Here is a 43,533-nt window from a genome sequence, read left to right on the forward strand (position 1 = left end):
AGGTCTCAATCCCCACAATTATCTCGCCGACGTCATCGCCAGAATCAACGACCACAAGGTCAATCGTCTGCACGAACTGTTGCCGTGGAATTGGCGGCCTGTGGTAACACCTCACAAACAGGCAGCTTGATCAAGGGCGGTCTCAAGCGGCCGGTTACGCCTAAAGCATCCGGTTCAGCCAGCACAGAATGGGCTTGCATGAACAGTTCTGTGGTTCTGGCATGAAGCAGAGAAGCGCGTTTGCGGGCTTCGTTCTGATAGCCGGTTTTTAGAGAAACCCAGATTTCCCGCCGGTTTAAGGCTGCTCGCAGGGCAGGGGGAACGATACGGCGGAAGTGGTAAGTGGTGCCTCGGACACGGAGCATAGAATCTTCCCTCAGTGGGGAAGGACGATGGAGCAAAGACAGCCTTTGCCCCTCATTCAGCCGAAAAATCGTGCTATTTCAGGTGTCTGTGGTGCGAACTGCGGGACTCGAACCCGCACGCCCTTGCGGACTCAAGATTTTAAGTCTCGTGCGTCTACCATTCCGCCAAGTTCGCGATGCCTGAGCATAGAGGGCCGAGCAGGCCGTCGGGCTCATCTATCACGTCGGGGGAGGGGCGCAAGTCCCTGTTCGGTCAGCCGATGGCGAGCAGGGCGCGGCCATGCGTGCGGAGCCATGCCTCCGATCGGGCGCGGACCGGGCAGAAGCGCTCCACATGAGCCCAGAAGGCGGGGCTATGGTCGAAATGGGTCAGATGGGCGAGTTCATGGACGATGACGTAATCCCGCACGGGCGGGGGCGCCATGACGAGACGCCAGCTCAGCATGATGCGGCCCTCATGTGAGCAGCTTCCCCAGCGCGAGCGCACGTCGCGCAGTGTGAGGCTGGCGGGATGGGCGTTCATCTCCTGCGACCATCGCCCGAGGGAAGCGGGCAGGATGAGCGTGGCCTGGCCTTTCAGCCAGGTCAGAAGGCGCGACGGGATCGTCGCCGGATCACCGCCGAGCGTGAGGGTCGTTTCGTCCTGATGGATGCCGCGGGAGGCGTCGGGCCGATGGACGATGGTCAGGAGCGCACCCTGAAACGGGATCGTTCCGCCATGCGCGAGGGCGGAAGGGCGCGGAAGGGCGGCGCGCTGGCGGGCGATCCACGTGGTGTTGGCGCGCATCCAGTCGAGCGCCTTGGCTTCGGACGCATCGGGCGGCAGGGTGATGATGACGCTGCCATCGGCGGGGTCGAGCCGGAGGGACACCCGGCGCGCGCGGGACGAGCGGCGGAAGCGGACGAGCGGGTCAGACCGGGTCATGCGTGCGGTCGGCTGCCCCCTTCCGATGCTTGCGTCCCTTCCGGGGCGGGGCCGCCCATTCCCCCGGCCAGGCGACGATATGGTCTTCCAGATCGCCCGCGTGACGCTCGCTGATGATGCGCCCGCCCGCCGACGCCCCGGAGGTGCGCACGCTCTCCGCCGAGCCGGAGACGAGCGGGTGCCAGTCCGGTAGATCCTTGCCGTCGCGCAGCAGCACATAGGCGCAGCTCGGGGGGAGCCAATCGATCTCGTTCAGCAGATCGGGCGTCAGGGAGACGCAATCGGGCACCTTGCGAAAGCGGTGGAGATAATCGGTGCAGCGGCAGCTTTCCGTATCGAGCAGGCGGCAGGCGACATTCGTATAATGGAGGGCGTTCGTTTCCTCGTCGCGCAGCTTGTGCAGGCAACACCGCCCGCAGCCGTCGCAAAGCGATTCCCACTCGGCGCGGCTCATCGCGTCGAGCGACTTGGTTTTCCAGAAGGGGGCGGTGTCGCTCATCTGTCCTGAATGAGCAGCGCGCGCGGCGCATGCAAGAGGGACGGGTCGAACGGGGACGGAAGGAAGCAGGCGGCGATGAGGCTCGACGCCAGTGTCGCGGTCAGGGCGGGGCCGAGCAGCGGCGTCCAGACGAGGCGCAGGCGGGTGAGGCGGTCCGCGCCGAGTCCGGCCGTGATGCGGGCGAGGCCGTCTTGCAGCGTCGCCAGACGCATCAGCACGGGAAAGAGGCACAGGGGCGCGATGCAGACGCCCTGTCCGATGGCCACCGCAATCGGCGGGCGGGAAAAGGCGAGGCCGGGCAGCATGACGGCGAGCAGGAGCCCGGGCAGCAGCGTCAGCAGGGCGAGATCGAGCGCGCGGCGTGGCGCGTGGCGCAGGATCGGCAGAAAGACGGCGGCGGCCAGAACGAGTCCGGCGAGGCGGAGCAGGGGCGGGATCATCGGTTCATGGCGATTGCTTCAGCCAGTTCTCCATTCGCTGCTGCAATTCCTCCCAGTGATCCGCCCAGAACTTGTCATCGATCGTCAGACTCTGCGTCTTGCCGGCTGCCTTGTCCGGGGGATCGTTGTGGTGGCGGGGCTGATCGCGCAGCATGGCGACGATGTGGGCGACGTCTGCGTCCGGCAGATTGCGGGGAACGGCCCAGGAAAGGTTTTGCAGCAGGCTCTGGGTCCAGAGCGCGACGAAGCCGGATTTGGAGCCGATGGCGGTGAGTTCGTCGGCCGGGGTGCTGGTCATCAGCGCGCTGCCGCTCGACATGATGCGCGCCGCGTCCTCCGGCGTGCGCCACCAGACGATATAGGGGCGCAACTGGTCGAGCTTGCGGAAGGCGCGATCCACCCCCGAAGTCGTGGCGAGCGTGGTGTAGATGTCGTTCGGCGCGACGCCGTCGGCGAGCAGGGCGATTTCCAGCGTGGAGCGCGGGTCGAGACGCAGGCCGCGCTTGCCGGGATGCTGGGCGACGTCCCAGAGCGCGCTCCAGTCGGTCGCGCCGTTGCCGATGCGGCTCTGATCCCAGGCGAGGACGATGCGCGACGTGCCCGCCGGAATGCCGCAGGGAGACTCGCCCGCCTGTGCGCCGGAAGCGGGCGCGGCGGGCGCCAGATGCTGCACCAGCCCGTCGCGACAGGCGAGGGCGAGCAGCATGTCGTCGAGCATCACTGCGCTCCACGTCATTGTCGGGGCGGTGGCGTGCTGGCGGAGCGTCTCCGGCAGACCGTCCCAGCTTTGCAGGGCGAAAGGCTGATCCGGCATGACGAGGGTATCGGACGCGGAGATGCCGGAGGGCAAGGCAAAGACTGGCTGGGACGAGCGTGCAGGCCGACTGGCATGATGCGACTGGCGGGGGCGAGCCTGTGCGTGGTCCGGCGGAAGTGTCAGGCCGGTGGCCAGCGCCGCCAGGACAAGCCCGCCTTGACGGACGCGGCGCAGGACGCGGCGCGAGAGGGCGAGGCGGACAGGCAGGGCGCAAGGCGGGTGCAGGGGTGTTCCAGTTCTGCTGGCCGATCGCGCCGGGCGGAGCAGTGCGACCCTAAAGGAAAAGTGGCTCACATTTAATCCAGCCCAATTTTAATACAACTCCCCCTGCCGCTTCCTTTTATAACTCCCGGGGCATCGGGAAGGCTACAGCCTGAGCGGCCGGCCACGCAAGCTGCGCGCGCGCGCCGGGGCGCGGTGGCCGTTGCGACTGGAGCGGCGGCCGGGACACGACGAGATCGGACCCGTCCGCAAGGCGGAAGCGCAGCCGGATATGATCGCCCATGTGGAGCGTCTCCTGAAGCGTCGCGGCAAGGAGGTGCTCCCCGTCTTCCGTGAAGAGTGCGGGGCCGAAATGCGGGGCGATGCGATCGGGGCGGACGCAGAGCAGGCAGGGCGCGTCCGGCATCAGCCCGGGGGATGCGATACCTTCGGCCTCCGCGCCGTCGCGCAGGCGCACGCGCGCGATGTCGTCGACGATGTCCTGCACCTGGCCGGGCAGGGCGTTCGCCCCGCCGAATCCGACGGCCACCCGTGGATGGGCGGGCCGGTCGAACAAAGTGGCGGGATCGGCGATCTGGACCACGCGCCCGTCGGCCAGGATCGCGATGCGGCCGCCGAAACGCAGCGCGTCCTCGCGCTCCGTCGTCAGCAGCAGGGTGGTGATGTTCAGCGCGGGCAGGAGCGTGCCGAGCAGGGAATCGGCCCGGCGTCGCGCGGCGGGCTCCAGCCCGTCGAATGGCGTTTCGAGGAGGAGGAGGGAGGGTTCGGGGGCGAGGGCGCGGGCAAGCAAAGCGCGGAAGGTTTCCTCGGCGGAGAGGGCGCGGGGCTGGCGGCGGGCGGCGGAGTCGAGCCGGGTCAGCGCGAGGAGATGGTTCACGCGCGCCGCGCAGGTGGCGCGGTCGAGGGAGCGCGCGCGCAGGGGGAGGGCGAGATTGGCGGCGAGGTCGAGACGATGAAGCAGGGGGAAGCGGGGGCTGACGAGGCCGATGGCGCGCCGCCACGGCGGGAGGGCGCCGATCTCCGTCCCGGCCAGGCGCTGCGCGCCCGGGGACGGGACGAGCTGGCCTGTGATCAGGTCGGAGAGGCGGGCAAGCTCCGCTGCGCTTTCGGCGAGCAAGGCGACGCGTTCGCCCCGGGACATCTCGAGCGCGAGGGAATCGAAGGCGAGGAAGGGAAAAGTCATGGCGTCCCGGGAATGAAACCGCTCCGGCGAGCGAGGCGTTATCCGGAGCGCGAGCGAGAGTGGCGCATTCACGCAATCAGGAGAACGAAAAAAATGGGCAAGGACATCAAGACCGCGGTCGAAAGCGCGACGAAGACGACTCAGGAACAGATCGATTCATTGAAGGAGCAACTCGAAGCCCTTCTGAGCCAGCGCATCAACCCCGCTCTTCTGGAGGCGGCGGACAAGGCCGATCACGCCGTCGCCCATGCGCGCGAATTGCGGGACCAGCACGTGAAGAGCGTGACGACCAAGGTTCGCGCCCAGCCCATCGCGGCGGTTCTGATCTCCAGCCTCGTCGGTTTCGTTGCCGGACGGCTGTCAAAGTAACCCGTTTCAGGTATAGGCTGCGGCCCGGAACTGATTTTGGAGCCGCAGCCCCGCGCGCCGGACGAGTCCGGCGATGACGGTGGTGTGTGAGCCCGCTTGGGAGAGGCTGGTATCGCTCATGAAGGTCATCGAACTCGGTCAGGAGGCGCTCGAGGCACAGGGTCTGGTCCTGCAACGTCTCGCGTTGAGGATCGGCCGGCGCGTCGCCTATTTCGTCATCGCCGCGGTGTTCGGCCTTTTCGCCGCCGTCTCCCTCCATGGGCTGCTCTGGGCCTTCGCGCTGGATGTGCTGCATTTCTCGGCGCTGGAATCCGCCGCGAGCGTTCTCGGGTTCGATCTGCTGATCGTGGTGATCTTCGGACTGCTGGGCATGCGCCGCGTGGCCGATCCGGTCGAGTTCGAAGCCAAGGTGCGGCGTGACCGGAAATTCCTCGAATTCAAGCAGGCATTCGCCCTCTCGACGTTGACCGGACTGCTGTTCGGCCCGCTCGGACGTTTCGCCGGGCGCAAGGCCGCGGGCGGGGTTCGCAATATTTTCACGCGCCGGTAAGGTAATTTTAAAAAATCTTTCAATTTTCCGGGGTTGCGCGTCTGGTCACGTAAACTTGCGCGTTCTATGAAGAGCCTCGGCGTCCGATTTTTGCACCGGACGTGCGGAGATGGAAAAAGGTTGTTGCGCGGCTTCGGGACACAATCCGGTCTTTCTGGGGTAAGGAATACGCCGGTCCGGAAGATGCAGGGCCGGGGCGGTCGGGCGGAGTGTCGCCCGTGTTGAGCGAGTTCAACCTCTTCGGCGTGTTCATCGCCCCCATCGCCGTCTATGCCATCGTGGCCATTCCCGTAACGTTGCTGGTTCGATTTCTGCTCTGGCGCACCGGCGCGCTGGAGTGGTTCTGGCATGTCGCGCTCTTCGAGGTCGCGCTGTATGTCAGCGTCGTCTGCCTTCTCGTGCTCTATGTCTGATCTGTCCCTTCTTGAACGCCGTCCGGACGGGAGGTTGTCTCTGTGCTGGTGATACGTACGCTGCTGCGGGTGGCTCTGGCATTGACGGTCCTCGGCGTCGCGGTGCTGCTGGGTTATACGCTGTGGGAAACCTACATGATCGCGCCATGGACGCGCGATGGCCGCGTGCGTGTCTATGTCGTCGATGCGGCGCCGGAAGTATCCGGCACGATCGTCGCCGTCCCGGTGCATGACAACGACTACGTGCATCGCGGCGATCCGCTGTTCGTCATCGATCCTCTGCGTTTCAGGCTGGCGATCCGCGAGGCCGAGGCGCGGCTGGCGAGTGCCGAGGAAGACCTGAAACTCCGCCAGAACGATGCGAAGCGCCGCATGGGGCTGAGCGGCATCGTCTCGGCCGAGGAGCAGGAGATCTACAACTCGAATGTCGCGACCCAGCAGGACGCGGTGGATGCGGCGCGGGCGGCGCTGGATACGGCCCGCCTCAATCTTCAGCGTTCCGTCGTCTATTCGCCGGTCGACGGGTATGTGACGAACCTGCTGCTGCGTGTGGGCGATTACGCTCACGCGGGCGAGGCGCGGGTGGCGGTCATCGACGCCAACAGCTTCTGGGTCTACGGGTATTTCGAGGAAACCAAGCTCTGGGGCATTCACGTCGGCGATCCGGCGCGGATCAAGCTGATGGGCTATCGGGAGATCCTGCCCGCCCATGTCGTCTCCATCGCGCGCGGTATCAACGACCAGAACGGTATTTCCGATCGTTTGGGCTTGCAGGACGTCAGCCCTATCTTCACCTGGGTCCGGCTGGCGCAGCGTATTCCGGTCCGCCTGCATATCGACCGTGTGCCGCCGGACGTGGTGCTGGCTGCGGGCATGACCTGCACGGTCACCATCGGCAATCCGACCGCCAGCCAGCGCGGCCGGTTGACCAACTGGCTCCAGACGCATCTGTGATGGCGTGCCGTAAGGTTCTGCGCCGGGCGTTGCTGCTGGCGGCCGTCGCGTCCCAGCTCGCGGGCTGCACGGTGGGCCCGAATTACAAGCCCGATCACATGAGCGTGCCCGACGCCTTTACGGAGGCGCCCCACCCGGCGACGCCCGAGGAGATCGCACGGACCGAGGCGGAGATGCGGGAGTGGTGGGCGCAGTTCCACGATCCGCTGTTGAATCGTCTGGTGGATCAGGCGCTCAAGGGGAATTACGACCTTCTGATCGCGGATCAGCGCATCATCGCGGAACGCGCGGTGCGCGAGCAGGCGGCCTCGGCCTGGTATCCGCAGCTCGATGTGGATGTCGGCGGCGGGGACAACCGCTATTCGACGATCGTCGGCAACTGGCCGCTGCGTCCGAACACTCCGATCAACCGGCCGCAGACCGGGCTGATGACGTACGGCGCGTCGGCCAGTTGGGAGATCGACGCGTTCGGCCGGATCAGGCGTGAGGTCGAGGCGTCGGAGCGCGGCATCGACGCCAGCATCGAGGCGCGGCGCACCGTGCTGATGACGATGCTCTCTGAACTGGCGATCGACTACATGGCCCTGCGCGGCGTGCAGTTGCGCCTGCAGATCGCGGGAGCGAACGTGCGGAACGCGCAGTCCGAGGTGGATCTGACGCAGAGATTGTATCTGCAAGGTGTCGGAACGACACTTCAGACCGCACAGGCGCTCAGCGAACGCGACAGCGAGAAGGCGACGCTGGAGCCGCTCAAGACGCAGGCGAGCAAGATCGCACATGCGATCGCGGTGCTGCTGGGCGATATGCCGGGCGACCTCAAGCAGACGCTCGAAACGGTGCCGACGGACGGCAAGGGCTCCGTGCGGCTGCCTGATTTGCCGCGTTTTCCGTCGACCCTGCCGTCCCTAGTGCTGGCCAACCGTCCGGATATTCGGGAGGCCGAGCGCGATTATGCGGCGGCGACGGCGCGGATCGGCGTTGCGGTCGCGCAGCTCTACCCGCATTTTGCCATTCCGCTGAATTTCAACCCGAATGCGTCCGCCCTGCATCAGCTTTTCGAGATGAATGCGATGAGCTGGAGCCTCATGATGCTCGCCAGCCTCCCGGTGATGCATGGCGGCCGCTACACGTCGCAGGTCGTGCAGGCGCGCGCACGGGCGGAAGCCAGCCGCCTCGCCTATCGCAAGACGGTGCTCAACGCCTTCCGGGAAGTCGAGGATGCCATGACCTCATGGCAGGACGACGACCGTTACGTGGCGACTCTGGGCACGGCGCGGACCGAGGCGGAACAGGCGGCCGACCGCGCGCGGCGGCTCTACAAGGCCGGGCTGTCCGATTACCTCAACGTGCTGACGACCCAACGCGCGGCGCTGGCGACGGAAGATCGCGAGGCGATGGCGCGCACGGAGCGTCTGCGCGACGCCGTCAATCTCTACATTGCCATGGGTGCCGGATGGCAGGGCGTGGCGCTGCGGGACACCAGCCTGCCGATCGACGAGGCGAAGCAGAGCATTCTGGCCAAGACCTTCATGCGGTAGAGGCACTTCCGTATCCGCAGGTCCACGAATATGCTCGGGGCGAGGACATTCTTCCTTCGCGCCGCTTGATTCGCCCTGTTACGTTTCCGACATTGCGTGCCATGATATTTGTTCGTGATTTTCGAAAGGAGAGAAGGGCGTGAGCGATCCTTATGCGGCGCTCGGCCTGGCGAAGGGCGCAAGCGAGAAGGATATTCGCGGCGCCTATCGCAAGCTGGCCAAGAAATACCACCCGGATCACAATCCGGGCGACAAGACGGCGGAGGAAAATTTCAAGGCGGTGAACGCCGCTTACAGCATTCTCGGCGACAAGGAGAAGCGCGAGCGGTTCGATCGTGGCGAGATCGACGCCGAGGGGAATGAGCGCGCGCCGTTCGGCGCAGGCGGTTTTCATCCGGGTGCGGGCGGATTTTCGGGCGGATTCGGCGGCCAGCAGTTCTCGCAGGAGGATCTGGGCGCGTTCTTCTCCGATATGTTTGCCGGTGGCGGTGGCGGCGGGTTCAACGGCGGCCGGCGACGGCCGACGCGGGGGGCCGATCGGTCCTACACGCTTGACATCTCCTTCGAGGACTCCGTGCTGGGCGCCGTTTCGCGCGTGACCTTGCCGGAGGCCGGCGCGGTCGAGGTGCGCATTCCCCCTGGGATCGAGGACGGGCAGACGCTCCGTCTCGCCGGAAAGGGCGGCCCGGGTCGGGCGGCGGCGAATGGAGGCGAAGCGGGGCAGAACGGCGACGCGCTGATCACCATCCATGTCGCGCCGAGCCCGGTCTATACGCGGGAGGGGCGCGATCTGCGGGCCGAACTGGGCGTGAATTTCCGCACCGCGATCCTCGGCGGCAAGGTGGTCGTGCCGACGCCCAAGGGGCCGGTGACGATGAAGGTGCCCGCTCATTCCGACGCGGGCACGACGCTGCGTCTCGCCGGGCGCGGCGTCGCCGAGCATGGAGGGCACAAGGCAGGTAACCTCTACGTGAAGCTGCGGATCGAGATCGGCAAGGTCGATCCCGCGCTGGAGGCTTTCCTCGCCCGGGAAGAAGTGACGAGCGCGGACGTCTGACATGGCCGGGAAAGATGGAAACGGGCTGCGGCTCCGCTATTTCTTTTCGCGCGAGGTGCTGGGCGTGGTGACGGCCTTCGCCGCCGTCACCGCTCTGGTTGCGCTGTGTGTCGGGGCGATGCGGAATTCCGGAATCTGGGCATTGCCTTAGAAGGTGGTATGACGCTGGCTCAAACAATGACCTGGCGGCGATCCGCGGCCTTGCGAGGAAATCAACCTTCTGATGTCGTCCCCCCAGACCGTGCCTGCCGCGCCCAGCCGGCGTCAGTCCTTCACCGTCGTCCTTGCCATTGAGCTGTGGGAACGTTTCGGCTTCTACGGGATGCAGGCCGTCCTGCTGCTCTATCTGGTGCAGCATCTTGGCATGGCGGATCGGGGAGCGACGCTGCTCGTCGGGGCGTTCTCGGCCCTGACCTATATTTTCCCCGTGCTGGGCGGTCTGGCCGGGGATCGCCTGCTGGGCGCGCGGCGCTGCATGGTGATCGGCGCGGTGATGCTGGCGGCGGGGTACGGCGTGCTGGGGCTGTCGGATGGTCATCGGAACCTCCTGATTTTCGCCATGGCGCTGATTTCGACGGGAAACGGGCTGTTCAAGCCGAATGCCGGCAACATGGTGCGGCGCATCTATGAAGGCGACGATGCCGAACTCGATGGCGCCTTCACCATTTATTATATGGCGGTCAATGTCGGTTCGACCGTCTCGATGCTTCTGACGCCGTGGCTGCAGGACCGTTTCAGTCCGTCCGTCGCATTTCTGACCTGCGCGGGCGGGCTGTCTCTGGGGCTTTGTTTCTATGTGGCCCGCCGGAGCTGGCTGCGCGGCGTGGGCGGGATGCTCGACCGGACGGCCGCGCGGCCGCAGGCAAGTCTCATCGTGGCGATCGGGGCGGCCGGCTGTTTGATGGCGGGATTCGTCGTACTCGGCAGCGCGACGATCGCGCGCGCGTGCATCTGGATCGCCGCGATGGTGATCGTGCTGTCCTGGGCGTGGCTCTATCGCAAGGTTGGCCCGGCGGAGCGGATCGGGCTGCGCATCGCCTATGTGCTATGTGCGGAGACGATGATTTTCGCGTTGTTCTACCAGCAGCAGCAGACATCATTGACCCTTTTCGCCTTGCGGGCGGTGGATGGAACGTTCCGGCTCGGCGGGGTGACGCTCTTTCATATGAGCGCCGGGCAGTTTCAGGCGCTGAATCCGTTCTGGATCATGGTGGCGAGCCCGGTGCTGGCGAAGCTGTATGATGCTCTCGGCCGCAGGGGAACGGATCTGTCCATTTCCCGGAAGATCGCTGTCGGGTTCGGCTTCGGGGCGATCGGCTTTCTGATCTGGTGGCTGTGCGCGGCGGGAGCGCGCGGGCTGGTCTCAGGCTGGGTGATGGTGATTGGCTACGGCTTCACCTCGATCGCCGAGCTGTTGACCATGGCGCTGGGTCTGGCTGTCATCGCGCGCTATGTGCCTGCCCGGCTGTCGGGGTTCATGATGGGTTCGCTCTATCTGCTCTGGGCCTTGTCCTTCTATCTGGGCAGCGTGGTGGCGAACATGGTCGAGGTCGGGCCGGGGACAGCGTCCGGAGCCGGCCCTTATGTGCCGCTGTTGAGGGGGCTGTTCTGGTCCTTGCTCGGGGCGTGTTTCATCATCGTGGCGCTCCTGCCGTTGTTGGACCGATGGGAACGCCGGCACGCGGCGGCGGTGAATCTCACGCGAACGAATTGAAATTTCCGCCGAAACAGTGCGGAATGGTGAGGTTGTGATGAATCGATCCGATGGAGACCGGCTGCCGATGTCTGCTTTCATGTCTTTTCGCCGCGCCCTGCGCGCTTCGCCCGCACTTGTCCTTGCACTTGGCGTGCTCGGTGGAACCGCCGCCGGGTTCGCCGTCCTGCCGGAGGCCCATGCGGCCAGCGCACCCGGCCCGGATGCGCCGCTGACGCTGAAAGTCCTCAAGGTCGAAGGGAACAAGCAGATTCCCACAGCGGATATTCTTGCCGCCTTCCCGTATCATGTCGGCGACACCGTGACGCGCAACAAGCTGGACGAAGGGCTCCAGCAGGTCATGGCGCTGTACAAGCAAAAGAATGTCGGCGCGAAATTCGGCGAGAAAGAGCGTTTCGTCGGCAAGACGATCCAGTTCTATCTCACCATCGAGGAGATGGCGCCGTCCGCCGCGGCCGCTCCCGCGCCTTTCGTGCTCGATCAGGTGAATTTCGTCGGCAACAAGAAGGTGCCGACGGCGGAGCTGGAAGCGGCGACGAAGCTGAGGCCCGGCGCGCAGGTCACGACCGAGGCCGTGGTCGCCGATACGCAGGCGATTCAGTCCGTTTACAAGAAGCACAATATCGGCGTGCAGATTCAGCCGAACGCGACCCAGCCGCATCAGGACAATCACGTCGTGCTGACCTATACGATGACGGAGAAGACGGGCGACAACTGATCGCGTGTTTCAGCCGGGCGTCAGCGTCAATGAGGCGAAGGCGTCCGGACGATCCGGATGACGCTGGAGCGGGCCGCGCTCGTGAAAGAAGCCGGGCAGCGCGCGGATAAGATGGGTGCTCTGCTCCAGAATCCCGATGGCGCGGCGCGTCTCGGGATGGGCGGCGTCCGCCTCGGGGAGCGCTTCCAGCGCCAGCGCGCAGTCCTCCAGCCGCCGGGCCGTTGTGACGGGGTCGCGGCGAAGGAAACGGAAGGCGTCGAGAGCGTTCGTCAGCACCGTCGATGAGGACGCGGGAAGCCGGTGATCGACCGCGAGGCGGTGGAGCCGGTAGATCTGGCGGCCGAGAGAGACGCTGGCGAGCCCGGCGTCGCTGTATTCGCGCCGGTCGATGGGGCCGGTGGCGAAGGACAGGCGCATCAGCATCCGCTGTACCTTCTGGATCTGCAAGCCCTCCCAGGCGGCCCAGGCCGTGCGGTCGAGACGGCGCGTGCGGGCGAGCGTGCGTATCCCGTCGCCCAGAGCCACGACGATGCGCGCGGCGTCGAGACGGTCGTCCGGCGGCAGAACGATGCGGAACACGATCGCAAGCAGCGCGCAGCCGAGGGCGAAGCCGAGCCAGGTGTTAAGCAGCGTGATGTCGTTGTAGCGGATGGGATTGGCCACATCGAGCATCACGCAGAAGAACACGATATAGCCGAAGGCGTAGAACCCGTAGCGCGGGCTGAACTGCACCCAGATTCCCGGCAGCAGGAACAGGCACAGCGTCAGCCACAGCAGGGGATAGCCGTCGATCTGCGGCAGGAAATACATATGGCAGAGGCAGCCGGCGGGGATGGCGAGCAGCGTGCCGTAGGCCATGGGCCGGGCCGAACGCGACGCTGAAGGCGTGGTCGAGATGAGGCTTGACGCGGAGATGACATAGATCAGGAAGAGCGGTCCGCTCGTCCATGCGGTGACATACCAGATCAGCCCCGCCAGCCAGGTGATGACGCAACCGCGCGCGCCGTTGCGCAGGGCGGGCGCCCATTCGTGATACGCGGGCATCCGGACGGGCGGTATCCATGCCGGGTCTTTCTCGGTCACATCGGGAGCGAGCTGGGCGATGGCCGCCGTGATCTGATGCACCGCGTCGCGCGTGTCCTCGATGGCGGCGCGGATCACGGGATGTTCGTATGCGCGTTCCATCGCGTCGAGCGCGGTCAGCGCCGCGTAGAGGCGTTCGCGCACCGGCTTGCTGTCCCGCATCCAGTCCGGATGGGCCGTGAGCGCCTCCAGCTCCGCCATGAGAGTCGCCGCGAATTCGTGAACCGGCGCGGCGGGAAGGCCGGGGGTCGTCAGGCTGCACCAGTAGGGGTGAAGGGCGGTCACGAAGCCGCCCAGCGCGGCAAGCCCCATATGGAGACGGCGGCGGTCATGGCGCAGATCGGCATTTTCCACCGCCGCGTATTCGACGGCCGCGGAGAGGGCGCCAAGCTGGGCGAGCAATTTGTCCCTGCCGGAATAGATCGGCTGGGAGAGCGTGCGGAATCCCGTGGCGCCTGTCGCCGTCGTTTTCGGGAGATCGTTCAGCGCCTCCGCGCCATGGGCGCGATGGAAAAGCAGGGCCTGTGTGATGGCGGCGCGGACGGCCTGGCCGATCTGCTGGAGGACGGTTGCCGGACGGCGTTGCGACGTCATCATGAACACCGTCGCCGTCACGACGATTCCGATGGTCAATGACGACAGGCGGGACAGGGCGCTGATGAAGATCGTGTCCGGGTCCGCGAAGGAGGGGGTCGAGATCAGGATGATCGTATAGCCGGTCAGAACGGCGGCATAGGCGCGGAACAGCCGCAGGAAGGTCGCGACCATGCAGGCGAGCCCGACGACGAGGCCGAGCGCAAGGAAATAGAGCGGCGGGGACTGGGCGAACAGCGCCATGATCGCCACGCCGATGACGCCGCCGATGATCGTGCCGAAGACGCGCCAGATGCTCTTGGACACCAGCGCGCCGACCGTCGGGTTGGCGACGATCATTACCGTCGTCACCGAACTCATGGGAGAGCTGAGTTGCAGCGCGAAGGAGGCGGCGAGGGCGAGACCGATAGACGCCAGGGAGCGGGCGGAAAATCCGGCGCGCGTGAGAAGGTCGCGCCAGCGCGCGTCGTCGGAGAACGGGGCGAGAAGGCGTTGCATGTCAGGCGTCCGGGAGCGCCTCGGCATTGCTCAGCAGACGCGCCATGAGCGTATTGAGCAGGGGAGCCTCCGCCTCGATTCCGGCAAGGAGCCGCCGCTCCAGCGCCGCGGCTATCTCCTGGAACTGCGCGCCGGTCCGACGGCCGGCCGGCGTCAGGCGAAGCTGGTTGGTGCGCCGGTCCGTCGGCGCGGGACGCCGCTCGATCAGCGCGTCACGCTCCAGCCCGTCGAGCACGCGCACGAGGGTGGACGTGTCGGCGTTCATCGCCAGCGCAAGCTCCCGCTGGGAGATGCCGTCGGGCAGCATCATGAGATAGGCGAGAGGCCGCATCGTGGCCAGCGTCATGTCGTGAGGCCGCAAGGCGCGGTCCAGCAGCACGCGCCAGAGCCCGGCGAGGCGCGCGACGTGAAAGGTGGTGGCCGTGTCGGAAAATCGGCCGTCGCCGGTCGTCAGCCCGTCACGCCATCCGGCTGTGCTCGCCATGGAGACATCCTCCCGAGGAAGCGATCCCGTTGCCGACGGGCGAGACGGCTCGTTCCTTGAGGCAGATGATTGACATGCCAATTGATGGCTTGTCAATTTCCCAGCGGCCAAAGTCCCGAATTGCCTTACGGCGCGGCGGCGTGGGTCTTCAGCGCCTCGACCGCCGCCAGCGTGCGGGAGACGTGCTCGTCCGGCGACATGGCGCTGTAGGCAAGCGCGATATGACCGTCCGGCGCGATGACGTAGGAGATTCGTGCGGCATGGGAGACCAGCGGCAGCTTGGCGTCATAGGCGCGGGTCACGGCGCCGTCCGGATCGGCGGCGACAGGAAAGACCGAGCGGCATTCGCTGACGGAGAAACGGTCGAGCTTGGCGATCGGGTCCATGGAGACGCCGATCACGCTCGCGCCGAGCGCCTTGTATTTCGGTACGGCGTCCGCGAAATCATGCGCTTCCACCGTGCAGCCGGGCGTGAAGGCGGCGGGATAGAAATACAGTACGACCGGGCCTTTTTTCAGCGCGTCAGCCAGACTGTAGTGGAATTCCTTGCCCCCCTGGCTGGCGAGCGTGGTGAAGTCGGGCGCTTTCGCGCCCACCGGAAGGGCGGCATGTGCCGGGGTGGCGGCCAGCAGGGCGAAGGCGGCGAGCGGAAAAAGACGCATGACGCTCCCTTTCAGGAACCGTTGGGGGAGACCACGACGCAGGGGCTGCGCCCGCCGAGACGGTGGCAGGCGGCGACGGCCTCCTCATGGGACAGGCCGGTCAGGCGCGCGCGGTAGAGATGGGCGCGGCCCCTGGAGACGGGGGCGACGAGGGCGCGCGCGTTGGACAACGTGGCGCCGGCGCTGCGATGGGCCTGCCCGACGGCACTCTGCGCCTGGGCGGCGGAACTGTAGGCGCCGACCTGGATCGCCCATTTCCCCTCTGATGCGTGGTGGATGGTGGGCAGCGGCTCCGCCATCGCCGGGGTAATGAAATGGAACGAGAAGCGATGTGACGCGGGCTGGGCCAGTGTGGGGCGCGCCGCGAGCGTGGGCGCGGCGGGGATCGGTCTGGCGGCGGCTTCCTCGTCCTGAGCGAGGCTCTCCGCCGGGACATGGGCAGCGGCGAGTTGAACCGCCGGACGGGGAGTGGTGACGCCGCGGGCGGCCCAGGCGGCGCGGACGGAGGAGGCCTCGCCGGAGCCGTTGGCGGCCGGGGCGGCCGCCCAGTCACGCGTATAGGCCGGGGTCGGCGCGGCGGCGGCCGGGGCTGCCGCCTCGGCCACCTGAGTGGGTTGCGTGTCGTTGCTGTCGGCCGTGTCGCCGGAATCGTCGGTGCTGCGGCCGCGTTGCTGCCATGCGGCGCTGACGGCGTTCGCCTGGGGCGTGTTGCGCGCGACGAGAACGGGAGCGGGTTCGCCGGAATCATGCTGGGCGACCATCAGATCGGCCTGGGAGCGGTTGTTCGGCCAGATTCCGGCGACCTGCGGGCCGAGCGAAGCGACATAGCGGCGGGTCTCGCGCGGGAGCGGGCGGCCGCGGCGGAGATAGGCGTCGAGATTGCCCGGGCCGTCATTATACGCTGCGAGGAAGCCCGGTGAGCCGTAGATGTCGTACATCTGCCGGATATAGGCCGTGCCGGCGAAGATGTTGTCACGCGGGTCGTAGGGGTCGTCGCCAAGACTGTATTGGGCGCGCATGTCGTCATACGTCGGCGGCATGAGTTGCATCAGCCCCATCGCGCCGGGGATGGAGGTGGTGAAATTGCCGCTGCGGTCAAAGAGGCGGCCGCCGGATTCCTGCATCATCACGGCGCGAATCCATGCGCCGGGGACGTCGAAGCGGGTGGAGGCCTCCTCAATGTAGGGGCCCCACGGATCGCCGGCGGGACCGGGCGGTGCGTAATAATGCTTTGCGCGGGCGCGATAGCCCGCGGCTTCCTGCAAGACGGAGCCCTGATCGCGCGCGACATGGACGGGAGTTTCGGCGCAGGCGGCAAGTCCCGCGGACACGCCGATCAGCAACAGGGCGCGCAAGGCCCCGGCCGAGCGGAACGATGGGGGTTGGGCGGCATGCGAAGCGGGCATCGAGCAATCACCTGCGGGCAGAATCTCGGAAACAGGGACGTGAAATGATAAATCCGTCCTGAATGATATTTAAGTATGAATTGCGGCGAAAAACGGGATCGCGTCAATGATGTTTCATGAGGAATCTCTGATAAAGCCCTATCCTTTTTGTGTTTTTCCGACAAGCGCAAGGACGGGCGAGGCGGGAGGGCCGCGCCGGGGCTTCCCTGTTGCGGCCCCATGGCCGATCGGCTAGGCGAACAGCATGAATGTCGCGGTTCTTCCAGATCCTTCTGTCGTCCCCGTGCGGCGCACGGCCTGGGCCGATCTGCGCGAGGCGGCGCGGCTGTGGCGGCTGGCGGTGACGCTGGGCTGGCTGGATGTGAAGCTGCGGTATCGCGGCTCCCTGCTCGGGCCGTTCTGGCTGACGCTGTCCTCCCTGCTCATGCTGGGGTCGATGGGGCTGATCTATGCGCGGTTGTTTCATGTCACCCTCAGGGAGTACCTGCCGTTTCTCGCCCTCTCTCTGGCGCTCTGGCAGACGGGTCTGGCCGCGCTGCTGCAGGAATCTTGCACCTGCTTCATCGACGTGGAGGGGAGTATAAGGTCGGTCCGCCTGCCGTACGGATTGCAGGCTCTGCGCGTGTTGGTCCGCAACGCCATCGTCTTCGCCCATAACATCGTGGTGCCGCTCGGGGTGTTCATCGCGTTCGGACTATGGCCGGGGGCTGTCGCGCTGCTGGCCCTCCCGGGTCTGGCGCTCTGGGCGGTGGACGGGCTCGCGTCCTGTCTGCTGCTCGGTTCGCTCTGCGCGCGGTATCGTGATCTCCCGCCGATCGTGAGCGCGCTGACGCAGATCGCCTTTTATGTGACGCCGATCATCTGGCGGCCGGAACAGTTGGGCAGCCATGCCCGGTTGCTGGTGTTCAATCCGTTTTTCGATCTGCTGGAAGTCGTCCGCGCGCCGCTGCTTGGGCACGCGCCGGCATTGCGGGACGTGGCCGTGGCGGTCGGGGTGAGCGGCGTCTTCTGCGGCGTGGCCGTGCTGGTCTTCGCGCGCGTGCGGTCGAAGCTGGCGTTCTGGGTATGAGCATGTCGCCCCTCATCCGGCTGGACGGGTACGGGCTGTCCTTCCCCGTGCTGCACGGCAGCGCGCGGTCGCTCAAGAAGACGCTCTTCCGGCAGATGCGCGGCGCCGTCGGTGGAACGATGCAGGATGGCGACGTCATCACGGTGCAGGCGCTGGAGGAGGTGAGCTTCACCTTGCGGCCCGGCGAGCGGGTGGGGCTGATCGGATATAACGGCGCGGGCAAATCGACTCTGCTGCGGGCGCTCGCAGGGATCTATGAATCCGATGTCGGGGTGCTGGACGTGCGGGGGCGGCTTCACGCCCTGCTGGACCCGCAGGCCGGGATGAGCGGCGAGCTGACGGGGCGGGAAAATATTCATCTCTTCGCCAGGATGCTCGGCTTCGACCGGGCGGCCACGCGGCAGTTGGAGACGGATGTCGAGGTCTTCGCGGAACTGGGGGCGTTTCTCGACCTGCCGGTGGCGCTGTATTCCTCGGGCATGGCGGTGCGGCTGGGATTTGGGCTGGCGACCGCGCCGCGTCCCCAGATCCTGCTGATGGATGAATGGTTCATGGCGGGCGATCAGCATTTCCAGGATCGCGCGCAGGAGCGGCTGGAGGAGATGGTGGTGGCGGCGGACATCATGGTGCTGACATCGCATTCCCTGCCAGTCATGCGGAAATGGTGCACGCGGATTCTCTGGCTGGAGCACGGACGCGTGCGGATGGATGGCGGAACGGACGAGGTGCTGGACGCCTATGAGGCGGATACGGCGGCTTTAGCCGGGTGAACGGCGCTGAAACGCCTCGAACAGACCGACGACGACGAGACAGGCCGAAAAAATCACGCCCAGCGTCATGCAGAAACCGCGCGCATGTGGCGCATAGACGGACAGCGCCGCAAGCAGGACGAGGCCGATGGCGTAGATGAAGGTCAGGGGCATGGGGGAGGACTCCGTTCGACGTTCTTCCTCGCCTATCACGAGGTGATATGGGGAGGCCAGTTTCTCTGATATTCGGGGAGAATGGACGTCACGCCGGACATGTTGTTGCGCGGCTATGCGATGGGGGTGTTCCCCATGGCGCCGGACCGCGAGAGCGACGAATTGGAGTGGTATCGCCCGCTGAAGCGGGGGATCCTGCCGCTGGACGGCTTCCATCTGCCGCGCAGGCTGGCCCGTGTCGTGTCGGGCGGCGCGTTCGCCGTGACGTCGGACCGGGATTTCGAAAGCGTGCTGGAGGCATGCGCCGATCCCGCGCCGGGGCGGGAGACGACCTGGATCAGCGGGCGCATCCAGGGCCTCTATACGGCGCTGCATCGCATGGGGCATGCTCATTCCGTCGAGTGCCGACAGGGGGGCAGGCTGGTCGGTGGGTTGTACGGGGTGACTCTCGGCGGCGCGTTCTTCGGCGAAAGCATGTTCAGCCGCGTGACGGACGCCTCCAAGGTGGCGCTGGTGCATCTCGTGGCGGCGTTGCGGCGGGACGGGTTCACTTTGCTGGACACGCAATATGCGACGACGCATCTCGAACGTTTCGGCTGCGTGGAAATTCCGGCCTCCGTCTATGAGGGCTTGCTCGAACGCGCGCTCGGACGGATCGTGGGGTGGAACCCGGAGGTCGGGCTCGACGCTTTGAGAGGGGAGATCCGCGCCATGGCGGCGCGGGGCGGAGGATGAGGAGGCGCGGGATGCGGGGTGTGGTATGGATGGCGACGGCCTGTCTGGGGCTCGGAGCGGGGCTCGGGTCTGGAGCGGGGATGGCGCGGGCGGAGGAGGGCGCGCATCCGCGTCTCACGCCGGAGCGCGATGTGACGGTGATCTATTCCGTCCAGCCGCAGGGCGCGCCCGCGCCTGAGCAGGTCAGCGTCGCCTTTGCGAAGGACGGCAACAAGCTGAGGATCGAGCCGCTGAGCCATGTCGGCGCGACGATTCTCGATCGCCCGGCCCAGACCGTGACGCTGGTGCTGGTGAAGCAGCATCTTTACGCGGTCGTCACGCCGCATCACGGGCTGAGGAATCCGTTCCTGCTCGACCTGTCCATGCATTTCACGCCGCAAGGGACGGACAAGGTGGCGGGTCTGGAATGCGGAAAATGGGCCATCGTGACGCCGCGCGGGATGGCGACCGCCTGCGTGACGCCGGATGGCGTGATCCTCAGCGAGGAGGGCGTGGATTCGGACGGACTCCGCGGCAAGCTCCTGGCGCAGACCGTGACCTATGCGCCGATCCCGGCCGCGGAATTCGAGCCGCCGCCGGGGTTTGAGAAGGTCGAGGGGAGTCATCCGCCGGGCGGTGGCCTCCATACCGGCCTCGGCAAGGCGGCGTCCTCGGGGCCATGAAGGGGGCGTTGGGGGCGGTGCTGCTGACGCTCGGCGTGGCGGCGGGGCCGGCGCTGGCGGATGCGCCTCTGGTGACGCCGCTCACCGATACCGATGTGCGCTACCGGATCGCCGGGCCGGGCGGGACGGAGCTGGGGCAGCGGATGCGCTGGCGCTCCGAGGGCTGGCTGCAACGGATCGATCCGGAGGGGTCCGCCAGTTTCATGGTAACGGATTACCGCGCGGGGCGGCTCTCCGTTGTGGACACCGTGCATCGCGTGGTCAGCACCATGGACGTGCCGTTGGCCAGTTTCGCGCCGCCCGGCGTGCCGGCGCCGGGTCAGTGGGCTCGGGCGGGGGTGGACCATGTGGCGGGGTTCGAATGCACAGAATGGAACGGGCGGGACAGCGACGGACGGACGACACAGGTCTGTTACACGGCCGATGGGGTGCTGCTTCAGGCCGCGCGGGACGGAGTGACGATGCTGCGGGCCGTCGCCGTCGCGCATGACCCGCAGGATTCCGGGATTTTCGCGGTTCCCTCCGGGTTCCGCACTCTGAAGGCTCAGGAAAAACGCTGAGAAGACTGTTCCGGAGGTTCCGATTCCATGCGGACTTTTCGGTCGTGAGCGTCGGAGGGCCGGTAGGGGACTTCTGAAACAGTCTCCGAGAAGTTCTGTTACAAATAGGGCGTGTTTACGACTCATCCGGTCTGATTCCGGTCACGATGGACGCGCATGACTCTGCTTCATCGAACGACGGGGATTTGTCCTGTCGACAGACGAAAGGAGTGCTCCGATGCGTCGTTTTCTGAAAACCGGGCTGATGCTCGTCCCGATGGTGGGGATGCTTGCCGCGGCTCCGGCGGCGCATGCCCAGTTCTACGGGCCCCCCGGCCCCGGACCGGGATGGTATGGCGGATGGCATCGCGGCCCTCGTCCCGGCGTCGGCGCGGCGTTCGTGGGGGGAGTCGTCGGCGGGCTGATCGGCGGGGCGCTGACGTCGGGTTATGCGCGGCCGGTCTATGTCGCTCCGCCTCCACCGCCGGTTTATTATCGTCCGCCCATGGTGGTCTACGCGCCGCCGCCTCCTCCCCCCCCCCCACCGCCTCCTCCGCCTGCGTTCATGTATCCCGCTTATCCGTATTGATTGTCTGCGCCGTCGCGGCCATGCTGCGGCGGCGGTTTATCTGGACGGAGCAGCAGGGATGATCGGGGTCGGGGACAAGGCGCCAGCCTTCCATATGGCGGCGTCGCGTGGTCGCGAGGTCGATTCGGCAGCGCTGAAGGGACGCCCTTACCTGCTGTATTTCTACCCCAAGGCCGACACGCCCGGCTGCACGACGCAGGCCTGCGGCATACAGGAGGCTCTGCCGCAGCTCGGCGGGCTGGGCCTGACGGTCATCGGGATCAGCCCCGATCCCGTCTCGAAGATCGATAAATTCGCCGATAAATTCGGGCTCGATTTTCCTCTGGCGAGCGACCCCGATCATGTTCTGGCCGATCAGTATGGGACATGGGTCGAGAAATCCATGTATGGCCGGACCTATTTCGGCATGGAGCGCAGTTCCTTCCTCGTCGATGGAGAGGGTGTCGTGCGCGCGGTCTGGCGCAAGGTGAAACCTGCCGAACATGCGGCCCTTGTGGCCAAGGCGGCGGCGGCGCTCTGACCGGCTTTCTCCCGTCCCGGCATTTCCTCCGGCCTTTTCCCTGGCAATGGCGGGTCGCGCGAATCGTTGCGCTGTGTCTCCTCCTGCCTGCCGTGCTGGTGACGGTTCCGACCACATTCCTGCTCTGGCGTCTGGCGCGCGCGCCGCTGGACGTGACGTCTCTGGCCCGGCGCTGGCTTCCGCTCGCCATCGTCGCGGGCGCTGACCGGGGCGCGCCGGCGGGGAGGCTGGATGTCGGGACGCTGGCCATCGCCTGGAAGCCCTCCCATCGTGACGGCGGGCTGGTGCTCCAGGCGCGAGACCTGCGTGTGCTGCGCCGGGACGGCAGCACCGCGCTCAGCCTGTCACGGGCGCGCCTCGTGCTGGAGATCGCTCCGCTTCTGATAGGGCGTGTCGCGCCGCGCGAGGTGGAGGCGGAGGATATGCATGCGGCGCTCAGCCGACGCGCGGACGGGGCGGTCACGCTCGACCTTCCCGGCGCGCGGGCTGACGGGAACGTGCCGGATCTCTTCATCTTCCGGGCGCTGACACGGGTGCATGTCGCGCGGGTGACGGCGACGCTGGAGGGGTTTTCCCTGCATGTTTCCCTGCTGGACGGGCTACGGCAGGCGCATCGCCGCCTGCTCTGGGACGGAAATCTGGCGGCGGATCTGGTCGCGCCGGGGAAAGAGACGGTGACGCTCGACGGGCATGCCGAGCCGGCGTCGTCCGGGGTGCGCTGGCATCTGGCGAGCTCGGCTTTCGAACCGCAAATCTTCTCGCCGGTCGCCCCTGAACTCGCGCGATGGCATGTGCCGCTCGCGGTCACGCTGGACGGGGTGGAGACGGAGGGGTACGTCGGCGGCGTGCTGCGCCATCGGACCGGCCTTGCCATCGCATGGCTGGCGGGGCGGGCGACGCTTGGGGCCGGGCAGATCCTCCAGGAGGGTGCGCCGCTGCAGGTGAACGGCGGCGGGGCGGCGTTGAGCATCGCGCCGACCCATCCCGGCGAGCGGGACGCGCGCCTCGCCCTGCGCGGTGGCTGGATCGCGTTGACCGGGGCCGGGAACGCGCCGACGCGCTTCACCACATTCGCCGATTTCGTCCTCTCCGATCTTCTGCGTCCACGCCGGATCGACGGGAGCGCCCATGTGGAGGGCTCGTCTTTCGAGGTCGGGCAACTCGGGGCGATCTGGCCTCAGGCCATGCTCACGGAGGCGCGGAAATGGGTGACGCGGAATATCGTCGCCGGACATGGCAGCGGCCTGGCGGTGACGGCGACGCTGCACGGCGATCACGGCTGGCCGAGCCTCCAGCCCGTGGGGATGCGGGGGGCGCTGCATCTCGAAGACGCGACCACGATCTGGCTGCCGGGCATGCCGCCCGCCGAACACCTCGCCGCCGATCTCGATTTCGCGAAACCCGATACATTGCGCTTCGTCATCCATAGCGGCGTCCAGCCCGCCGACGCCTCCGCGGGCGCGCCGCGCCTGACGCTGGCGGAGGCGACGGGGCTGATCGACGGGCTGTACGTTCGTGACCAGAACGGCACCTTCGTCCTTCGTCTCTCGGGCGATCTGGGGACGTATCTGCGCCTGCTCGCGCAGCCGCGCCTGCATCTCCTGTCGCGTCATCCGCTGCCGTTCAGCGCGCCCTCCGGTCCTGTCGCGGCGACGCTCCACATCCATCTGCCGCTGGAGGCCCATGTCCGGGACGAGGACATTCATATCGAGGCCAGGGGCGCGTTTCACGACGTTCATCTCGGCGACGTGTTGCTGGGCCGCGATCTCGCCGACGGGGCGGGAACGATCTTCGCGACCCAGAACGGCCTGGACGTCACCGGAACCGGGCGGCTGGGCGGCGTGGCGACCACGGCGAACGTGCGGGAAAAATTCCGGCATGACACGCGACGGGATGAGGTCACGCGCATTCACGCCGTTTCGACCTTCGATCCCGCCTCCTTCGAGGCGGCCGGGTTGGGATCGCCCGATCTCTTCACCGGGCAGGCGGTGTTGACCAGCGATTACGTCGCCCGCGCGGACGGGCGGGGGGATGTCGCTCTCGCGCTCGATCTCGGGGCGGCTGGGGTTTCCCTGCCGGTCTGGGACAAGGCGCCGGGGCTTGCAGCGTCCGCGCGGGCGCATGTGGCGCTGATGCATGACACGGTCACAGGGGTGGACGGGATCGTCGCGCAGGGGCCCGAACTGGCGCTCAACGGGCATGCGGTGCTCGACAAGGGGGGGATCGTCGGCGTGGCGCTGGAAGATTTTCACGTCCGGCGCTCGAAGGGGGATGCGCGAATCCTCTTCGGCAGCGGGGCTGACGCGCCGTTGCGCGTGATGGTGAATGCCGAGACGCTCGATCTCGCGCCGCTCTTCCATCGTGTGGCGGCCGGGTCCGGGGAACGGCCCGTCCGCGAGCGGCCTGCCGGCGCGTGGCGCAGGCGTGAATGGAAAGTCGATCTGAAGGCCCGGCGGCTCTTCCTGGCGCGGGAGGCCATGTTGGGCGGTGTGTCCGCCCATCTGGAAGAAAAGGGCGGCCGGCTGCTTTTCGCGACGGTGGAGAGCGTCGCGCCCGCCGAGACGCATGTGGTTCTCACGCCGCGCGGCCGCGAGCGCCATCTGGTGGCGACGACGGCGGATCTCGGCGCGATGCTGGATCAACTCGCGGGGATCAAGCGGATCGGCGGCGGCGCGATGCGGCTCGAGGGCGCGCTCCGGGACGAGCAGAACGGCGCGGGTGGCCTGACGTTCGAAGGCCGGCTGACCGGCGCGCATGTGGCGCTCCTGCATCCGCCCGCGGCGCTCACCTGGGTGACGCATCTTGCGCCGTATGATCGGGGTGTGGCCGATGGCGCGCATTTCGAATTCCGCGACATCTCCCTGCCCGTGACCTATCGCGCGGGACGCGTCACCATTCGTGACGGGCAACTCGGCAATGACGCGCTGGGCGCGACCGTGACCGGCGATATAGATACGGTAACGGAACGTATTGATCTGCGCGGGACGCTGGTCCCGCTCTTCAGCCTCAATGCCCTGCCGGGGAAACTTCCCGGTCTCGGAAAGCTTTTCGTCCCGGAAAAGGGGGGAGGGATGCTCGCGGCCACCTTCGCGGTGAAAGGCGCGCTCGGCGATCCTTCCGTGCATGTCAATCCGTTCTCCATGCTGCTGCCCGGCGTGCTGCGCGGGATTGCCGAATAGAAGCGATCGAAATGTTTTCGGGCCGTGGAACATCCACATATACATAACGGCGTCCGCGCCGCCTTCGCTGCCACGGTGAATGGACTCGCTTGTCGTGACAGTGTCGGATCGGGGAGGGGAGCGGGATGAAGCGGAGAAGGGACCAGGACCTGTCCTTGTCGCCGGAGACCATGAACGCGCTCGCGGCGATCCACCGGGAGGCGGAAGACGCCGCGCGGGCGGGCGGGCGGCCTGATTCCGGGCAGTTCGGCGAGCTTGCGAGGCGGATCGGGGAGTTCGCGCGCCATGAGAGACTGTCGCGGATCATTGAGCTTGGCCTGACGGTGCCGCACTGGTCGAGTCGTCATGCGGTGCTGACGGGCGGCGTGATGGCGGCGCTGGCGGTGAGGCGGAATGAAAGCGAGGCGCGCGTGATCTCCCTCGTCACGGCGGCGCTGGTGCATGATATCGGCAAGATATTTCTCCCCGACGCGGTGCTGCACTGGCCAGGCCCGTTGCATGGGGAGGCGTTGGACGTCATGCGCCGCCATGTGCTGATCGGTCACGATCTGTTGCTCGGCAGCGGCGGTTTCGACGAGACGGCGCTCACCGTTGCGCTGCATCACCATGAACTCCTGGACGGCAGCGGCTATCCCGGCGGACTTGCGGGGGACGAGATCGAGGAGAGCCTCCGGCTCGCGACGGTCTGCGACATCTTCGCCGCCCTGATCGAGGCGCGTTCCTACAAATCCGCCTTGCAGCCGGATGAGGCGTTGCAGCTCATGGGCGGCATGACCGACCAGATCGATGGCGGCGTGCTCGCGGAGCTGGAGGCGCTTCTGCATGAAAGCTGAGGGCATGCCGAGATCGGCGACGCTCTCGTTTTCCGCATGTGGAACGCCTATGTTCCTTCAATAGTGCCTTTGCCAGAGTGTCTTTATTCGAGGAAAATCTTCATGCGAGACGACGCGCCAGCCGATCTGTTCGGCGCCGAACCCGCCCCGCGTCGCGCGGCGGCGGCCGTCGTCGCGCATTCGAGTTGTCCGCCCTCCACGCAGCCTCTGGCGGACCGGCTGCGTCCGAAGACGCTCGACGACGTCGTCGGGCAGGCGCATCTGCTGGGGCCGGAGGGCGCGTTGCGGATGATGCTGGCGCGCAGGACGCTGCCGAGCCTCATTCTCTGGGGTGGGCCGGGATGTGGCAAGACGACGATCGCGCGGCTTCTGGCGGGAGCGGCCGGGCTGCGGTTCGAGCAGATTTCGGCCGTGTTCTCGGGCGTGGCCGATCTCAAGAAGGTCTTCGACAACGCCCAGCGCTTCCAGGCGGAGACGGGGCGCGGGACGCTGCTGTTCGTCGACGAGATCCATCGCTTCAACCGGGCGCAGCAGGACGGTTTCCTGCCCTATGTCGAGCGCGGGACGGTGGTGCTGGTCGGCGCCACGACGGAGAATCCGTCCTTCGCGCTGAACGGCGCGCTGCTTTCGCGCTGTCAGGTGCTGGTGCTCAACCGGCTGGACGATTCGGCGCTGGAGGCGCTGATCGTGCGGGCGGAGGGCGAGCTGGGCCGCGCCCTGCCGCTGGACGAGGCCGCGCGGGCGACGCTGCGCGCCATGGCGGACGGGGACGGGCGGTATCTTCTCAATCTCGTCGAACAGGTCGCGGCGCTGGACGAGACGAAGCTTCTGGCGCCCGCCGATCTGGCGGCGCTTCTGGCGCGGCGGGCGGTGCTCTATGACAAGGACCGGGAAGAGCATTACAACCTCATCTCGGCGCTGCATAAATCCCTGCGCGGATCGGACCCGGATGCGGGGCTCTACTGGTTCGCGCGGATGCTCGAAGGCGGCGAGGACCCGCGCTATATCGCGCGGCGTCTGACGCGCTTCGCGGCGGAGGATGTGGGCATGGCCGATCCGTCGGTTCTGCCGCTCGCCATCGCCGCGTGGGAAACCTATGAGCGGCTCGGGAGTCCGGAGGGCGAACTGGCTCTTGCCGAGCTGGTGGTGGCTCTGGCGACCGCGCCGAAATCCAATGCGGTCTATAAGGCCTACAAGGCGGCGCGGCGTCTGGCGAAGGAGACCGGCAGCCTCGGGCCGCCCCATCACATCCGCAATGCGCCGACGCGGCTGATGAAGGATCTCGGCTATGGGCGGGGCTATGAATACGATCATGACACGGAGGAGGCGTTCTCCGGCCAGGATTACTTCCCCGACGAGATGGAGCGTGTGACGCTGTACGCGCCGACGCCGCGTGGACGGGAGGCGGAGATCAGGAAAGTGCTGGACAGGCAGGCCGCGATGAGGGCAAGCCGTCGCCCATGAGTGTCCAGACCCATATCGTCAGCGAGGACGAAGCCGATCTGCGCCTCGACCGCTGGTTTCGACGTCATTTCCCCGATCTGACCCAGGGGGCGTTGCAGAAGCTCTGCCGCACCGGGCAGGTTCGTGTCGATGGCGGCCGTGTGGCCGGGGCGAGCCGCCTCGCGCCCGGCCAGACCATTCGTGTTCCGCCCTTGCCGCAACCCTCCGTTCCGGCCGCGTCCGAGGCGCCCGCGCCGCTCGATCCGCTGCTGGCGAAGGAAATCGAGCGGATGGTGATCTATCGCGACGAAAAGATCATTGTGCTCGACAAGCCCTCCGGCCTGCCGACGCAGGGCGGGCCGGGCATCACGAAGCATGTGGACATGATGCTGGACGGCCTGCGCGACGGGCGTGCGGATCGTCCGCGCCTCGTGCATCGCATCGACCGGGATACGTCCGGTCTGTTGCTGGTGGCGCGCACGCCGGGGGTCGCGGCGAAGCTGGCGGCCGCATTCCGAGGGCGGGATGTGAAGAAGACCTATTGGGCTGTGGTCGTCGGGCGGCCGATGCCGGGCGAGGGCGTGATCGACCAGCCTCTGGCGCGTCTGGGCGCGGGCAACGGCGCGCTGGTGATCGCGGCGTCCCGCGACGATGAGGACGCCGCCAGCGCGCGGACGGAGTACGTGACCGTCGATGCGGCGGGGCGGAAGATGGCGTGGCTCGCCCTGTCGCCGCTGACCGGGCGCACGCATCAGCTTCGCGTGCATTGCGAGACGATCGGCACCCCGATTCTCGGCGATCCGCGCTATGGCGGCAAGGCGGCTCATCCGGAGGGGTTCGCGGACCGGCTGCATCTTCATGCGCGCGCGCTCGATCTGCCGCATCCGGATGGCGGACGGCTGATCGTCGCGGCGGGGCTGCCGCCCCATATGCGCGAGACGTTCCGCGATCTGGGTTTTTCGCCCGGCGAGACGCCCGCGCCGCAGCGCATTCACGGGCCGAAGCCCGCGGCAGCCGCCGTCAAGGCGGTCAGGAGAACCGTCGGCGGCGGGAGGACGGGACGTTGAGGCGGCTGCTGTTTCTGCTCATTGCCCTGCTGGTGCTGCTGGCGGGATTCGGTGTGGCCGGGCATGTTCTGGTGGATCGTTCGGCGCTGCGCGAGGACGTGATCCTGGCGGCGAAGCAGCAGACCGGCGACGATCTGCGGATCGGGTCGCTCTCCGTGGCGTTCTTCCCCTGGCCGGGCTTCGTGGCGCGGGACGTGTCGCTCTCCGGCCCGCAGGGGGAGGCTGCCCCGGCCTTGCTGACGGCGCGGGACGTGCGCGGCAGCGTGGCGTTGCTGCCGCTTCTGCATCGCGAGGTCCGGGTTGAGCATCTGGTGGTCGCCCATGGCGCGGTGACGCCGTACCGCTCCGCGGATGGGGCGGCGAACTGGCGGATCGCGCCTCAGGCCGCCGCTTCGGTTCAGGATACAAATGCAGGCGCGGGCGAGCGTTCGCCGCTGACGCCGATGACGGGGCGGTGGCGGGTGAGCGTGGCGAGCGCGGTGCTCGCGGACATGAAGCTGTCCTTTCATGATGAGTCGCGCGCGCAGGGTGGCGAGGCCCAGCTGGATCGGCTCGCGCTGGACGGGCTCGACGGGCACACGCCCTCCTTCGACCTGACGGCGCGGCACGGGAAGACACCCTTCACCCTGAGCGGGCATGTGGGGCCGCTGGCGGCTGTATTCGGCGAGGGGAGTGCCGCGCGCATTCCCTGGGCCGTGAGTCTGGCCGGGACGCTCGGGACGGATGCGGTGCATTCCGACCGGTTCACGTTCGACGGGCAGATGCTCGATGTCGCGGGTTTGTCCGGAATTTCCGGCACGTTGCGCGGATCGGTGGCGCATTTGCGCGATCTGGAAGGCGTTTTCCCTCATGCCGGTTTGCCGGAAGTGGATGGAGTTTCCGGCGAGATCAGCCTCTTCAACGTCACGCCCACGGCGGAGGGCTGGCGTACCCGCGAACCGGGCGGCGGGGTGAATCATCTGCATCTGACCATGGGGTCGGCGGTGCTGCCGGATGGCGTGGTGCTGCATGACGTGGCGCTCGGGGCCGAGACGCTGTCCGCGCCGCTGGAACTGTCGGGGCGGCTGGATGCGGCGGGCCGGTCGATCGGGGTTCAGCTTCATCTCGGCACGCTGGAGCAGGCGCAGGACACGTGGCGTTCCGATTTCGGGACGGCCCTGCCGGTCGCGGTGGAGGCGCACGGCCTGCCGGGTTCGGCCGGGGCCGGGGATACGCTGAATGCGACGGGGTCGGTCGGCGCGGATGCGGTTGCGTTCGATGGGCAGGCCCGTCTCGGTGTCCTGACGGTCGCGGGGATGGATTTGCGGCATGTCGTGGTTCAGGCGGCGTATGCCGGGCCGGTCGATCAGGGCGTTCGTCCGGCTCTGGGCAGCGGCACGGGTCATGGGACGGCCAGTGTCGGCGAGGTGCGTTTCGGCGGGCAGGTGTATCACGATCTGAAGGTTCAGGCCGTGCTGGCGAAGGGGCGGCTGGAGCTTGATCCGCTCTCCGCCCAGGGCGCGGCCGGAGCACTGGCGGGAGCTGTGACGTTCGTGGCCGCCGATCCGGGCGTGGCGCTGACGGCGCGTCTGGCTCCGGTGACGCTTCCGGCGGAAGTGCTGCAACACTGGGCGGGTCTTCCGCCGTTGTTGCAGGGGCCGGTGGAACTGGTGGGCGAGGTGCATGGCGAAGGCATCGACCGCGCGGCGCTGCTGGGGTCGCTGACCGGGCATCTGGGCCTGTCGATGGTCGACGGCAAGGTGAACGGCGCGCGGCTGGGCGCGTTCGTCGGGCAGGAGGCCGGGCTGGCGCTGGGGAGCGGCGAGATCGGGATGCGGTGTCTCGGCGTGCACATGCGGCTTGCCGGCGGGCAGGCGGTGCTGGACACGATCGGGCTGGAAGCCGGGATGCTCGGCGCGACGGGTCATGGCACGGTGGAGCTGGCCGGTCAGACGCTCGCGCTGCATCTGCTGCCGCATGTCGGGATCGGCGGCACGGGTGCCTCGACCCCGATCGCGGTGACGGGGACGCTGGACTCACCGCATGTCGCGCAGGAAGCCGGGGTGGACGGGCGCTACCAGATCACGATCGGCGGCCCGATGCCTGATCCCTGCGCGTCTCTCACCGCGGCGCGGGAGGGAATGGCCGGCCCCGCCGCGCCGGCGCCGCATCGTTCCAAGGCGGTGAACCTGTTGCGCTCCCTGGGCATCCTGCATTGAGCGGGGCGTTGCGCCGCTTCTGGCAGACGGTCGCGGTGAAGCCGGTGGCGGCGGGATTCGCCGTCACGCTGGACGGGCGGGGAGTGCGTCTGCCCGGAGGGTCGCCGCTGGTCGTGGCGAGTGCGGCGCTGGCGGAGGCGATCGCGGCGGAGTGGGAGGCGATTGCGCCCGGTGCCCCCTTCGATCCCGGCGCTTTGCCGTTGACGCGCATTGCCGGGACGATGATCGAGCGGATCGCGCCGGGCCGCGCCGCCATCATCACCATGCTGGTGAATTTCGGCGTGTCCGATCTCCTGCTCTATCGTGAAGAGGCGTTGCAGGCGGAGCAGGCCGCGCTCTTCGATCCCGTGCTGGAGGCATTTGCGCGGCGTCACGGCGTGCAACCGCGTGTGACGCTGGCGCTGATCCCGCAGGAGGCGGAGCCGGAGGAACGGAAGGCTCTGACGGCAGCGCTGGAGGCGCAGGATGACGCCGGTCTCGCGGCGCTGGGCGTGCTTACGCCGGCGCTGGGAAGTCTGATTCTGGCTTTGGGGCTGGTGGAGGGCTGGGTCGACCGGGACCGCGCGCTGGACGCGGCCTTTCTGGAAGAACGCTGTCAGATGAGGCGCTGGGGCGAGGATACGGAAATAAAGCGCCAGTTGGCGTCGCGGGCGGCGGATGTCGATGATGCGATGCGGTTTTTGATGCTCTCGCGACAAATTGGAACGGCCGGGGCATGATTTTGCCATGATCCTCGTCGAAACAGGACCCTGTTGTGAAGCGCGACCGGATGAGAGGTTTGGTTACTGGTCGTGACTGGACCTGTGGAAGAAAAAGCGGGATACCGCTCTTCGGCTTCAGGTAGAAAGCAAACGGGAGAACAGAATATGAGTGGTTATTCCGTGGATATGGGTGTGACGGCGTCGCAATTTCCGGAAGATGCGCTCAAGCTGCGGCGCGCGACGTTCGGGGCGCGTTCGGCGCGGATCTTCGCCACATGCGCGCAGGGGGCCTGGGTCCTGCTCGCCATGACGCCGGTGATCGTGGTTCTCTGCGCGCTGAAGGGGTAAGGATTCCCTTCAAATCGAAGGGTGCGGAGCGGCCTTGCGGCCGCCTTTTCCGTTTGAGTGCAGCAGGTTGAGTGCAGCAGGGTTCAGGGCAGCAGGACGGTGGCCGTCGCCGCTGCCGCGATCCCTTCCTCGCGGCCGGTGAAGCCCAGGCGCTCGGAGGTCGTGGCTTTCACCGAGATGCGCTCGATCCCGACCTGAAGCAGCTCCGCGAGACGGGCGCGCATCGCTTCCACGTGGGGGCGGATTTTCGGCCGCTCGCAGATCAGCGTCACATCCGCGTTCACCAGCATGCCGCCGCGCGCGCGGATGCGCTCCCCGGCGTGAATCAGGAAGCGGGCGGAGTCCATGTCCTTCCACTCATTGTCGGAAGGCGGGAAATGCGCGCCGATATCGCCCTCGGCCAGCGCGCCGTAGATCGCGTCGCAGAGGGTGTGGATGCCCACATCGGCGTCGGAATGGCCCGCGAGGCCGCGATCGTGCGGAACCGTGATGCCGCAGAGAATCAGCGGACGCCCGGCCTCGAAGGCGTGGACGTCATAGCCGAGGCCGGTGCGGGGCAGGGGCATCGCGCCCAGAAGACGTTCGAGTCGCACGAGATCCTCCGGCAGGGTCAGCTTGATGTTGTCGTCGTCGCCCGGCACCACGGCGATGCTCAGGCCCGCGGCTTCCAGCAGGGCGGCGTCGTCGGTCGCGTGATCGGTATGGGTGCGATGCAGATCGCGCAGGAGGGTGAAGCGGAAGCCCTGCGGCGTCTGGGCGCGCCAGAGCGAGTCGCGCGGCACGGTGGTCTCGACCACGCCGTTCCGCACGCGCTTGAGCGTATCCGCCACGCGCACGGCGGGAATTGCGCCGGGGTGCTCTTCCAGCGCGGCGAGCACGGCGGCGGTGATGCGGGCGGGGACGTAGGGACGCGCGCCGTCATGCACGAGCACGAAATCGGGCGGCGGCCCGGGCAATGCGTCGAGCGCCTCCAGCCCCGCGCGGACGCTGTGCTGGCGCTCGCTTCCGCCGCCGACCGGCGGGAGAACCTTTTCGAGTCCCTCCAGGGCTTCGGCCAGGGCGAAGTCATCGCCGACCGGGAGGATGACGTCCACATGGGGTTGCAGCGCCTCCGCCGCGTGGCGGATGACGGGCTTGCCCCCGAGCATGAGGAATTGCTTGCTGATGGCGTGGCCCGGCGCCGCCTCGGCGAAGCGGCGGCCCGACCCTGCGGCGAGAAGGATGGCGGCGATACGCATGGTGGCCATGCAATGCGGGTTCACCGGCCGGGCGTCAAGGAGGTATGTCCCGATTTGAAGTGCCCGGTCCCGGTGTCCCGGTTCAGCGTCCGATGTCGCGCAGGCGCTTGCCTGCGTAGAGGTTGCGTTCGATCACCTCCAGCGCCACGCCGCGCGTCTCGGGGACGAAGGCGAGGGTGAAGAGGAGGAAGAGGGCGTTGAAGGCGGCGTAGAGCCAGAAGGTGCGCGGCGCGCCCAGCCCGTCGAGCAGGATGAGAAAGGTCTGGCCGACGAGGTAATTGGCCGCCCAGTTGGTGAAGGTCGAGCAGGCGATGCCGAAATCGCGACCTTCGAGCGGCTGGATTTCCGCGCAGAGAATCCAGATCATCGGTCCGGCGGAGAAGGCGAAGCCCATGACGAAGCAGAGCAGCACGGCGACGGCGAGGTAATGCACGAGGTCGCTGTTCGTGTGGCCGAGGGAGAGCAGCCAGGCGAGCGCGCCCATTCCGGCGGCCATGATGACGAAGCCGGTGAGCAGCATGGAGCGGCGGCCCCAGCTATCGGCGAAACCGATGGCGATGAAGGTCGCCAGCACGTTCACGAGTCCGATGGTCGCCGTGCCCCAGAGTTGTCCCGACTGCCCGAATCCGGCGACCTCGAAGATGCGTGGGGCGTAATACATCACGATGTTGATGCCGGTGAGCTGCTGGATGAGTTGCAGGGCGATGCCGAGCAAGACGGAGCGGCGGAAATTCGGGTTCTCGCGCAGGAGGCTGACCCCGCGCTGCTTTTCCGTTACCGAGGCGCGGATGGAGTCAGCCTCGCTCAGGGCGTGTTCGCGCGAGCCGCGCAGATGGGTCAGCGTGTTGACCGCCTCCTCCATCCGCCCGCGCAGGACGAGCCAGCGCGGGCTGGCGGGCAGGAAGAACGCGCCGATGACGAAGACCACGCCCGGGACCGCCACGATGCCGAGCATCCAGCGCCATGCGCCGTAATAGGCCAGCACGGCGTCGGAGAGGAAGGCGAGCAGGATGCCTGAGGTGATCATGAGCTGGTAGAGGGAGATCATGCGCCCGCGCCGCGATTCATCGGCGATCTCGGAAATATAGAGCGGCGCGACGAAGCTGGCGATGCCGATGGCGACGCCCAGCACGATGCGGCCCGCGACCATTTCCGGCACGCTCTGGGCGAAGGCGCAGCAGAGCGCGCCGGCGACGAAGGCGAATCCGCTGATGATGAGCGAGGCGCGGCGGCCCAGCACGGCGGAGGTGCGGCCCGCGACGAGCGCCCCCGCAGCCGCGCCGAGCGTCATCGACGCGACGATGAAGCCAAGCGTCGCGTCACTGATCCGGAATGCCTTCTGGATGAAGCTCAATGCGCCGGAGATGACACCGATATCGAGGCCGAACATGAGTCCCGCGACGGCGGCGAGGATGGCGGCAAGCAGCATGCGCCCGACGAGGCGTGGCGGCTCGATCGCGCCGGGAGGATTCGCGTCATTCATATAAAGAAAATCTCCAGGGTCTTTCATGCGCCACGGGACGGTGGGCCGATCGCTGTCGGCTCGCTGCCGCCGGATATTGGATTAACATCCCGTTATATGTCCGCGAACCCACGTCCGCGTGATGAAGCGTGAAAGACGCCGGGCACCTCAGTGGAGCAGCAGGCCCGTCTGATGGGGGCTGTCGAGGCTGAAGGCCGGAATCCGGACGTCGAAGCGGCGAAGGGAAAGGGGGGCGATCATGTGATAGACGCCCCGCATGAAGCCGCTCGGGGTCTCCAGCGACGCGCCGGAGGTGTATTCGAAGCTCTCGCCCGCGCCGATGACGGGCTGTTCGCCGACGACGCCGTCGCCATGGACATGTTCCACATGGCCGCGCGCGTCGATGATCTCCCAGGAGCGGCTGAGGAGCTGGACGGTTTCCTGCCCCTCATTGGCGATGCGGATATGGTAGGCCCAGGCGTAGCGATGCTCTTCGGGCTGGGAATGGTCGTCCAGCCAGAAGGTGCGGACGCAGACGACGACGTCCTGCGTGCGCGCTTCGAAACGTGACGCGGCCTCCATGGCCTCGGCGAAAGCTGAGTCCGGATCTGCGACAAGACGGGGCGGAGGAGGTCTGCGGGCCATGACGCCCTGTTCTGCCATCCGCCCTGTCGTTGTGCAACAGGCCCGTTACAAATTGTCCATTACAGGGCGGCGAGACCGCGCCTGAGATCGGCGATCAGATCGGCGGTGTCTTCCAGCCCCACGGAAAGGCGGATTACTCCATCCGTGATGCCCAGCCGCGCGCGCTCCTCCGCTCCCACGCGCATATGGGTGGTTGTCGCCGGGTGGGTGGCGAGCGAACGGGCGTCGCCGAGATTGTTGGAGATGGCGATCAGCTTCAGGGCGTCGAGAAAGCGGAACGCCCCCTCCTTTCCGCGATCGACCTCGAAGGCCACGAGCGAGCCGCCATCGCTCATCTGGCGGGCGGCGAGGTCCGCCTGCGGGTGGTCGGCGCGGCCCGGATAGCGCAGGCGCAGGATGCCCGGCGCGTCGGCGAGGAAATCGGCGACGGCGGCGGCGTTGCGCGCCATGGCGGCGACGCGGAGCGGCAGGGTTTCGAGCCCCTTGAGCAGAACCCATGCATTGAAGGGCGAGAGGGCGTTGCCGGTGTTGCGCGTGAAGGGCTGGAGGGTTTCCTCGATCCATTGCTTGCGGCCCAGCACGGCGCCGCCCAGCACGCGGCCCTGGCCGTCGATATGCTTGGTGCAGGAATAGAGGATGACATCCGCGCCGAATGCGAGCGGCTTCTGGCCGAGGGGCGAGGCGAAGACGTTGTCCACCATCAGCAGCGCGCCCGCCTTATGGGCGAGATCGGCGATGCGGGCGATGTCGAGCACGTCGAGCATCGGGTTGGAGGGGCTCTCCAGCAGCACGGCGGCGGCGGGCTTCGACAGCGCCTCGGTCCAGCCGTCGAAATCGCCGCCGTCGACGAAGATCGTCTCCACGCCGTAGCGGGGCAGCAGGTTGGCCACGATCCAGTGGCAGGAGCCGAACAGCGCGCGGGAGGCGACGACGCGGTCCCCGGCCTTCACATGGCTGAGCAGGGCGGAGGAGACCGCGCCCATGCCGGTCGCGGTCACGATGCAGGCTTCCGCGCCCTCGAGCATGGCGAGGCGGCGCTGGAGGGCGTCAGTGGTCGGGTTGCCGAAGCGGGAATACTGGTAGTGTTGTGCTTCGCCGAGGAAGGTGGCGGCGGCCTGTTCGGCGCTGTCATAGACGAAGCCGGAGGTCAGGAAGATGGCCTCGCTGGTCTCGCCATAGGGGGTGCGGTCAATATCCGCGTGCAGAAGCCGGGTGTTCAGGCCGGGAGACTCTTCGATCATGAAAGTCGTCACTCCAAAATGCGGGCGCGCGGGGCGCGTCGCGTCATTCTGGCCGTGGAAGTCCTGGCCCTGCGACGCGGATGCGGCGGAGCCCGGGCCTCTTTAGCGCTGTTCTTTAGCCTCGCCGCAAGCCGGCCAATCAAATCACGAGGGTCGCGCGCCACCCGGCGCGTCGACATCGGCTTTATGACGCTGGAAGGCCCGGGACGTCAACCGTCCCGGCGTCGCGCGTATGGGGTCGGGTCGGGCACGCAGGGTTCTGCACTCTACCCGCCAGAGGCGGAACGCATGATTTTCACGCGGCGCGCTGCGGGACGGCGAAATGCGTGCGGCGGGATTGCGCGGACGGGCGGGTTTATGTAAAGAAGGCCGCACTCGCGGTGCGGGTGTAGTTCAATGGTAGAACGGCAGCTTCCCAAGCTGCATACGAGGGTTCGATTCCCTTCACCCGCTCCAGAATCCCGCTTGGAAAAACCCTGGATTTCTGCCGGTTTTAAGGCGCTCGCTCGTTGTCGGTGAGAGCCTCTGCCTGCCTGCGATCGTGGACGCTGGGGGCCTTGGCGTGTCAGATATCGGAGCCATGATCTGGATCGCTTGACTGTCTATCGACCCAGGCTTTGGCAAAAAATGGTTTCGTGACAGGGAGCCGATTTGGCTGACATCAATAATTTTCTGATAAAGCATTGCGTTAAATTGAGTGTCGTATCTCTCTGTCTCTTTGGGAGTCTCGAATGACTGACCCCATACGGGTGTATTCAGCGCACAAAGATCACGACGAGCTCATCAAGCTTGGCATAAGATGCAACACTGCCGAGAAAACGGAAAATAAAATATGTATAGACCAAAAATTAACAAAAAAAGATAGAAATGAATTATTAACAATATATTTTTGTGGCGACAACAACTCCATTCAAATACATGGAAATGAATTGCCGGTCGGATCTATCTCGTTTATGGGAAATGATTCAAGTGTCCGTATTTACAGAGAAAATGATGTTAATATAAATGTGTTTTTATATGATCGATCTAATTTATATATAGAGAAATCATTCTCCATATTTGGTTTGTTTGCCTCCATCTATTCAAACACGACACTCAGGATACGAGAAAACTGTCTGATAGCAAATGATGTAAAGATTTGGACCTTTGACCACCATGCTATCATTGATCTGAAGACGATGAAGCAGCGTAATTTTCCGCAAGACGTTGATATTGGCCCCCATGTTTGGATCGGTGAATCCTCGCAAATTCTCAAGGGCACTCGAATCGAAGTGGGTTCGATTATTTCGGCTGGAGCAATTGTGCGCGGTCTGATTCCGTCACGAGAATTATGGGGCGGGAATCCTGCGCGGCGTGTTCGGCGTCATATGTCCTGGACACCCTCACATCCAACAAACACATATGACTTGAATGTCATGTTGGCCTCGATGCCCGACGACCAATCAAATTGGTCTCGGTTCAAGGAACGATTGAAAAAATTACTGAGCCGACGATCTGCAGCCCGGCAGCGACCCTAAAACAGCCAGCTCCAGAAGCCATGGTCCTGCAAATCCTCCCGGCAGGCCGCCAATTGTTGCGCATAAAGCTGCGCCCGCACCGAAACCTGGTCGGCTATTCGAAGCAACCGGGTTTTTTGGGTGTAGGATCGTGCGCGATATCCGCCCCATCCTTCATGATAGGCCAGATATTGCCGCCGGGCATCCGTTACCGGAATGCCGAATTGATGGCGGGACTGCACGATATACCAGCTCATGAAATCCAGCGCGTCGTGGAAATCGTCGCGGCTCGCGCTCTGGTCGGTTCGCCGTTCGAAATCCCGCCAGGTCGCATTCTTCGCCTGCGGATAGCCATAGGCCGAGGTGACGTATCCCGTGGGAACGATCCACAGGAAATAGGTGCGTTTCGTATGAAGCGCCGCGTGAAATCCCGATTCTTGATACATGATCGCCATCGGCACCGAAACCGGAACAGCCCATTTCCGCTGTGCCTTCATCGCCGCGTGGTACCAGGAACGCTTTTCCTTGAATACGGAGCAAATATTCCCGGGATGTTCCGGCGGTGCGGTCACACATCCTGTCAGCAACACGCCGGACAGCCCAAGAAACGCCGCGTACCGCATCGCGCTACCGCGAGGACTTGACCGGCATGCGCTCTTGCGTCGCCATGTCAGTCTGCAACGGGCGAACAGATTTCGACGAGGCAACCATTGATATCTCGCACATAGCCGACGATCTGGCCCCACGGCTTCTCCGCGGGCGCCGTAATGGCCGCAGCCCCGGCGGCGAGCGCCGTGTCGTAGGCAGCACGCGGATCGTCTGTCACCAGCGCAATTTCGTATCCTGCGGCCAACTCGGATTTGCGGTTGGGACGTATGGCAAGCCCGTTCATTTCCGCCATCGACTCACCGGCAAAGGCGAGCACCGTTTCTCCCGTCTGCATTTCGGCGTAGAGATTGCTCTCATGGATGAAGCGACGTTCGAGTCCAAAAGCCTCTTCGTAAAAGCGGACGGTGGCGGGCACGTCCGCGACATATATGATGGTGTATCCGAGCTTCATGAAGACTCCTTAGAAGAGCCATCGGACGAGAGCAAATCTCAACGCACTTCCCGCGTTCGGCGCAGGCAACGCCACGGAATGCTTGAGACAGGCCGGACCCGGATCGGCTCAGAAATGCGTATGGATCAACGGGCTGATCGACACGGCCATCAGGACCAGGCCGAAGAGTGCCATCAGTTTGAACAGGAAGAACATCCCGTTCTCGACCAGTTCGCTGCGTGTGGCAAGGAGGACGAACAGGTCCGGCGTGGCGGGAGCGGCGGTGTCTCCGGTCAGGGCGGCGAGGCGCTGGGCAGCCCGCGCATGGGTGCGGCGGGTCATTTCAGTGTCGGAAAGATCTGCCTTGCGATAGAGTTCGGCGATATATCGGTCCAGCGTTTCGAGCCGGTAGAAACCGCCCTGTTCTTCCGGTCCGGCGCCGAGCCAGTTCAACGCGCCCAGACGGAGCGGAGAGACGCCGAGATAGCGGGCAGCGGCCGTCCGGGTCAGACGTTGTCCGGGGCCGGGCGTGCGCGGCGGCAGGCGCAGGAGATTGTCGCCGGTGGAAGACGCGCCGGTGGTTGACCGGCCAGTGGGAGACCGGTCAGCGGAAGACGGATTCATGGACGAGGGCGGTGTTCGGCCTGACTGCATGGTGACGCACCGTTGTCGGGGCGAAAACCCTAGCGTGTCCGCGCCGGTTGCGTCGAGAAAAACAAGCGGGGTCAGGCGCGCTTTCCTGCGGTGCGCGCATCCTCCACCGTCTCGAAGCCCTGTTTCCGCATGGCGTCGAGCAGTTCGCGTTTCAGTCGGGGAAGTAGCGCGGGGCCCTCGAAAATGAAGGCGGAATAGACCTGCACCAGATCGGCTCCGGCCAGAAGCCTGTCGAGAATATCGCGCCCCGTCTCGATTCCGCCGCAGGCGACGAGGATCAGCCGTCCTTGGGCGAGGTCCGCGGCGCGGCGGAGCATGTCGATCGCAAGAGGGCGGAGAGGCCGCCCCGAGAGGCCGCCGCTTTCGGTTGCATGAAGATCTCGCAGTCCGGCGGGGCGGGAAATAGTGGTGTTGCCGAGGATCAACCCGTCCGCCTTGTGAGCGATGGCAGCCTCGATGACGGAGCCGAGCACGTCCGGCGGGAGGTCCGGGGCGAGCTTTATGAGCAGGGGCGGCCGGTGCGGATTGCGCGCGGCCACGGCATCCAGCATCGCGGCGAGAAACGCGGCGCTTTGCAGGTCGCGCAGGCCCGGCGTGTTGGGCGAGGAGAGGTTGATGGTGATGTAGTCGACATAGGGGCTGACGCGGGCGACGAGTTCCGGATAGTCGCGCAGGGGATCGGCGCCCGTCTTGTTGATGCCGAGATTGGCGCCGATCGGCGTCCTGCCGACGCCGTGCGGGCCGCCATTCGGGCGCGGGCGATGAAGGCGGGCGAGGCGTCGGCAGAAACGGTCGATCCCGCAGCCGTTGAAGCCCATGCGGTTGATGATGGCGCGATCTTCCGTGAGCCGGAACAGGCGCGGGCGGGGATTGCCCTGCTGGGGACGGGGGGTGACGGTGCCGGCCTCGACGAAGCCGAATCCCAGCCGGGCGAGGGGACGTATGGCGCGGGCGTCCTTGTCAAAACCGGCGGCAAGCCCGATCGGGTTGGGGAAGCGCAGCCCCAGCGCGCGAGTCGCGAGCTGCGGAACGTCGTGGGGCGCGAAGGGAGTCAGGCCGAGCGCCAAAGCATGGATGGCGGTCTCGTGCGCGGTCTCGGGGTCGAGCCGGCGCAGAAGGGAGACGGGCAATGTGTCCAGCAGCGACATGACGGTTCGGTCCTCTCGGGCAAGGGCCCCCGGGGCAAGGGGGAACGTCTTAGCGCGCCTGGGTGTGGGAGGAAATCGGGTGTTTCTGCCCGGCGCGGAATCGGATAAGCGATACGGCATGTGGGACGAACCCTATCTCGAAACCTGCTGCCGCTCGGCCTTGCACCGGCTTCTGCTGTGCGAGGATGTCGGGCGCGTGCAGGGATTGCGCGACCAGCCCTGTCTGGAGCGGTTGCAGCGCATGGGCTTCGCGCGGATGCGGGCGGACGGGCGGTTCGTCATCACGCCGGCCGGGCAGGTCAGGCATGACAAGGAGATCGGCAAGCTGGCGCCGGTCTATCGGAGTCGCCGCCGCTTCGCGGGATAGGCGCGTCACTTCTCGTTTGCGTGAGAAGAGGCGTCATGCAGTTGACTTTTCGCGCGAAAGTCATCGACACTCGGCGTCACCAAGGGGGGCCCCGGCAAGGGGCTGAGAGGCTGATGGCGCGGGGAGGCGATTCCCGTGCGCGCAGCGACCCTGCCGGGGCGCGTCGTGCGGTCCGGGGAACCTGATCCGGTTCGTACCGGCGGAGGGATTGGTCTGGACACGAGGTGGCGGGAGTCCCGAGGACTCCATCCCACCCGTCATACCCTTTTCCACACGCCTGGACGATCCGTATCCGCTACGCGGAGACGTGCGATATGGACGACCAGACTCTTGATGTTTCCAATTTCGGTCCCGTTCCAGGCTCGGTGACGACCGGGCCGATCGAGGGATCGGCGAAAATCTGGTCCTCGCCCGAGGGGCGCGGGGACATGCGGGTGCCGTTTCGGGAGATCGCGCTGCATCCCAGCGCGGGCGAGCCGCCCGTCCGGGTCTATGACACCTCCGGCCCCTATACCGATCCCGCCGCGGCGATCGACGTGGAGACGGGGCTTCCCTCCGTGCGCGGGGACTGGCTGGCGCGGCGCGGTTTTGCGCGGGTCGAGTCGACGCGGGGGGTGAAGCCCGAGGATAACGGCTTCGCCAGTGGGGAATATCTCGTCTCGCCCTGTCCGGCGGCGCATCGGGTGCTGCGCGGCGCGACGGGTCAATTGGTGACGCAGTACGAATTCGCCCGCGCGGGGATCATCACGGATGAAATGATCTATGTCGCGCATCGCGAGAATCTCGGCCGGGCGGCGATGATCGAGGGCGCCGAGGCGCGGCGGGCGGATGGCGAGGATTTCGGCGCGAATATCCCGGCCTTCATCACGCCCGACTTCGTGCGCGCCGAAATCGCGGCGGGGCGGGCGATCATTCCCGCCAACATCAACCATCCGGAGCTGGAGCCGATGATCATCGGCCGGAACTTCCTGGTGAAGATCAACGCGAATATCGGCAATTCCGCCGTGACCTCCTCGGCGGCGGACGAGGTGGAGAAGATGGTGTGGGCGATCCGCTGGGGCGCCGATACGGTGATGGATCTTTCCACGGGGCGCAACATCCACAATATCCGCGACTGGATCCTGCGCAACGCGCCCGTGCCGATCGGGACCGTGCCGCTCTATCAGGCGCTGGAGAAGGTCGGCGGCGTGGCGGAGAAGCTGTCCTGGGAGGTGTATCGGGACACGCTGATCGAGCAGGCCGAGCAGGGGGTGGATTATTTCACGATTCACGCCGGGGTGCGTCTGCGGCATGTGCCGCTGACGGCGCATCGCACCACGGGCATCGTCTCGCGCGGTGGGTCGATCATGGCGGCGTGGTGTCTGGCCCATCATCGCGAGAGCTTCCTCTACGAGCATTTCGAGGAGATCTGCGACATCATGCGGGCCTATGACATCTCCTTCTCGCTGGGGGACGGGCTGCGGCCCGGCTCGATCGCGGACGCCAACGACGCGGCGCAGTTCGCCGAGCTGGAGACGTTGGGCGAACTGACGAAAATCGCCTGGGCGAAGGGCTGTCAGGTGATGATCGAGGGGCCCGGCCATGTGCCGATGCACAAGATCAAGGTCAACATGGAGAAGCAGCTTCGCGAATGCGGCGAGGCGCCGTTCTACACGCTCGGCCCGCTGACGACCGATATCGCGCCGGGATACGATCACATCACCTCGGGCATCGGAGCGGCGATGATCGGCTGGTACGGCTGCGCCATGCTCTGCTACGTCACGCCGAAGGAGCATCTCGGCCTGCCGGATCGCTCGGACGTCAAGACGGGGGTGATCACCTATCGCATCGCGGCGCATGCGGCCGATCTCGCCAAGGGGCATCCGGCGGCACAGATCCGCGACGATGCGATCTCGCGCGCGCGGTTCGAGTTCCGCTGGGAAGATCAGTTCAATCTCGGGCTCGATCCGGACACGGCGCGGCGCTTCCATGACGCCACCCTGCCGAAGGAGGCGCACAAGACGGCGCATTTCTGCTCCATGTGCGGGCCGAAATTCTGCTCCATGAAGATCAGCCACGATATCCGCGCCGAGGCGGAGCGGCAGGACGGGCTGGCGCGGATGAGCGAGAGCTTCGCGGAGCAGGGAGGAAAACTTTACGTTCCGGCGGATTGACCGCCGCGCCCGGCGGAGGGACAGTTCTTTCATGAAGAAGGCTGATCGCGCCGGGCCGCCGGACCATCCGCTCGATGTGCCGGCCCCGCTCGCGTCAACCGGCGGGAAGAAGGAAAACGCGCGGGGAAAGCGGCGGCTGGCGCGGTGCGCATCGCCGAAGCGGGAGGACATGCGTGCCATTCGCGACGGCGCGCTGGGCTGCACGGTCAGCTATGTCGCTGGGAACCGTAAGGAACTTGTGGACGCCAGCGCTGATTTTCTCGAAGGGTGGCTGCATCTGATGGGGATTTGCGGCGTGGACCGGCGCGATGTGTATCGCGAACTGGATCACCGCCTGCAACTCGCGGAGTTGCTGCTGCTCCTGAACCGGGAGGATGAAGGCGCGCTGACCGAACAGGGTGGCCGACGGCGCTTCTGGCGACCGGCCACCACCAAGCTGCCTTAACAGGCGTCTTTTGTTTCTGAAGAGAAAAGGAACGATGAAGCTTCCCGATACTGATCCCGGTTCCGGCTCTAACAGGCCTAGCCCGGATATCTCACACGAGTAGGTGCATGGGGCTCTGAAAACGGCGAAAGTTCTTGTTGGAAAAGGAAAATCCGCGAGCGAGGCCAGAGACCCGATGCAGACAGAGTGTAGCGCAGGCCAATTGGCTTTTGGAGAGGTTTCCGGGCGTCGGATCGTAGCGGATTTCGCGGGCGGGACGATGACGTCGGACGCGGGCGCCCTGCTGCTGGGGGCGGCGGACCGGGCGATCGGTCTGACGGAGCGGTTTGCTCGCTGCTTCACGGATGC

Annotated in this window: 47 protein-coding genes, 2 tRNA genes, 1 pseudogene and 1 riboswitch; of the genes and pseudogenes, 30 read left to right on the forward strand and 20 right to left on the reverse strand. The window is 66.3% G+C overall.

Going from position 1 to position 43,533, the window contains the following annotated elements; genetic code table 11:
* On the forward strand, nucleotides 1–130 hold a 130-nt coding region (locus EDC31_RS12885), incomplete at its 5' end, for a transposase domain-containing protein (protein ID WP_132127087.1).
* Between the two features lie 121 nt (nucleotides 131–251).
* Here EDC31_RS12885 and EDC31_RS18450 read toward each other — a convergent pair.
* The 7 genes and pseudogenes from EDC31_RS18450 to EDC31_RS12920 form a co-directional block, all read right to left on the reverse strand.
* Nucleotides 252–365: pseudogene (locus EDC31_RS18450) on the reverse strand (DUF6538 domain-containing protein); the annotation flags it as partial.
* 89 nt (nucleotides 366–454) lie between these two features.
* Nucleotides 455–540, reverse strand: a tRNA-Leu gene (locus EDC31_RS12895).
* Between the two features lie 78 nt (nucleotides 541–618).
* Nucleotides 619–1,290, reverse strand: a complete 672-nt coding sequence (locus EDC31_RS12900) for a M48 family metallopeptidase (RefSeq protein ID WP_042056693.1) — start codon at nucleotides 1,288–1,290, stop codon at nucleotides 619–621.
* A complete protein-coding gene (locus EDC31_RS12905; RefSeq protein WP_042056695.1) occupies nucleotides 1,277–1,789 on the reverse strand; it encodes a YcgN family cysteine cluster protein in 513 nt (170 codons plus the stop codon). Before EDC31_RS12905 ends, EDC31_RS12900 begins: the two co-directional genes overlap by 14 nt.
* Nucleotides 1,786–2,229 carry a hypothetical protein gene (locus EDC31_RS12910; protein ID WP_052511691.1) on the reverse strand — a complete coding sequence of 148 codons (444 nt, stop codon included), beginning with the start codon at nucleotides 2,227–2,229 and terminating at the stop codon, nucleotides 1,786–1,788. The genes EDC31_RS12905 and EDC31_RS12910 overlap by 4 nt, the downstream gene beginning before the upstream one ends.
* A gap of 4 nt (nucleotides 2,230–2,233) precedes the next feature.
* Nucleotides 2,234–3,340, reverse strand: a complete 1,107-nt coding sequence (locus tag EDC31_RS12915; protein ID WP_239641562.1) for an extracellular solute-binding protein — start codon at nucleotides 3,338–3,340, stop codon at nucleotides 2,234–2,236.
* A gap of 46 nt (nucleotides 3,341–3,386) precedes the next feature.
* Nucleotides 3,387–4,451 carry an ABC transporter ATP-binding protein gene (locus EDC31_RS12920; protein ID WP_052511695.1) on the reverse strand — a complete coding sequence of 355 codons (1,065 nt, stop codon included), beginning with the start codon at nucleotides 4,449–4,451 and terminating at the stop codon, nucleotides 3,387–3,389.
* A 93-nt stretch (nucleotides 4,452–4,544) separates the two neighbouring features.
* On the opposite strand from EDC31_RS12920, the gene EDC31_RS12925 reads away from it, so the two are divergent.
* The 9 genes from EDC31_RS12925 (at nucleotide 4,545) to EDC31_RS12960 (ending at nucleotide 11,764) form a co-directional block, all read left to right on the forward strand.
* Complete coding sequence (locus tag EDC31_RS12925) at nucleotides 4,545–4,820, forward strand: hypothetical protein (protein ID WP_042056698.1); 276 nt, start codon at nucleotides 4,545–4,547, stop codon at nucleotides 4,818–4,820.
* Between the two features lie 118 nt (nucleotides 4,821–4,938).
* The gene (locus EDC31_RS12930) at nucleotides 4,939–5,370 is read left to right on the forward strand and encodes a phage holin family protein (RefSeq protein WP_042056700.1); all 432 of its coding nucleotides are present in this window, start codon (nucleotides 4,939–4,941) and stop codon (nucleotides 5,368–5,370) included.
* Nucleotides 5,371–5,588: 218 nt separating this feature from the next.
* The gene (locus tag EDC31_RS12935; RefSeq protein ID WP_042056716.1) at nucleotides 5,589–5,783 is read left to right on the forward strand and encodes a DUF1656 domain-containing protein; all 195 of its coding nucleotides are present in this window, start codon (nucleotides 5,589–5,591) and stop codon (nucleotides 5,781–5,783) included.
* A gap of 42 nt (nucleotides 5,784–5,825) precedes the next feature.
* Nucleotides 5,826–6,737 carry a biotin/lipoyl-binding protein gene (locus EDC31_RS12940; protein ID WP_042056701.1) on the forward strand — a complete coding sequence of 304 codons (912 nt, stop codon included), beginning with the start codon at nucleotides 5,826–5,828 and terminating at the stop codon, nucleotides 6,735–6,737.
* Nucleotides 6,737–8,275: an efflux transporter outer membrane subunit gene (locus tag EDC31_RS12945; protein WP_042056702.1), complete on the forward strand. Its 1,539-nt coding sequence runs from the start codon at nucleotides 6,737–6,739 to the stop codon at nucleotides 8,273–8,275. Before EDC31_RS12940 ends, EDC31_RS12945 begins: the two co-directional genes overlap by 1 nt.
* A gap of 139 nt (nucleotides 8,276–8,414) precedes the next feature.
* Nucleotides 8,415–9,332, forward strand: a complete 918-nt coding sequence (locus EDC31_RS12950) for a DnaJ C-terminal domain-containing protein (RefSeq protein ID WP_042056705.1) — start codon at nucleotides 8,415–8,417, stop codon at nucleotides 9,330–9,332.
* Between the two features lies 1 nt (nucleotide 9,333).
* Complete coding sequence (locus tag EDC31_RS17745) at nucleotides 9,334–9,483, forward strand: hypothetical protein (RefSeq protein WP_158310303.1); 150 nt, start codon at nucleotides 9,334–9,336, stop codon at nucleotides 9,481–9,483.
* A 72-nt stretch (nucleotides 9,484–9,555) separates the two neighbouring features.
* On the forward strand, nucleotides 9,556–11,046 hold the full coding sequence (locus EDC31_RS12955; protein ID WP_042056707.1) for a peptide MFS transporter: 1,491 nt from the start codon (nucleotides 9,556–9,558) through the stop codon (nucleotides 11,044–11,046).
* Between the two features lie 67 nt (nucleotides 11,047–11,113).
* Entirely contained in the window at nucleotides 11,114–11,764 is a 651-nt protein-coding gene (locus EDC31_RS12960; protein WP_158310304.1) for a POTRA domain-containing protein, read from the forward strand.
* 9 nt (nucleotides 11,765–11,773) lie between these two features.
* Here EDC31_RS12960 and EDC31_RS12965 read toward each other — a convergent pair whose 3' ends face one another.
* The 4 genes from EDC31_RS12965 to EDC31_RS12980 form a co-directional block, all read right to left on the reverse strand.
* A complete protein-coding gene (locus EDC31_RS12965; RefSeq protein ID WP_239641564.1) occupies nucleotides 11,774–13,939 on the reverse strand; it encodes an FUSC family protein in 2,166 nt (721 codons plus the stop codon).
* Nucleotide 13,940: 1 nt separating this feature from the next.
* Nucleotides 13,941–14,423, reverse strand: a complete 483-nt coding sequence (locus tag EDC31_RS12970; RefSeq protein ID WP_081797439.1) for a MarR family winged helix-turn-helix transcriptional regulator — start codon at nucleotides 14,421–14,423, stop codon at nucleotides 13,941–13,943.
* A 125-nt stretch (nucleotides 14,424–14,548) separates the two neighbouring features.
* Nucleotides 14,549–15,085, reverse strand: a complete 537-nt coding sequence (locus EDC31_RS12975) for a peroxiredoxin (protein ID WP_042056709.1) — start codon at nucleotides 15,083–15,085, stop codon at nucleotides 14,549–14,551.
* Between the two features lie 11 nt (nucleotides 15,086–15,096).
* Nucleotides 15,097–16,491, reverse strand: coding sequence for a lytic transglycosylase domain-containing protein (locus tag EDC31_RS12980; RefSeq protein ID WP_132127088.1), 1,395 nt, complete (start codon nucleotides 16,489–16,491; stop codon nucleotides 15,097–15,099).
* Between the two features lie 244 nt (nucleotides 16,492–16,735).
* On the opposite strand from EDC31_RS12980, the gene EDC31_RS12985 reads away from it, so the two are divergent.
* Entirely contained in the window at nucleotides 16,736–17,560 is an 825-nt protein-coding gene (locus tag EDC31_RS12985) for an ABC transporter permease (RefSeq protein WP_042058674.1), read from the forward strand.
* The gene (locus tag EDC31_RS12990; protein WP_239641657.1) at nucleotides 17,557–18,330 is read left to right on the forward strand and encodes an ABC transporter ATP-binding protein; all 774 of its coding nucleotides are present in this window, start codon (nucleotides 17,557–17,559) and stop codon (nucleotides 18,328–18,330) included. Before EDC31_RS12985 ends, EDC31_RS12990 begins: the two co-directional genes overlap by 4 nt.
* On the opposite strand, the gene EDC31_RS17750 is transcribed toward EDC31_RS12990, so the two are convergent.
* Entirely contained in the window at nucleotides 18,319–18,483 is a 165-nt protein-coding gene (locus EDC31_RS17750; RefSeq protein WP_158310324.1) for a hypothetical protein, read from the reverse strand. The two genes, EDC31_RS12990 and EDC31_RS17750, sit on opposite strands and share 12 nt — an antisense overlap.
* An 81-nt stretch (nucleotides 18,484–18,564) precedes the next feature.
* Between EDC31_RS17750 and aat the strand changes: the two genes are divergently transcribed.
* The 12 genes from aat to EDC31_RS13050 all read left to right on the forward strand — a co-directional run bounded on the left by aat (nucleotide 18,565) and on the right by EDC31_RS13050 (nucleotide 31,297).
* Nucleotides 18,565–19,218: a leucyl/phenylalanyl-tRNA--protein transferase gene (gene aat, locus EDC31_RS12995; RefSeq protein WP_042058679.1), complete on the forward strand. Its 654-nt coding sequence runs from the start codon at nucleotides 18,565–18,567 to the stop codon at nucleotides 19,216–19,218.
* Between the two features lie 11 nt (nucleotides 19,219–19,229).
* Complete coding sequence (locus EDC31_RS13000) at nucleotides 19,230–19,880, forward strand: hypothetical protein (RefSeq protein ID WP_132127089.1); 651 nt, start codon at nucleotides 19,230–19,232, stop codon at nucleotides 19,878–19,880.
* Nucleotides 19,877–20,440, forward strand: a complete 564-nt coding sequence (locus tag EDC31_RS13005) for a hypothetical protein (RefSeq protein WP_042058685.1) — start codon at nucleotides 19,877–19,879, stop codon at nucleotides 20,438–20,440. Before EDC31_RS13000 ends, EDC31_RS13005 begins: the two co-directional genes overlap by 4 nt.
* 217 nt (nucleotides 20,441–20,657) lie before the next feature.
* On the forward strand, nucleotides 20,658–21,008 hold the full coding sequence (locus tag EDC31_RS13010) for a hypothetical protein (protein WP_042058686.1): 351 nt from the start codon (nucleotides 20,658–20,660) through the stop codon (nucleotides 21,006–21,008).
* A 58-nt stretch (nucleotides 21,009–21,066) separates the two neighbouring features.
* Nucleotides 21,067–21,528, forward strand: a complete 462-nt coding sequence (bcp, locus tag EDC31_RS13015; protein ID WP_042058689.1) for a thioredoxin-dependent thiol peroxidase — start codon at nucleotides 21,067–21,069, stop codon at nucleotides 21,526–21,528.
* A 98-nt stretch (nucleotides 21,529–21,626) separates the two neighbouring features.
* Nucleotides 21,627–24,707 carry a YhdP family protein gene (locus tag EDC31_RS13020; protein ID WP_132127090.1) on the forward strand — a complete coding sequence of 1,027 codons (3,081 nt, stop codon included), beginning with the start codon at nucleotides 21,627–21,629 and terminating at the stop codon, nucleotides 24,705–24,707.
* A 170-nt stretch (nucleotides 24,708–24,877) separates the two neighbouring features.
* Nucleotides 24,878–25,540, forward strand: coding sequence for an HD-GYP domain-containing protein (locus EDC31_RS13025; protein ID WP_052511896.1), 663 nt, complete (start codon nucleotides 24,878–24,880; stop codon nucleotides 25,538–25,540).
* A gap of 102 nt (nucleotides 25,541–25,642) precedes the next feature.
* On the forward strand, nucleotides 25,643–27,004 hold the full coding sequence (locus tag EDC31_RS13030; RefSeq protein WP_081797580.1) for a replication-associated recombination protein A: 1,362 nt from the start codon (nucleotides 25,643–25,645) through the stop codon (nucleotides 27,002–27,004).
* Entirely contained in the window at nucleotides 27,001–28,050 is a 1,050-nt protein-coding gene (locus EDC31_RS13035) for an RluA family pseudouridine synthase (RefSeq protein ID WP_081797582.1), read from the forward strand. The genes EDC31_RS13030 and EDC31_RS13035 overlap by 4 nt, the downstream gene beginning before the upstream one ends.
* A complete protein-coding gene (locus EDC31_RS13040; RefSeq protein ID WP_042058698.1) occupies nucleotides 28,047–30,248 on the forward strand; it encodes an AsmA family protein in 2,202 nt (733 codons plus the stop codon). The genes EDC31_RS13035 and EDC31_RS13040 overlap by 4 nt, the downstream gene beginning before the upstream one ends.
* Complete coding sequence (locus EDC31_RS13045) at nucleotides 30,245–30,967, forward strand: ATP12 family protein (RefSeq protein ID WP_042058701.1); 723 nt, start codon at nucleotides 30,245–30,247, stop codon at nucleotides 30,965–30,967. The genes EDC31_RS13040 and EDC31_RS13045 overlap by 4 nt, the downstream gene beginning before the upstream one ends.
* Before the next feature lie 147 nt (nucleotides 30,968–31,114).
* Nucleotides 31,115–31,297 (forward strand): hypothetical protein, encoded by a 183-nt coding sequence (locus EDC31_RS13050; protein WP_042058703.1) that lies wholly within the window; start codon nucleotides 31,115–31,117, stop codon nucleotides 31,295–31,297.
* Nucleotides 31,298–31,380: 83 nt separating this feature from the next.
* Here the strand turns inward: EDC31_RS13050 and ispF are convergent, their stop codons facing one another.
* From ispF to metZ, 4 genes are all read right to left on the reverse strand, one after another.
* The gene (gene ispF, locus EDC31_RS13055; RefSeq protein ID WP_042058725.1) at nucleotides 31,381–32,535 is read right to left on the reverse strand and encodes a 2-C-methyl-D-erythritol 2,4-cyclodiphosphate synthase; all 1,155 of its coding nucleotides are present in this window, start codon (nucleotides 32,533–32,535) and stop codon (nucleotides 31,381–31,383) included.
* An 82-nt stretch (nucleotides 32,536–32,617) separates the two neighbouring features.
* On the reverse strand, nucleotides 32,618–34,018 hold the full coding sequence (locus tag EDC31_RS13060) for a sugar porter family MFS transporter (RefSeq protein ID WP_042058705.1): 1,401 nt from the start codon (nucleotides 34,016–34,018) through the stop codon (nucleotides 32,618–32,620).
* Nucleotides 34,019–34,165: 147 nt separating this feature from the next.
* A complete protein-coding gene (apaG, locus tag EDC31_RS13065) occupies nucleotides 34,166–34,642 on the reverse strand; it encodes a Co2+/Mg2+ efflux protein ApaG (protein ID WP_081797583.1) in 477 nt (158 codons plus the stop codon).
* Between the two features lie 59 nt (nucleotides 34,643–34,701).
* Entirely contained in the window at nucleotides 34,702–35,883 is a 1,182-nt protein-coding gene (gene metZ / locus EDC31_RS13070) for an O-succinylhomoserine sulfhydrylase (protein ID WP_042058707.1), read from the reverse strand.
* Nucleotides 35,884–35,964: 81 nt separating this feature from the next.
* Nucleotides 35,965–36,044: riboswitch (SAM riboswitch) on the reverse strand.
* Nucleotides 36,045–36,265: 221 nt separating this feature from the next.
* On the opposite strand from metZ, the gene EDC31_RS13075 reads away from it, so the two are divergent.
* A tRNA-Gly gene (locus tag EDC31_RS13075) sits at nucleotides 36,266–36,339 on the forward strand.
* A 275-nt stretch (nucleotides 36,340–36,614) separates the two neighbouring features.
* Nucleotides 36,615–37,400, forward strand: a complete 786-nt coding sequence (locus EDC31_RS13080; RefSeq protein WP_132127092.1) for an acyltransferase — start codon at nucleotides 36,615–36,617, stop codon at nucleotides 37,398–37,400.
* On the opposite strand, the gene EDC31_RS13085 is transcribed toward EDC31_RS13080, so the two are convergent.
* From EDC31_RS13085 to EDC31_RS13100, 4 genes are all read right to left on the reverse strand, one after another.
* Entirely contained in the window at nucleotides 37,397–38,125 is a 729-nt protein-coding gene (locus EDC31_RS13085) for a transglycosylase SLT domain-containing protein (RefSeq protein ID WP_207912125.1), read from the reverse strand. The genes EDC31_RS13080 and EDC31_RS13085 overlap by 4 nt on opposite strands.
* A complete protein-coding gene (locus EDC31_RS13090; protein ID WP_042058713.1) occupies nucleotides 38,050–38,439 on the reverse strand; it encodes a VOC family protein in 390 nt (129 codons plus the stop codon). The genes EDC31_RS13085 and EDC31_RS13090 overlap by 76 nt, the downstream gene beginning before the upstream one ends.
* Nucleotides 38,440–38,547: 108 nt before the next feature.
* Nucleotides 38,548–39,042, reverse strand: coding sequence for a hypothetical protein (locus EDC31_RS13095; protein ID WP_052511900.1), 495 nt, complete (start codon nucleotides 39,040–39,042; stop codon nucleotides 38,548–38,550).
* A 101-nt stretch (nucleotides 39,043–39,143) separates the two neighbouring features.
* Nucleotides 39,144–40,220 (reverse strand): quinone-dependent dihydroorotate dehydrogenase, encoded by a 1,077-nt coding sequence (locus EDC31_RS13100; RefSeq protein ID WP_042058715.1) that lies wholly within the window; start codon nucleotides 40,218–40,220, stop codon nucleotides 39,144–39,146.
* Nucleotides 40,221–40,338: 118 nt separating this feature from the next.
* Between EDC31_RS13100 and EDC31_RS13105 the strand changes: the two genes are divergently transcribed.
* The 4 genes from EDC31_RS13105 to EDC31_RS18400 all read left to right on the forward strand — a co-directional run.
* Nucleotides 40,339–40,587, forward strand: coding sequence for a hypothetical protein (locus tag EDC31_RS13105; protein ID WP_042058732.1), 249 nt, complete (start codon nucleotides 40,339–40,341; stop codon nucleotides 40,585–40,587).
* A gap of 314 nt (nucleotides 40,588–40,901) precedes the next feature.
* The gene (gene thiC, locus EDC31_RS13110) at nucleotides 40,902–42,740 is read left to right on the forward strand and encodes a phosphomethylpyrimidine synthase ThiC (RefSeq protein ID WP_042058718.1); all 1,839 of its coding nucleotides are present in this window, start codon (nucleotides 40,902–40,904) and stop codon (nucleotides 42,738–42,740) included.
* 31 nt (nucleotides 42,741–42,771) lie between these two features.
* On the forward strand, nucleotides 42,772–43,185 hold the full coding sequence (locus EDC31_RS13115; RefSeq protein WP_052511901.1) for a hypothetical protein: 414 nt from the start codon (nucleotides 42,772–42,774) through the stop codon (nucleotides 43,183–43,185).
* Nucleotides 43,186–43,360: 175 nt separating this feature from the next.
* The coding region (locus EDC31_RS18400) for a transposase (protein WP_207912128.1) at nucleotides 43,361–43,533 on the forward strand (173 nt) is incomplete at its 3' end.

The sequence above is a fragment of the Acidomonas methanolica genome (assembly GCF_004346035.1).
GTDB lineage: Bacteria > Pseudomonadota > Alphaproteobacteria > Acetobacterales > Acetobacteraceae > Acidomonas > Acidomonas methanolica.

Bases quoted from the DNA above. Each gene is read 5' to 3' on its own strand.
- EDC31_RS12900 (WP_042056693.1), bottom strand. From the start codon at position 1,290: ATGACCCGGTCTGACCCGCTCGTCCGCTTCCGCCGCTCGTCCCGCGCG.
- EDC31_RS12905 (WP_042056695.1), bottom strand. From the start codon at position 1,789: ATGAGCGACACCGCCCCCTTCTGGAAAACCAAGTCGCTCGACGCGATG.
- EDC31_RS12910 (WP_052511691.1), bottom strand. From the start codon at position 2,229: ATGATCCCGCCCCTGCTCCGCCTCGCCGGACTCGTTCTGGCCGCCGCC.
- EDC31_RS12920 (WP_052511695.1), bottom strand. From the start codon at position 4,451: ATGACTTTTCCCTTCCTCGCCTTCGATTCCCTCGCGCTCGAGATGTCC.
- EDC31_RS12925 (WP_042056698.1), top strand. From the start codon at position 4,545: ATGGGCAAGGACATCAAGACCGCGGTCGAAAGCGCGACGAAGACGACT.
- EDC31_RS12930 (WP_042056700.1), top strand. From the start codon at position 4,939: ATGAAGGTCATCGAACTCGGTCAGGAGGCGCTCGAGGCACAGGGTCTG.
- EDC31_RS12945 (WP_042056702.1), top strand. From the start codon at position 6,737: ATGGCGTGCCGTAAGGTTCTGCGCCGGGCGTTGCTGCTGGCGGCCGTC.
- EDC31_RS17745 (WP_158310303.1), top strand. From the start codon at position 9,334: ATGGCCGGGAAAGATGGAAACGGGCTGCGGCTCCGCTATTTCTTTTCG.
- EDC31_RS12955 (WP_042056707.1), top strand. From the start codon at position 9,556: ATGTCGTCCCCCCAGACCGTGCCTGCCGCGCCCAGCCGGCGTCAGTCC.
- EDC31_RS12960 (WP_158310304.1), top strand. From the start codon at position 11,114: ATGTCTGCTTTCATGTCTTTTCGCCGCGCCCTGCGCGCTTCGCCCGCA.
- EDC31_RS12965 (WP_239641564.1), bottom strand. From the start codon at position 13,939: ATGCAACGCCTTCTCGCCCCGTTCTCCGACGACGCGCGCTGGCGCGAC.
- EDC31_RS12970 (WP_081797439.1), bottom strand. From the start codon at position 14,423: ATGGCGAGCACAGCCGGATGGCGTGACGGGCTGACGACCGGCGACGGC.
- EDC31_RS12975 (WP_042056709.1), bottom strand. From the start codon at position 15,085: ATGCGTCTTTTTCCGCTCGCCGCCTTCGCCCTGCTGGCCGCCACCCCG.
- EDC31_RS12980 (WP_132127088.1), bottom strand. From the start codon at position 16,491: ATGCCCGCTTCGCATGCCGCCCAACCCCCATCGTTCCGCTCGGCCGGG.
- EDC31_RS12985 (WP_042058674.1), top strand. From the start codon at position 16,736: ATGAATGTCGCGGTTCTTCCAGATCCTTCTGTCGTCCCCGTGCGGCGC.
- EDC31_RS12990 (WP_239641657.1), top strand. From the start codon at position 17,557: ATGAGCATGTCGCCCCTCATCCGGCTGGACGGGTACGGGCTGTCCTTC.
- EDC31_RS17750 (WP_158310324.1), bottom strand. From the start codon at position 18,483: ATGCCCCTGACCTTCATCTACGCCATCGGCCTCGTCCTGCTTGCGGCG.
- aat (WP_042058679.1), top strand. From the start codon at position 18,565: ATGGACGTCACGCCGGACATGTTGTTGCGCGGCTATGCGATGGGGGTG.
- EDC31_RS13000 (WP_132127089.1), top strand. From the start codon at position 19,230: ATGCGGGGTGTGGTATGGATGGCGACGGCCTGTCTGGGGCTCGGAGCG.
- EDC31_RS13005 (WP_042058685.1), top strand. From the start codon at position 19,877: ATGAAGGGGGCGTTGGGGGCGGTGCTGCTGACGCTCGGCGTGGCGGCG.
- EDC31_RS13010 (WP_042058686.1), top strand. From the start codon at position 20,658: ATGCGTCGTTTTCTGAAAACCGGGCTGATGCTCGTCCCGATGGTGGGG.
- bcp (WP_042058689.1), top strand. From the start codon at position 21,067: ATGATCGGGGTCGGGGACAAGGCGCCAGCCTTCCATATGGCGGCGTCG.
- EDC31_RS13025 (WP_052511896.1), top strand. From the start codon at position 24,878: ATGAACGCGCTCGCGGCGATCCACCGGGAGGCGGAAGACGCCGCGCGG.
- EDC31_RS13030 (WP_081797580.1), top strand. From the start codon at position 25,643: ATGCGAGACGACGCGCCAGCCGATCTGTTCGGCGCCGAACCCGCCCCG.
- EDC31_RS13035 (WP_081797582.1), top strand. From the start codon at position 27,001: ATGAGTGTCCAGACCCATATCGTCAGCGAGGACGAAGCCGATCTGCGC.
- EDC31_RS13050 (WP_042058703.1), top strand. From the start codon at position 31,115: ATGAGTGGTTATTCCGTGGATATGGGTGTGACGGCGTCGCAATTTCCG.
- ispF (WP_042058725.1), bottom strand. From the start codon at position 32,535: ATGCGTATCGCCGCCATCCTTCTCGCCGCAGGGTCGGGCCGCCGCTTC.
- EDC31_RS13060 (WP_042058705.1), bottom strand. From the start codon at position 34,018: ATGAATGACGCGAATCCTCCCGGCGCGATCGAGCCGCCACGCCTCGTC.
- apaG (WP_081797583.1), bottom strand. From the start codon at position 34,642: ATGGCCCGCAGACCTCCTCCGCCCCGTCTTGTCGCAGATCCGGACTCA.
- metZ (WP_042058707.1), bottom strand. From the start codon at position 35,883: ATGATCGAAGAGTCTCCCGGCCTGAACACCCGGCTTCTGCACGCGGAT.
- EDC31_RS13080 (WP_132127092.1), top strand. From the start codon at position 36,615: ATGACTGACCCCATACGGGTGTATTCAGCGCACAAAGATCACGACGAG.
- EDC31_RS13090 (WP_042058713.1), bottom strand. From the start codon at position 38,439: ATGAAGCTCGGATACACCATCATATATGTCGCGGACGTGCCCGCCACC.
- EDC31_RS13095 (WP_052511900.1), bottom strand. From the start codon at position 39,042: ATGAATCCGTCTTCCGCTGACCGGTCTCCCACTGGCCGGTCAACCACC.
- EDC31_RS13100 (WP_042058715.1), bottom strand. From the start codon at position 40,220: ATGTCGCTGCTGGACACATTGCCCGTCTCCCTTCTGCGCCGGCTCGAC.
- EDC31_RS13105 (WP_042058732.1), top strand. From the start codon at position 40,339: ATGTGGGACGAACCCTATCTCGAAACCTGCTGCCGCTCGGCCTTGCAC.
- thiC (WP_042058718.1), top strand. From the start codon at position 40,902: ATGGACGACCAGACTCTTGATGTTTCCAATTTCGGTCCCGTTCCAGGC.
- EDC31_RS13115 (WP_052511901.1), top strand. From the start codon at position 42,772: ATGAAGAAGGCTGATCGCGCCGGGCCGCCGGACCATCCGCTCGATGTG.